This window comes from Actinokineospora bangkokensis (assembly GCF_001940455.1).
Lineage (GTDB): Bacteria > Actinomycetota > Actinomycetes > Mycobacteriales > Pseudonocardiaceae > Actinokineospora > Actinokineospora bangkokensis.
Genome location: NZ_MKQR01000028.1, coordinates 763,184 through 804,127 on the forward strand (window position 1 = coordinate 763,184; position 40,944 = coordinate 804,127).

Annotated in this window: 37 protein-coding genes, 2 tRNA genes, 1 rRNA gene, 1 other RNA gene and 2 other annotated features; of the genes, 27 read left to right on the plus strand and 14 right to left on the minus strand. The window is 72.7% G+C overall.

The window, feature by feature from the left end:
* The first annotated feature begins 64 nt into the window (after positions 1-64).
* Positions 65-429, plus strand: a sequence feature (23S ribosomal RNA rRNA prediction is too short).
* A 10-nt stretch (positions 430-439) separates the two neighbouring features.
* Positions 440-1,308: a sequence feature (23S ribosomal RNA rRNA prediction is too short), on the plus strand.
* Positions 1,309-1,432: 124 nt separating this feature from the next.
* The 4 genes from rrf to BJP25_RS30515 all read left to right on the plus strand — a co-directional run bounded on the left by rrf (position 1,433) and on the right by BJP25_RS30515 (position 5,885).
* Positions 1,433-1,549, plus strand: a 5S ribosomal RNA gene (rrf, locus tag BJP25_RS30500).
* Positions 1,550-1,664: 115 nt separating this feature from the next.
* Complete coding sequence (locus BJP25_RS30505; RefSeq protein WP_233158340.1) at positions 1,665-2,399, plus strand: type 1 glutamine amidotransferase; 735 nt, start codon at positions 1,665-1,667, stop codon at positions 2,397-2,399.
* Positions 2,400-2,402: 3 nt separating this feature from the next.
* Entirely contained in the window at positions 2,403-5,405 is a 3,003-nt protein-coding gene (locus BJP25_RS30510; RefSeq protein ID WP_075978421.1) for a bifunctional [glutamine synthetase] adenylyltransferase/[glutamine synthetase]-adenylyl-L-tyrosine phosphorylase, read from the plus strand.
* 57 nt (positions 5,406-5,462) lie between these two features.
* Positions 5,463-5,885 (plus strand): acyl-CoA thioesterase, encoded by a 423-nt coding sequence (locus tag BJP25_RS30515; protein ID WP_075978422.1) that lies wholly within the window; start codon positions 5,463-5,465, stop codon positions 5,883-5,885.
* Positions 5,886-5,927: 42 nt separating this feature from the next.
* Here the strand turns inward: BJP25_RS30515 and BJP25_RS30520 are convergent, their stop codons facing one another.
* Together BJP25_RS30520 and glnA are read right to left on the minus strand one after the other, a co-directional pair.
* Positions 5,928-6,989 carry a molybdopterin-guanine dinucleotide biosynthesis protein MobB gene (locus BJP25_RS30520; protein ID WP_075978423.1) on the minus strand — a complete coding sequence of 354 codons (1,062 nt, stop codon included), beginning with the start codon at positions 6,987-6,989 and terminating at the stop codon, positions 5,928-5,930.
* A 258-nt stretch (positions 6,990-7,247) separates the two neighbouring features.
* The gene (gene glnA, locus BJP25_RS30525; protein WP_075978424.1) at positions 7,248-8,675 is read right to left on the minus strand and encodes a type I glutamate--ammonia ligase; all 1,428 of its coding nucleotides are present in this window, start codon (positions 8,673-8,675) and stop codon (positions 7,248-7,250) included.
* 238 nt (positions 8,676-8,913) lie between these two features.
* Between glnA and BJP25_RS30530 the strand changes: the two genes are divergently transcribed.
* On the plus strand, positions 8,914-9,384 hold the full coding sequence (locus tag BJP25_RS30530) for an RDD family protein (RefSeq protein WP_075978425.1): 471 nt from the start codon (positions 8,914-8,916) through the stop codon (positions 9,382-9,384).
* Between the two features lie 92 nt (positions 9,385-9,476).
* On the opposite strand, the gene BJP25_RS30535 is transcribed toward BJP25_RS30530, so the two are convergent.
* The 3 genes from BJP25_RS30535 to BJP25_RS30545 all read right to left on the minus strand — a co-directional run bounded on the left by BJP25_RS30535 (position 9,477) and on the right by BJP25_RS30545 (position 11,723).
* Positions 9,477-10,256: a GNAT family N-acetyltransferase gene (locus tag BJP25_RS30535; RefSeq protein ID WP_075978426.1), complete on the minus strand. Its 780-nt coding sequence runs from the start codon at positions 10,254-10,256 to the stop codon at positions 9,477-9,479.
* Positions 10,257-10,298: 42 nt separating this feature from the next.
* Positions 10,299-10,919 (minus strand): Uma2 family endonuclease, encoded by a 621-nt coding sequence (locus BJP25_RS30540; RefSeq protein WP_233158341.1) that lies wholly within the window; start codon positions 10,917-10,919, stop codon positions 10,299-10,301.
* A 72-nt stretch (positions 10,920-10,991) separates the two neighbouring features.
* Complete coding sequence (locus BJP25_RS30545) at positions 10,992-11,723, minus strand: DUF4191 domain-containing protein (RefSeq protein WP_075978428.1); 732 nt, start codon at positions 11,721-11,723, stop codon at positions 10,992-10,994.
* A 62-nt stretch (positions 11,724-11,785) separates the two neighbouring features.
* Between BJP25_RS30545 and BJP25_RS30550 the strand changes: the two genes are divergently transcribed.
* The 7 genes from BJP25_RS30550 to BJP25_RS30580 all read left to right on the plus strand — a co-directional run bounded on the left by BJP25_RS30550 (position 11,786) and on the right by BJP25_RS30580 (position 16,896).
* Positions 11,786-13,873: an ATP-dependent DNA helicase UvrD2 gene (locus BJP25_RS30550; protein WP_084794726.1), complete on the plus strand. Its 2,088-nt coding sequence runs from the start codon at positions 11,786-11,788 to the stop codon at positions 13,871-13,873.
* Positions 13,874-14,014: 141 nt separating this feature from the next.
* The gene (locus BJP25_RS30555; protein ID WP_075978430.1) at positions 14,015-14,293 is read left to right on the plus strand and encodes a hypothetical protein; all 279 of its coding nucleotides are present in this window, start codon (positions 14,015-14,017) and stop codon (positions 14,291-14,293) included.
* Positions 14,294-14,431: 138 nt separating this feature from the next.
* Complete coding sequence (locus BJP25_RS30560; protein ID WP_075978431.1) at positions 14,432-14,812, plus strand: WhiB family transcriptional regulator; 381 nt, start codon at positions 14,432-14,434, stop codon at positions 14,810-14,812.
* Positions 14,809-15,021 (plus strand): hypothetical protein, encoded by a 213-nt coding sequence (locus tag BJP25_RS30565; RefSeq protein ID WP_075978432.1) that lies wholly within the window; start codon positions 14,809-14,811, stop codon positions 15,019-15,021. Before BJP25_RS30560 ends, BJP25_RS30565 begins: the two co-directional genes overlap by 4 nt.
* A gap of 268 nt (positions 15,022-15,289) precedes the next feature.
* Entirely contained in the window at positions 15,290-15,970 is a 681-nt protein-coding gene (locus tag BJP25_RS36000) for a DUF742 domain-containing protein (RefSeq protein WP_233158362.1), read from the plus strand.
* A complete protein-coding gene (locus tag BJP25_RS30575) occupies positions 15,967-16,164 on the plus strand; it encodes a hypothetical protein (RefSeq protein ID WP_075978433.1) in 198 nt (65 codons plus the stop codon). The genes BJP25_RS36000 and BJP25_RS30575 overlap by 4 nt, the downstream gene beginning before the upstream one ends.
* 66 nt (positions 16,165-16,230) lie before the next feature.
* Positions 16,231-16,896 (plus strand): GOLPH3/VPS74 family protein, encoded by a 666-nt coding sequence (locus BJP25_RS30580; RefSeq protein ID WP_075978434.1) that lies wholly within the window; start codon positions 16,231-16,233, stop codon positions 16,894-16,896.
* Between the two features lie 12 nt (positions 16,897-16,908).
* Here the strand turns inward: BJP25_RS30580 and BJP25_RS30585 are convergent, their stop codons facing one another.
* Together BJP25_RS30585 and BJP25_RS30590 are read right to left on the minus strand one after the other, a co-directional pair.
* Positions 16,909-18,219 carry an ABC1 kinase family protein gene (locus BJP25_RS30585; protein WP_075978435.1) on the minus strand — a complete coding sequence of 437 codons (1,311 nt, stop codon included), beginning with the start codon at positions 18,217-18,219 and terminating at the stop codon, positions 16,909-16,911.
* Positions 18,220-18,360: 141 nt separating this feature from the next.
* The gene (locus BJP25_RS30590; protein WP_075978436.1) at positions 18,361-19,413 is read right to left on the minus strand and encodes a hypothetical protein; all 1,053 of its coding nucleotides are present in this window, start codon (positions 19,411-19,413) and stop codon (positions 18,361-18,363) included.
* A gap of 124 nt (positions 19,414-19,537) precedes the next feature.
* Here BJP25_RS30590 and BJP25_RS30595 point away from each other — a divergent pair, with 124 nt between their 5' ends.
* The gene (locus tag BJP25_RS30595) at positions 19,538-20,044 is read left to right on the plus strand and encodes a M48 metallopeptidase family protein (RefSeq protein WP_075978566.1); all 507 of its coding nucleotides are present in this window, start codon (positions 19,538-19,540) and stop codon (positions 20,042-20,044) included.
* A gap of 107 nt (positions 20,045-20,151) precedes the next feature.
* Here the strand turns inward: BJP25_RS30595 and BJP25_RS30600 are convergent, their stop codons facing one another.
* Positions 20,152-21,501: a zinc-dependent metalloprotease gene (locus BJP25_RS30600; RefSeq protein ID WP_075978437.1), complete on the minus strand. Its 1,350-nt coding sequence runs from the start codon at positions 21,499-21,501 to the stop codon at positions 20,152-20,154.
* A gap of 79 nt (positions 21,502-21,580) precedes the next feature.
* Between BJP25_RS30600 and BJP25_RS30605 the strand changes: the two genes are divergently transcribed.
* Positions 21,581-22,666: a YlbL family protein gene (locus tag BJP25_RS30605; RefSeq protein WP_075978438.1), complete on the plus strand. Its 1,086-nt coding sequence runs from the start codon at positions 21,581-21,583 to the stop codon at positions 22,664-22,666.
* A 506-nt stretch (positions 22,667-23,172) separates the two neighbouring features.
* On the opposite strand, the gene BJP25_RS30610 is transcribed toward BJP25_RS30605, so the two are convergent.
* Complete coding sequence (locus tag BJP25_RS30610) at positions 23,173-23,688, minus strand: PPA1309 family protein (RefSeq protein ID WP_075978439.1); 516 nt, start codon at positions 23,686-23,688, stop codon at positions 23,173-23,175.
* A 167-nt stretch (positions 23,689-23,855) separates the two neighbouring features.
* Here BJP25_RS30610 and BJP25_RS30615 point away from each other — a divergent pair, with 167 nt between their 5' ends.
* The 3 genes from BJP25_RS30615 (at position 23,856) to BJP25_RS30625 (ending at position 27,607) form a co-directional block, all read left to right on the plus strand.
* Positions 23,856-26,858, plus strand: coding sequence for a UPF0182 family protein (locus BJP25_RS30615; RefSeq protein WP_075978440.1), 3,003 nt, complete (start codon positions 23,856-23,858; stop codon positions 26,856-26,858).
* A 49-nt stretch (positions 26,859-26,907) separates the two neighbouring features.
* Positions 26,908-26,981, plus strand: a tRNA-Met gene (locus BJP25_RS30620).
* Positions 26,982-27,533: 552 nt separating this feature from the next.
* Positions 27,534-27,607, plus strand: a tRNA-Met gene (locus tag BJP25_RS30625).
* Positions 27,608-27,664: 57 nt separating this feature from the next.
* Here the strand turns inward: BJP25_RS30625 and BJP25_RS30630 are convergent.
* Positions 27,665-28,177, minus strand: coding sequence for an NADPH-dependent FMN reductase (locus BJP25_RS30630; RefSeq protein ID WP_075978441.1), 513 nt, complete (start codon positions 28,175-28,177; stop codon positions 27,665-27,667).
* 96 nt (positions 28,178-28,273) lie between these two features.
* Between BJP25_RS30630 and BJP25_RS36405 the strand changes: the two genes are divergently transcribed.
* From BJP25_RS36405 to BJP25_RS30670, 8 genes are all read left to right on the plus strand, one after another.
* Entirely contained in the window at positions 28,274-28,828 is a 555-nt protein-coding gene (locus BJP25_RS36405; RefSeq protein WP_075978442.1) for a DUF2087 domain-containing protein, read from the plus strand.
* A gap of 497 nt (positions 28,829-29,325) precedes the next feature.
* On the plus strand, positions 29,326-29,826 hold the full coding sequence (locus BJP25_RS30640; RefSeq protein ID WP_075978567.1) for a PadR family transcriptional regulator: 501 nt from the start codon (positions 29,326-29,328) through the stop codon (positions 29,824-29,826).
* A 75-nt stretch (positions 29,827-29,901) separates the two neighbouring features.
* Entirely contained in the window at positions 29,902-30,999 is a 1,098-nt protein-coding gene (gene prfB / locus BJP25_RS30645) for a peptide chain release factor 2 (protein ID WP_075978443.1), read from the plus strand.
* Between the two features lie 140 nt (positions 31,000-31,139).
* The gene (ftsE, locus tag BJP25_RS30650; protein ID WP_075978444.1) at positions 31,140-31,829 is read left to right on the plus strand and encodes a cell division ATP-binding protein FtsE; all 690 of its coding nucleotides are present in this window, start codon (positions 31,140-31,142) and stop codon (positions 31,827-31,829) included.
* 43 nt (positions 31,830-31,872) lie between these two features.
* The gene (gene ftsX, locus BJP25_RS30655) at positions 31,873-32,775 is read left to right on the plus strand and encodes a permease-like cell division protein FtsX (protein ID WP_075978445.1); all 903 of its coding nucleotides are present in this window, start codon (positions 31,873-31,875) and stop codon (positions 32,773-32,775) included.
* Positions 32,776-32,806: 31 nt separating this feature from the next.
* Positions 32,807-33,283, plus strand: a complete 477-nt coding sequence (gene smpB / locus BJP25_RS30660; RefSeq protein ID WP_075978446.1) for an SsrA-binding protein SmpB — start codon at positions 32,807-32,809, stop codon at positions 33,281-33,283.
* Positions 33,283-34,164: an amidohydrolase family protein gene (locus BJP25_RS30665; RefSeq protein ID WP_075978447.1), complete on the plus strand. Its 882-nt coding sequence runs from the start codon at positions 33,283-33,285 to the stop codon at positions 34,162-34,164. Before smpB ends, BJP25_RS30665 begins: the two co-directional genes overlap by 1 nt.
* A 185-nt stretch (positions 34,165-34,349) precedes the next feature.
* A complete protein-coding gene (locus BJP25_RS30670) occupies positions 34,350-34,652 on the plus strand; it encodes a hypothetical protein (RefSeq protein ID WP_075978448.1) in 303 nt (100 codons plus the stop codon).
* 40 nt (positions 34,653-34,692) lie between these two features.
* Here BJP25_RS30670 and BJP25_RS30675 read toward each other — a convergent pair whose 3' ends face one another.
* The gene (locus tag BJP25_RS30675) at positions 34,693-34,932 is read right to left on the minus strand and encodes a hypothetical protein (protein WP_075978449.1); all 240 of its coding nucleotides are present in this window, start codon (positions 34,930-34,932) and stop codon (positions 34,693-34,695) included.
* Between the two features lie 529 nt (positions 34,933-35,461).
* Between BJP25_RS30675 and lon the strand changes: the two genes are divergently transcribed.
* A complete protein-coding gene (lon, locus tag BJP25_RS30685) occupies positions 35,462-37,822 on the plus strand; it encodes an endopeptidase La (RefSeq protein WP_075978451.1) in 2,361 nt (786 codons plus the stop codon).
* Between the two features lie 43 nt (positions 37,823-37,865).
* Here lon and BJP25_RS30690 read toward each other — a convergent pair whose 3' ends face one another.
* Genes BJP25_RS30690 through BJP25_RS30700 form a run of 3 tightly spaced genes read right to left on the minus strand, consistent with a single transcriptional unit; the run spans position 37,866 to position 40,241 of the window.
* Positions 37,866-38,510 carry a response regulator transcription factor gene (locus tag BJP25_RS30690; protein WP_075978568.1) on the minus strand — a complete coding sequence of 215 codons (645 nt, stop codon included), beginning with the start codon at positions 38,508-38,510 and terminating at the stop codon, positions 37,866-37,868.
* 13 nt (positions 38,511-38,523) lie between these two features.
* Positions 38,524-39,630 carry a sensor histidine kinase gene (locus BJP25_RS30695; protein ID WP_075978452.1) on the minus strand — a complete coding sequence of 369 codons (1,107 nt, stop codon included), beginning with the start codon at positions 39,628-39,630 and terminating at the stop codon, positions 38,524-38,526.
* Entirely contained in the window at positions 39,627-40,241 is a 615-nt protein-coding gene (locus tag BJP25_RS30700) for a sensor domain-containing protein (protein WP_075978453.1), read from the minus strand. Before BJP25_RS30700 ends, BJP25_RS30695 begins: the two co-directional genes overlap by 4 nt.
* Positions 40,242-40,390: 149 nt before the next feature.
* Here BJP25_RS30700 and ssrA point away from each other — a divergent pair.
* Positions 40,391-40,764, plus strand: a transfer-messenger RNA (tmRNA) gene (ssrA, locus tag BJP25_RS30705).
* Positions 40,765-40,944 lie beyond the last annotated feature (180 nt).

Below are 40,944 nucleotides of genomic sequence, written 5' to 3' on the forward strand. Positions count from 1 at the left end.
GTGAGTTTCCACGCGGCCCGTACCCCAAACCGACACAGGTGGTCAGGTAGAGAATACCGAGGCGTTCGGGTGAACTATGGTTAAGGAACTCGGCAAAATGCCCCCGTAACTTCGGGAGAAGGGGGGCCACAGGGTTTGAAGCTCTTTACGGGCTAGGACCAGGTGGCCGCAGAGACCAGCGAGAAGCGACTGTTTACTAAAAACACAGGTCCGTGCGAAGTCGCAAGACGATGTATACGGACTGACGCCTGCCCGGTGCTGGAACGTTAAGAGGACGGGTTAGTCCGCAAGGGCGAAGCTCAGAATTTAAGCGCCAGTAAACGGCGGTGGTAACTATAACCATCCTAAGGTAGCGAAATTCCTTGTCGGGTAAGTTCCGACCTGCACGAATGGCGTAACGACTTCTCGACTGTCTCAACCATAGGCCCGGTGAAATTGCACTACGAGTAAAGATGCTCGTTACGCGCGGCAGGACGGAAAGACCCCGGGACCTTTACTATAGCTTGGTATTGGTGCTTGGTTCGGTTTGTGTAGGATAGGTGGGAGACTGTGAAGCCCTCACGCCAGTGTGGGTGGAGTCATCGTTGAAATACCACTCTGATCGTACTGAGTGTCTAACCTCGGACCGTGATCCGGTTCAGGGACAGTGCCTGGTGGGTAGTTTAACTGGGGCGGTTGCCTCCCAAAGGGTAACGGAGGCGCCCAAAGGTTCCCTCAGCCTGGTTGGCAATCAGGTGTCGAGTGCAAGTGCACAAGGGAGCTTGACTGTGAGACCGACGGGTCGAGCAGGGACGAAAGTCGGGACTAGTGATCCGGCACTGGCTGGTGGAAGCGGTGTCGCTCAACGGATAAAAGGTACCCCGGGGATAACAGGCTGATCTTGCCCAAGAGTCCATATCGACGGCATGGTTTGGCACCTCGATGTCGGCTCGTCGCATCCTGGGGCTGGAGTAGGTCCCAAGGGTTGGGCTGTTCGCCCATTAAAGCGGTACGCGAGCTGGGTTTAGAACGTCGTGAGACAGTTCGGTCCCTATCCGCCGCGCGCGTTGGAGACTTGAGGAAGGCTGTCCCTAGTACGAGAGGACCGGGACGGACGAACCTCTGGTGTGCCAGTTGTCCCGCCAGGGGCATGGCTGGTTGGCTACGTTCGGAAGGGATAACCGCTGAAGGCATCTAAGCGGGAAGCCTGTTCCAAGATGAGGTCTCCCACCACCTTGAGTGGTTAAGGCCCCCAGCTAGACCACTGGGTTGATAGGCCAGAGATGGAAGCCCGGTAACGGGTGGAGTTGACTGGTACTAATAGGCCGAGGGCTTGCTACAAAAATGCTACGCATCCACTGTGCGGTGTCTGAGACACCAACCACCCCCACCCGGGGCGCCCATCAAGGGCCTGTACCGGGGTTGGGTTGAGTGTTGGATAGTTTCATAGTGTTACGGCGGTCATAGCGGTGGGGAAACGCCCGGTCCCATTCCGAACCCGGAAGCTAAGCCTGCCAGCGCCGATGGTACTGCACTGGAGACGGTGTGGGAGAGTAGGACGCCGCCGGACTTCTTTCACCCCTGGCCCCTCGCACACGCGAGGGGCCAGGGGTATTTCTGCGTCCGGGCGCAACTGGTGCGCACGCGCGCGAGACGACGGCGCCGGTCCCGCCTAGGCTGGCGGGGTGAGCACTCCGCGCGTGCTGGTCGTCCAGCTCTCCGACATGGATCCCCCGGCGCGACTGGCCGACTGGCTCGTCGAGGCGGGCGCGGTCGTCGAGGTCACCCGCGAGGACGCCCTCCCCGCCGACGCGAGCACCCACGACGCGCTCGTCGTCCTCGGCGGGCCCATGGGGGCCAACGACACCGCGGAGCACCCGTGGATCCTCGACCTGCGCAGGCTGATGGCCGACGCGGTGACCAAGCGGGTGCCGATGCTCGCCATCTGCCTGGGCGCGCAGATCCTCGCCACCGCCCTCGGCGGCCAGGTGGAGGTCGGTGACGAGGGCCCCGAGGTCGGCCGCGGCCTCACCGCCAAGCGCGACGCGGGCTGGGCCGACCCGCTGGTGGCCGACCTGCCGCTGATGCAGGACGTGGTGCACTTCCACCACGACGTGATCACCCGGCTGCCCGCGGGCGCCGAGCTGCTGCTGTCCGCCACCCGCTACCCGCACCAAGCGTTCCGCGTGGGCACCTGCGCCTACGCCACCCAGTTCCACGTCGAGACCACCCCCGAGGTGTTCCGCGGCTGGCTGGAGCTCGACCCCGAGGGCGCCCGCTGGGCCCGGCCCGTCGACACCACCGACGAGGGCATCGCGGAGCTGCACGCCGACCTGGAGCAGGTGTGGAAGCCGTTCGTGCAGCGGTTCACCCGGCTCGCCGCGGGGGAGCTGGCGCCGGTGGCGAAGAACCTGCTCTGACCCATGGCCGACCGCGTCACCACCTCCACCGCCCGGTTCGGGCTCACCGATCCCCGCGCCGAGGCCGAACTGCGCGCCGCCGGGCTGTGGGACGACCGCGGCCCGGTCGCCGAGCACGAGCCGATCCTGTCCGCGCTGTCCCGCAGCCCCGACCCCGACCTGGCCCTGCGCGGCCTGGCCAGGCTGCGCGAGGCCGACGAACCCGGCTGGCCGGAGCTGCGCGCCGCCCTGGTGGCCGACCGCCGCCTGCGCGGCAGGCTCGCCGCCGTGCTCGGCGGGTCGAGCCCCCTGGGCGACTTCCTGGCCGCCCGCCCCGAGGAGTGGCGGCGCCTGCACGGCCCCGGCACCCCGCCCGCCCGCTACACCGATGAGCTGCTCGCCGCGGTGCGGGCGGCGGGCGGGGGTGAGCAGGGGCCGGTGGCGGAGCTGCGCGGCACCGAGGCGGTCAAGGCGCTCAAGTCCGGCTACCGCGGGCTGCTGCTGGAGCTGGCGGCCGACGACCTCGCCCACGTCGTCGAGCGGGAGCTGCCCGCCCTGGACTACGAGGTGGTGGCCGACCGGCTCAGCGACCTGGCCGAGGCCGCGCTGCGCGCCGCGCTCGCGGTGGCGTGGGCGGAGAACGGCGGCGCCCCCGCGCAGGACGGGTGCCGGTTGGCGGTCATCGCCATGGGCAAGTGCGGCGGGCACGAGCTCAACTACGTCAGCGACGTCGACGTGATCTTCGTCGGCGAGGGCGACACCGGCCTGGCCACCCGGGTCGGCTCGGCGATGATGCGGGTGGCCACCGAGGCCTGCTTCGAGGTCGACGCCAACCTGCGCCCCGAGGGCCGCAACGGCGCCCTGGTGCGCACCCTCGACGGGCACCTGACCTACTACAAGCGGTGGGCGCGCACCTGGGAGTTCCAGGCGCTGCTCAAGGCACGCGCGATCGCGGGCGACCCCGAGCTGGGCCGGGGCTACACCGACGCGGTGGCGCCGCTGGTGTGGACGGCGGCCGACCGGGACAACTTCGTCGTCGACGTGCAGGCGATGCGCCGCCGGGTCGAGGACCACGTGCCCTCCGAGCTGGTCGAGCGCGAGCTCAAGCTCGGCCGCGGCGGCCTGCGCGACATCGAGTTCGCCGTGCAGCTGCTGCAACTGGTGCACGGCCGCGGCGACGAGACCCTGCGCATCGGGTCCACCGTCGACGCGCTGGCCGCGCTCGCCGCGGGCGGGTACGTGGCCCGCGCGGACGCGGTGGAGCTGGCCGAGTCCTACCGGTTCCTGCGCACCCTGGAGCACCGGTTGCAGCTCCAGCGGTTGCGCCGCACCCACCTGTTCCCCGCCGACGAGGACACCGACGACATCCGCTGGCTGGCCCGCGCCACCGGCATCGGCGCCGAGGGCGGCAAGTCCGAGGCGCAGGTGCTGCACGCGGAGTTCCGCAGGCGCGCCAACCGGATCCGGCGCCTGCACGAGAAGCTGTTCTACCGCCCGCTGCTGGAGGCGGTGTCGCGGGTGCCGACCGGGGCGCTGCGGCTGACCGCGCAGGCCGCCCAGGCCCGGCTCGCCGCCCTGGGCTACACCTCCCCGCAGGGCGCGCTCCAGCACATCCAGGCGCTGACCTCCGGGGTGAGCAGGCGCGCGTCCATCCAGACCGCGCTGCTGCCGGTGCTGCTCGACCTGCTCGGCGGCACCGCGGACCCCGATGGCGGGCTGCTGGCGTACCGGAAGGTGTCCGAGGCGCTGGCCGCGACCCCCTGGTACCTGCGGGTGCTGCGCGACGAGGGCGCGGTGGCCGAGCGGCTGGCGTTCCTGCTCGGCACCTCCCGGCTGGTGCCGGACCTGGTGGTGCGCGCCCCGGAGGTGCTGCGGCTGCTCGCCGACCCGAAGGAGCTGACGCTGCGCGACCCGGAGGAGGTCGCCGCGTCGCTGCGCAACGTGGTGCGCAGGCACGGGTACCTGGGCAACGCGGTGATCGCGGCGCGGTCGCTGCGCAGGCACGAGCTGGCCAGGGTGGCGTGCGCGGACCTGCTGGGGTTCATGGACGTGCTGGCGGTGTGCTCGGCGCTGTCGAGCGTGTGGAGCGCGGTGCTGGAGGCAGCCCTGCACGCGGTCGACCGGGCGGAGGCGGCGTCGGCGGGCGGGCACCTGGCGCGGATCTCGGTGATCGGCATGGGCAGGCTCGGCGGCGCGGAACTGGGCTACGGCTCCGACGCCGACGTGCTGTTCGTCTGCGAGGCCGCCGAGGGCGTGTCCGACACCGACGCGCTCAAGTACGCCTCCCGGGTCGCCACCGCCGTCCGGCGGCTGCTGGGCTCGCCGTCGCAGGACCCGCCGCTGCAGGTCGACGTGGACCTGCGGCCGGAGGGCAGGCAGGGGCCGATCGTGCGGACCCTGGAGTCCTACCGCGCCTACTACGCCCAGTGGTCCGAGGTGTGGGAGTCGCAGGCGCTGCTGCGGGCCCGGCCGGTGGCGGGCGACGCCGACCTGGGGGCCCGGTTCATCGCGATGGTGGACCCGGTGCGCTACCCCGAGGGCGGGCTGACCGACGACGAGGTGCGCGAGATCCGGCGGATCAAGGCCAGGGTGGACACCGAGCGGCTGCCGCGCGGCGCCGACCCCACCACGCACACCAAGCTGGGCCGCGGCGGGCTGGCCGACGTGGAGTGGACGTTGCAGCTGCTGCAACTGCGCCACGCCCACGAGCACCCCGCGCTGCGCACCACCTCGACGATGGCGGGCCTGGCGGCGGCGGTGGACGCGGGCCTGATCACCGCGGCGGAGTCGGCGGAGCTGACCGGGTCGTGGCTGCTGGCCACCCGCGTGCGCAACGCGATCACCCTGGTGCGCGGCAAGCCCACCGACCAGCTGCCCACCCAGGGCCGGGAGCTGGCCGGGGTGGTGGCCGCGCTCGGGTCGACGGTCCCGGGCGACCTGGACGACCCCGGTGAGTTCCTCGACCACTACCGCCGCACCACCCGCCGCGCGCACTCGGTCATCGAGCACGTGTTCTACGACGACTGACCGGCTCTATGACCACGGCCACGGCCCGCCGCGGTGAGCGGCGCTTAGGCTCGGGGCATGAGCACGCCATGGACCACGCGGGTGCGGGTGCGCAGCTTCGAGCTCGACGCCCTGGGCCACGTGAACCAAGCGGTCTACCACCAGTACGGCGAGATCGCCCGGGTCGAGGGGTTCGCCGCCGCGGGCTGCGACTGGCAGTCCCTGACGGCCTCCGGCGCCTCCCCGGTCCTGCTGGGCTCCACCATCGCCTACCGCCGCGAACTGCGCGCAGGCGACGCCGTCGACATCACCTGCGAGCTGAAGTTCGGCTCCGGCAAGACCTTCGACTGCCGCTCGGTGATGACCAAGCTGGACGGCACCGTCTCCGCCGAGCTGACCTGCGTGCTCGGCGTGATGGACCTGACCGCCCGCAAGCTGGTGGCCGACCCCCGCGCCGCCATGGAGTCCTGCGGCCTCGACCTGTCCGTCCTCAACGGCTGACCCCGGGTGGTGCCGCCCGCGGCGGCACCACCCGGTCGACGGTCAGACGGCGTGGGCGGCGGGGGCGTTGACGCGGCGGAGGAGTTCGGTGGCGATGGCGGCCGAGCGCAGGTCGCCGGGGCCGTAGACCGGGACGTCGACGTGGGCCTGGGCCTCGCGGATGGCCAGCGGTGACTGGGTGAGCACGCCGCTGATGGCGAGGACGTGGTGGCCCGCGGCCTGGAGGGCGCGGACGCCGAACAGGGCGCCGGAGGAGTCGACGGCGGAGAACAGGACGCCGTCCGCGAGGGCGCGGGTGGTGGGGTGGTTGAGCAGTTCGGCGGTTTCCGGCTGCAGCAGGCCGTCGGCGATCTCGACCACCACGGCGTCGACGTCGGCGGCGGTGAGGTGGGCGTGCAGGCGCTCCAGGCCCGCGGCGATGCGCGGCAGCGGCATGCGGAACGTGGTGGCCATGCCGATGTCGGTGAAGTCCAGGGCCAGCGCGGCGCCCGCGTCGCGGAACAGCCAGGGGTCGCCGCCCGCGGCGGTGCCGGTGACCTTGGTGGCGCCGACCCGCAGGCCCGCCTTGGTCAGCCCGTGCACCAGGGAGGCGACGGTGGTCGTCTTGCCCGAGTTCATCGAGGTGCCGACGACGACGAAGGTGGGCACCCAGCGGGTGCTCGGGGCCACCGGGGGCAGGGCGAAGTCCGCGACGTTGAGCGGGCGGCCGTCGGCGTCGCCGAGGCGGGCCAGGACCCGCACCGCGGTGGGGGGCTCGGTGCTGGCGTGCCTGCTGCGCACCTTGCCCAGCACCCCGCCCGCCGCGACCAGGTCGCAGTCGCCGAAGTCGTCGGGCAGCTCGGCCTCGAAGTGGTCGGGCGCGTAGCGCGGCGCGTAGGCCACCAGCAGCGTGTCCCCGGTGAACAGGCGGGACTTGCGCCCGCTCGCCAGCTCCAGCTCCTTGTGGTGGCCCACCGAGGTGACCTCCGCGAGCACCAGGTCGCCGTGCTCCGGCCGGTGGCCCTCCGGCAGCGGCAGCGCCACCAGCGCGTCGTCGGTCAGGGCGCGTGCGGCGTAGGCCTTCTTGGGGCGGTCGGCGCGCACGGGGTCCAGGGCAGCGGACATGGGTGTTCCTCGGGTGTCAGCGCGTGGGACCGCCGCCCGAGAACCGGGACGGCGGGGTGGTGCGGGGAGCGTAGGGCTTCCGCGCAGATCGTCGCGCGCAACACGGCTGTAACGCAAGTAACACATTTGATGAACACGAGTGGTCCGCCCGGGGTAACCGGCTCACCCCCACGCGCACCGAACCGGGCGAAAAGCAACCGGCGCCCGACCCCCGTGGTGGGGGCGGGCGCCGGTCGGTGGTCCGGACCGCTCAGCCGGTCACACGTCGTAGTACAGGCCGAACTCGTACGGGTGCGGGCGCAGGCGCAGCGGGTCGATCTCGTTCTCGCGCTTGAGCGCGATCCAGGTCTCGATCACGTCGGGGGTGAACACGCCGCCCTCGAGCAGGTAGTCGTGGTCGGCCTCCAGGCTGTCGAGCACCGCGTTGAGCGACGCGGGGACCTGGGCGACCTCCTTGGCCTCCTCGGGGGGCAGCTCGTAGAGGTCCTTGTCGATCGGGGCCGGGGGCTCGATCTTGTTCTTGACGCCGTCGAGGCCCGCCATGACGATCGCGGCGAAGGCCAGGTACGGGTTGCCCGAGGAGTCGGGGCAGCGGAACTCCACGCGCTTGGCCTTGGCGTTGTTGCCCGTGATCGGGATGCGCACGCAGGCGGAGCGGTTGCGCTGGGAGTAGACCAGCGACACCGGGGCCTCGTAGCCGGGCACCAGGCGGTGGTAGGAGTTCACCGTGGGGTTGGTGAACGCCAGCAGCGACGGGGCGTGCTTGAGCAGGCCGCCGATGTAGTGGCGGGCGGTGTCGGACAGGCCCGCGTAGCCGGACTCGTCGTGGAACAGCGGCTGGCCGTCCTTCCACAGCGACGAGTGCACGTGCATGCCGGAGCCGTTGTCGCCGAACAGCGGCTTGGGCATGAAGGTGACGGTCTTGCCCGCGTTCCACGCGGTGTTCTTGATGCTGTACTTGAACAGCTGCAGGTCGTCCGCGGCGTGCAGCAGGGTGTTGAACCGGTAGTTGATCTCGGTCTGGCCACCGGTGCCGACCTCGTGGTGGGCGCGCTCGACGGCGAAGCCCAGGCCCTGCATGTTCAGCACCATCTTGTCGCGCAGGTCGGCGTAGTGGTCGACCGGCGGGACCGGGAAGTAGCCGCCCTTGTAGCGGGTCTTGTAGCCCAGGTTCTTGCCCTCGGCGTCGGCGGTGCCGGTGTTCCACCAGCCCTCGACCGAGTCCAGCTCGTGGAAGGAGCCGTTCTCGGTGTAGTCGAAGCGCACCGAGTCGAAGATGTAGAACTCCGCCTCGGGGCCGAAGTAGGCGGTGTCGGCGAAGCCGGACTCGGCGATGTACTGCTCGGCCTTGCGGGCGATGTTGCGCGGGTCGCGGGAGTAGGCCTCGCGGGTGAAGGGGTCGTGCACGAAGAAGTTGAGGATCAGCGTCTTCTCTTCGCGGAAGGGGTCGATCCGCGCGGTGTACGGGTCGGGCAGCAGCAGCATGTCCGACTCGTGGATCGACTGGAAGCCGCGCACCGAGGAACCGTCGAAGGCCAGGCCCTCGTTGTAGGCGTCCTCGTCGAAGCTCGACGCCGGGAGGGTGAAGTGCTGCATCACGCCCGGCAGGTCGCAGAACCGGACATCGACGAACTTCACGCCCTCTTTGGCGATGAAGCCCAAGACCTCGTCGGAAGACTTGAACACGCTGGTTGGCTCCTCACGTCTACTCCGCCGGCCGCGACCGGCCCACCGCACCGAGCGGAGCACAAAGATCGCGTCCGTCCGCTCTGCGTGATGAAACTATGGGGGTGGTGTTGCCCGGTAATCACCCTTGTGTTTCGCACGGGTTAACGGCGTGCCCACCGGGCCTGGCGCGCCGCACCGGGCAGCGGCGAGCATGCCGGCTCGTGCCGCTCCCGGCAGCGCGTCCTACGCTGGAGGGGTGAGCAGGTGGACAGGCTCGTGGCTGCCCGGGTCCGGTGACGAGGTCAGCGCCCAGCGCTGGCCCGGTGAGCGCATGGGGCTGCCCGAGCGCGGCGAGGGCTCGGTGGCCTCCGGCGGGGTGCGCTTCCTCGCCCTGGTCGTGGACCTGGTGCTGGCCTCGCTGGCGACCTCGATCGCCATCCCGTTCGACTTCGACGACCCGGCCGCGATGTGGACCCGCAACCTCTGGGCGGGCGCGGTGTGGCTGCTGATCACGGTGGCGGGCGTCGGCCTGGCCGGGTTCACCCCGGGCAAGGCGCTGCTGGGCATGCGGGTGGTGCGCATCGACGGGCAGCCGATCGTGGGCCCGGTGCGCGCGCTGGGCCGGGCGGTGCTGACCGGGATCCTGGTGCCCGCGGCCATCGTGGACAAGGACGGCCGCGGCCTGCACGACCGGTTCGTCGGCACGGTGGAGCTGCGCACCCGCTAGGCGGTTCCACATCGCGCGCGGGGCTGGCTAGTTGACGGGGCAGGTGGTCGCAGCTGGGGGACGATGCCGGGTGGGGACGCGGGGGGTCAGCCCTATCGGGACGGTTCCTCGGCCAGGTGCACCGCGAGGCCGGTCGGCTGGAACCCGACGGTCCGGTACACCCGGTCGGCGTCGGCGCTGCCGGGGGTGAGCCAGGCCAGGGTGACCCCGGCGGACTCCACGGCGGCCCGGGTGGCGTGCGCGGTGACGAGCGCGCCGAAGCCCTGCTTGCGGTACTCCTCCTCGGTGGCCACCCCGGCGACCTCGGTGACCCCGTCCGCCACCGGAGTCCAGGACGCGACGGCCACCGGGTACCCGTCCTCGCGGGCCAGCACGGTGCCGCCGTCGCGCGGGTCGGTGCGCAGCGGGGTGGTGGGGGTGCTGTCGTCGCCGATGCCGAACGCCCCGGCCGCGATGCGGTGGGCGGTGCGCAGGTCCTCGTCGGTGGTGACGACCTCCACGGTGACCCCGGGGGCCGCCTCGGGCACGACGAGGTCGCCCGCGTGCAGGGTCAGCACGGGGATGCGCAGGGTGACGGTGAAGCCGAGCGAGGTCAGCGCCCGCACCGCGCCGGGGGCGGCCTCCTCGATCAGCTCGAAGCGCAGCGTCCCCTCGGGGAAGGCCGAGCGCAGCGCGTCGAGGCCGCGGTCGACCTCGTCGGGGTCCTCGACGGGTTCACCGGGGCGGGCGGCGACAGTGTAGTTGAGGTAGTCGGGCCCGTCCGGGGCGATGAGCCCGGTGAACGGGCCCGCGGGCACCAGGGTCCGGGTGCGGCTCAGCCCGGCCAGCTGGGCGGCGGCGATCCGGACTGCGGTCTTGGCGGCGGCGTCCACGCCCCGACCGTATAGCTCGGTGCCCCGCCCAGCCCAGTGCGATCAGGCCAGTGCGTCGAGGTCAACCTTGACCGGGAACGGTCGTACGGCCTCGAAGACCCCGGTGGTGGGCTGCTCGGCGGTGTAGCGGCCCTCGTCGGTGAGCCGGTGGGCGATCAGCGAGACCCCGTCCGCAGGATCGACGACCCAGTAGTCGGGGATGCCCGCCTGGGCGTAGTCGATGGGCTTGATCAGCCGGTCCATGCGCCGGGAGGTCGGTGACACGACCTCCACGACGAGGACGACGTCGGCGGCCCGCAGCATGGTGCCCTCGCGGTCAGCGCGATCGGCGGCGGCGCGGTCGTAGACGATCAGGTCCGGCCTCCTGCTGGTGCTCGGCTCTCCCGGAGCGGAGAGCCGGAGGTCGATGTCGACCTCCAGTGAGATGTCCAGCTCTGGTGGGAGCTGGGCTTCGACCTGGTGGTGCAGCCTGGCTGAGACGCGCATGTGCGCACGGCTCGGACTCGGGGACATCAGCAAGCAGCCCTCTTGCAGTTCGGTGTACCCGCGCTCGGTCTCGCCGAGCGCGGCGTACTCCTCGATGGTCAACAGGTGCGGTTCGGGACCGTCCTGCGCGGGGCACGGCATCGCGATCACGGGGTCCTCCTCGCTCTTGTCGACCATGCAAGCCAGGTTAGGCCGTTCGGTGCAAGCTGTGGCGGTGAGCGGTCGAGACCGCTCGGTGGGCGGTGCCGGTCAGCGGCGGCGGATGGTGCGCTGGACGCTGCGCATCTTGGCGCCCGCGGGCATCGGGCCCTTGGGCAGCGCGGCGCCCTTGGTGGCCAGCGCGGCCAGCCGCTTCTCCAGGGTGTCGATCTCGGCGGGGCGCAGGTTGTTGGGCAGCTTCATCAGGTGCCGCTGGAGCTTGGCCAGCTCCACCTGGCCCTCCTCGTGGCCGACCACCACGTCGTAGATGGGGGTCTTCTCGCCGACGACGCGGGCGACGCGCTTCTTCTCCTGGGCGAGCAGGCCCTTGACCCGGTGCGGGGCGCCCTCGGCGACCAGGACCACGCCCGGGCGGCCGAGCACCCGGTGCACGGCGTCGAGCTGGGTGGTGCCCGCCACGGTCGGGGTCACCTTCCAGCGGCCGCGCAGGTTCTCCAGCGCCCACGCCGCCGCGCCGGGCTGGCCGTCGGCCTTGCCGTAGACGTTGCGCTGCACCCGGCGGCCGAAGATGATCACCGCGACCAGCACGCCGAACACCACGCCGACCGGCAGCAGGAACCACTGCGCGTCGAAGAGCAGGCCCAGCAGGAAGAACGCGGCCGCCACCACGACCAGGGCGCCCACCATCCACGGGATGAGCCCCTTGTCCTCCTTGCGCTGCATGTTGAACGCCTGGAAGATCTGCCCGCGCTTGGCCTTCGACTCGGCCTTGCGGGCCGCCTTCGCCGCCTTGGCCGCCGCCTTGTCCTGCTTGTCCGCCATACCGGCCAGTTTACGGGGCCGCCTCCCACGACCACGAGCCGCGCTCTGCGAGGATGCCCGGCATGGCTGGCGACCCCCGACCCGTGGACCTGCTGGCCGGACTCGACCCGGAGCAGCTCGCCGCCGTGCGCGCCCCGCGCGGCCCGGTGTGCGTGCTCGCGGGCGCGGGCACCGGCAAGACGCGCACCATCGTCAGCCGGATCGCCACCCTGGTCGGCGACGGCCACGTCAGCGCGGGCCAGGTCCTCGCGGTCACCTTCACCACCCGGGCCGCGGGCGAGATGCGCACCCGGTTGCGCGGGATGGGCGTGGTGGGCGCGCAGGCCCGCACCTTCCACGCCGCGGCCCTGCGCCAGCTGCGCTACTTCTGGCCGCGGGTGGTCGGGGACGCGCCGTGGGACCTCGTCGAGCACAAGGTGCGGCTGGTGGGGCAGGCCGCGCACCGGGTCGGCACCAGCACCGAGCGCGAGGCGCTGCGCGACCTGGCGAGCGAGATCGAGTGGGCCAAGGCGTCGCTGGTGGCCCCGGAGGACTACGCCGCCGCGGCCGCGCGCGCCCGCCGCGACCCGCCCGCGGCCGCCGAGCTGGTCGCGCGGGTCTACGCCGGGTACGAGGCGCTGAAGAACCAGGCCCGGGTGCTCGACTTCGACGACCTGCTGCTGCACACCGCGGCGGCGCTGGAGGAGAACCGCGAGGTCGCCGAGGAGTTCCGCGACCGGTACCGGTGCTTCGTCGTCGACGAGTACCAGGACGTCACGCCGTTGCAGCAGCGGGTGCTCGACGCGTGGCTGGGGCCGCGCGACGACCTGACCGTGGTCGGGGACGCGAACCAGACCATCTACTCCTTCGCCGGTGCCTCGCCCCGGCCGCTGCTGGACTTCACCCGCCGCTTCCCCGAGGCGACCGTGGTGCGCCTGGAGCGCGACTACCGGTCGACGCCGGAGGTGGTGTCGCTGGCCAACCGGGTCATCGGCGCCGCGCGCGACCGGCCCGCGGGCTCGCGGCTGCGGCTGGTCGGGCAGCGCCCGCCCGGCCCGAACCCGGTGTTCGCCGAGCACCCCGACGAGCCCGCCGAGGCCGCCGCGGTGGCCGCGCGGGTCAAGGAGCTGGTGGAGTCCGGGGTCGCGCTGAGCGAGATCGCGGTGCTGTACCGGGTCAACGCGCAGTCGGAGGTCTACGAGCAGGCGCTGGCGGAGCTGGAGATCCCGTACCTGGTGCGCGGGGGCGAGCGGTTCTTCCAGCGGGTCGAGGTGCGCCAGGCGGTCGCCGCGATCCGCACCGCCGCCGCGGCCGACCCGGAGGGCGAGCTGCCCGCGCTGGTGCGCGCGCTGCTGGCGCCGCTGGGGCTGACCGACGAGCCGCCCGCGGGCGGCACCCAGCGCGAGCGGTGGGAGTCGCTGCTGGCGCTGGTGGAGCTGGCCGAGGAGCTGGCGGCGGCCGAGCGGGGCGCCGGGCTGCCGCGCTACGCCGCCGAGCTGGAGCAGCGAGCCCAGGCCCAGCACCCGCCGACGGTCGAGGGCGTGACGCTGGCGTCGCTGCACGCGGCCAAGGGCCTGGAGTGGGACGCGGTGTTCCTGGTCGGGCTGGTCGAGGGCACCATGCCCATCCAGCACGCCGACGGCGACGACGCCGCGGTCGAGGAGGAGCGGCGGCTGCTCTACGTCGGGGTCACCCGCGCCAGGGTGCACCTGTCGCTGAGCTGGGCGCTGGCGCGGGCCGAGGGCGGCAAGCGCTACCGGCGGCGCAGCCGGTTCCTCTACGGGGTGATCCCGGACAACGACCCGGCCGCCCGGGTGCCCGCCACCCGCCAGCGCGAGCAGGGCGGGGGCCGCGCGGTGGAGCGGCCGAAGTTCTGCCGGGTCTGCGGCGACGCGCTCTACGGGATCATGCCGATCAAGCTCGGGCGCTGCTCGGACTGCCCGGCCGAGGTCGACGAGGGCCTGCTGGACCGGTTGCGCGAGTGGCGCCACGAGCGGTCGCGGGCGCTGCGCGTCCCGGCCTACGTGATCTTCACCGACGCGACCCTGCTGGCGATCGCCGAGCAGCGCCCGGTGGACCGCGCCGCGCTGGTCGCCATCTCCGGCATCGGGGCCGCCAAGCTGGACAGGTTCGGCTCCGAGGTGCTGTCGCTGGTGGCGGGCGGGGCCTGATCCGAGGCCTGTGACCGGGGTCACATGAAGTTCTGGAAATTCGGTTGCACGGCCTCCGTCGAGGCCAATAACCTGCACAGGCGGTCGCGGGAAGCGACCGGAAGACGCAGCTACGAGCACACGCGCAGGAGGTGGTCCCCGGTGAAGTACACCACGCTGAATCTGCTGGGCACCACCGGCAAGCCGTTGCCGACGTGCTCGGATCTGCCGATCTTCGGGGGCGGCCTGGATGCCCAGGCCGGTCGTGAGCGTGTGGCCGCTCTGGGGGCGTCCGCTGCACACATCGCTGCACTGACCACTGTCCACACGACTGCCCAGGGCGGCATGCCCACCCTCGGCGGTCAGACCGTTGTGACCGCCACCGGTCTCGACGTTCCGGCGCGTCCGCGTTCCGCGCTCGGGGAGAGCCTGACGACCTAGGTCATCGAGCTCCTGGCCCCGAGGCCGCGGAATCCGCCACCGGATCCCGCGGCCTTTTTGTTTGCCCAACAACGGTTCACCGACCTCAGCGCCTGGTGATGCCCGCCAGGCGACATCCGAGTCAGGAGTTCTCCCACCATGTCCACCCGCACTCCGCTGCCCGGCGGAGACCTCTCCGAGCTGATGGAGCAGTCCGCATCGGGGGTGAGCGAGCTGCTCGACGCGGCTCCCTCCGCCGGGTTCGACCTGCCCTGCCGCTCCGCCGACAACCCCGACCTGTGGTTCGCCGACGCGCCCGCCGACCTCGAGCGCGCCAAGACCCTCTGCGGCGACTGCCCCGTCCGCGCGGCCTGCCTGGCCTCCGCGCTGGCGCGGCACGAGCCCTGGGGCGTCTGGGGCGGCGAGATCTTCGAGCGCGGCGTCGTCATCGCCCGCAAGCGCCCCCGGGGCCGCCCGCGCAAGGCCGACGTCGCCCGCGACGCCGCCGAGCGCGCCGCCCGGAACGGGGTGGCCGCGTGAACCCCCAGGTCAACCCCGTCCTGTTCACCTTCAAGCCCGAGAGCCCGCACATGCTGATCCACGAGAACCTGGCCAGATCCCATACCCGGGAGGCGGAACGGGTGGCGCGCGAGCGCCACCTGGTCCGCAGGCTCAGCGCCGCCCGGCGCTGGAGCTCGCTCGCCCGGTGGGTGCAGCGGCGCGCCGATCGCGCCGTCGCCGACCTGTGAGCCCCGCTCCCACCCCGACCGCGTGACCCGACCGGGGGGACCGGGCCACGCGGTCGGGGCGACCTCGACCCCGACGACGTCCACGACCACCACGACGCGCACGACGCGCACGACGCGCACGACCGTGACGCCCGCCACCACGCCGGTGGCGGGCGTTCGGCCGTCGAGAGGTGGGAAACGAGATGGAAACGACGTCGTCATGGCGGTCCGGGCCCGCCGGGCATAGAGTTCTGGTCCACTGTTCCCGACGGCCTTGGGGCACGCGTTGGTGCAGAACCTCCACGACACGACCGGGGCGAGCGGGCGCAGGCGCCTGCGCCGCCGCGCAGAGATCGGCCGCACGGGCGCCCGCTTCGGCCCGCCCGGCCAGTGGCGGGTGGCCGCGGAGGCCGACGAGGAGCCGGACACCGCGGGCGAGGACGACCACGGCCCGGTCGGCGCCCGCTTCGGCACCTCCGCCCGCAAGCGCAAGCGCGCCGCCCGCGACCCCGACCCGGTGGCCGCCGAGACCCCCGACCCCGACCCCGACCAGGCCGAGTTCGACGGGTACGACGACGCGCCGGGGTTCGCCGACCTGCCGGACGACCCGGAGCTGTGGGGCGACGCCGACTGGATGGCCCGGCCCGAGTCGCACACCCTCGTGCGCCCCTACGCCTGGACCCGCGGCCGCACCCGCACCCGCGCCGACCTGGCCATCGAGGCCCTGGTGAGCACCGTCGCCCCGGACCGGGCGACCTCCTGGGAGCACCGCTCGGTCACCGACCTGTGCGCCGTGCCCCGCTCGGTCGCGGAGGTCTCGGCCCTGCTGAACCTGCCGCTCGGCGTGGCCAGGGTGCTGCTGGCCGACCTGGCCGAGTCCGGCGCGGTGGTCGTGCACGCCCGGGTCGGCGGCGACGCCCCGGACCTGGCGTTCATGGGCCGGGTGCTGGCCGGGCTGCGCAAGCTGTGAGCACCCGCCTGGGCGGCACCTGCGCCGAGTGCTCCGCCGACCGCGCCGCCGCGCCCGCCCTCGACGCGCTCACCTGGGTGCCCACCACCGAGGGCGGGCGCACCACCTGGCTGTGCCCGCCCTGCGCCCGCGCGCACGTCCGCGACATCGAGGGCAAGCTGCCCCCGGAGCACTGGGCGGGCCGGTCCACCTGAGGGTGGGGGCCGGGCGGTCCCGCAGGATGACGGCGGCGCACCCCCGCCGGGGTTACCGTCTGTGGTGTGTTGATCGCCGAAGAGCTGCTCGTCCTGCTGACCCGCGACTCCGGCAAGCCCGCCCGACCCACCACCGAGGTCGACCGGGCCCTGGCGGGCGCGGTGCTCATCGAACTGGCCACCCTCGGCCTGGTCGACGTCGCGGGGCCGGGTGAACCCGTCCGCCGCGGCGGGCTCGTCCTGCGCACCGGCCCGCGGCCCGACCACCCGGTGCTGCGCGCCGCCCTCGACGTCCTCGGCCAGCGCGAGGGCCGCTCGGCCAAGTCCGCCGTGGAGAAGCTGGCCCGCGGCCTGCGCGCCTCGGTCACCGACAGCCTGCTCCGGCGCCGCGTCCTGGAGCGGCGCGACCACCGCGTGCTCGGCCTGTTCCCCGCCACCCGCACCCCGGTGCGCGACCGGGCGGTGGCGGCGCGGCTGCGCGGCTCGGTGGTCGCCGCCCTGACCGGGCCGGGCAGGCCCGAGCCGCACGCCGCGGCCCTGGTCACCCTCCTGCACGCCATCGGCGCGCTCACCACCGCCGTGGACCTGCCGGACCCGCGGGCCGCCAAGGCCAGGGCCAAGCAGATCTCCCAGGGCGACTGGGCCGCCGACGCGGTCCGCAAGGCGGTGGCGGCGGTGAACGCCGTGGTCATCGGCGTCGTCGTCTCCGCCACCGCCGCCGCGAACTCCTGACCCGCGCGGGGGTCAGCTGTCCGGGTCGGCGAAGCCCGGCAGCCAGTGGGAGATGATGTCGCGGATCGCGACGTGGGCGTCGAGCTGGCAGAGGATGCCCGTCGCCCCCGCGGTGACCCGCTGGATGAGCAGGTACTGCGGCGGCAGGTTGAGCGAGCGCCCGGTCTTGAAGTCCTGACCGCGCATGTCGCCCACCCGGCCCGCCTGCCGCTGCATCCAGCGGCGGGTGAAGTGGAAGACCTCCACGGAGGCGGGCTCGGCGAACGGGCCCAGGTAGGCCAGCACGTCGTTGGGGTCGAGCTTCATGCCGGGGCGGATGAAGTGCTCGGCGCGCATCAGGGCGGACAGCTGCTCGGGGTCGCCGTCGACGGCCAGCCGGGTCATCACGCCCAGCGGGCGCGGGACGCCCTCGGGCAGCCGGGCGATGGCGCCGAAGTCGATGACGCACAGCCTGCCGTCGGGGGTGAGCATGAAGTTGCCCGGGTGCGGGTCGGAGTGCAGCAGGCCCACGCGGCTGGGCGAGGAGAAGTGGAACTCCGCCAGCAGCGTGCCCGCCCGGTCGCGCTCCTCGGGGGTGCCGCCCGCGATCACCTTCGACAGCGGGGTGCCCTCGACCCACTCGGTGATGGTCACCTTGGGGGCGCTGGCCACCACCCGCGGCACCAGCACCCGCTCGTCCCCGGCGAACGCCTTGGCGAACGCGCGCTGGTTGTCGGCCTCGGCGCGGTAGTCCAGCTCCTCGACCATCCGCTCCGAGAGCTCCTGCAGCAGCGGCTTCATCTCCACGCCCGGTGCGAAGGGCTGGAAGAGCCTGCTGAACCGCTGGAGCTGCCGCAGGTCCGACATCAGCGCCTCGTCCGCGCCCGGGTACTGCACCTTCACCGCGACCGACCGGCCGTCGCGCCAGACCGCGCGGTGCACCTGCCCGATGCTGGCCGCGGCGGCGGGCTCGTCGTCGAACTCGGCGAACCGCTGCGCCCACCCCGCGCCCAGCTGCTCGGCCAGCACCCGGTGCATCGTGCGCGCGCTCATCGGCGGCGCGGCGGCCTGGAGCTTGGTCAGCGCCTCCCGGTAGGGCTCGGCGAGCTCGTCGGGCACCGCGGCCTCGAACACCGACAGCGCCTGGCCGAACTTCATCGCCCCGCCCTTGAGCTGACCGAGGACGGCGAACACCTGCTCCGCGGTCTTCGCCGTGCGCTCGGCGCTGACCTCGTCGGCGCTCTGCCCGGCCAACCGCTTGCCCCACCCGCCGACCGCCCGGCCCGCGACCCCCAGGGGGATGCTGGCCAGCCGGGCCGTCCGCGCGACGGTCTTGCGTGGCATCTCAGTCACCCTGCGATTGTCCCCTCTTCCCCCGCCGTCGACACACCCCGGCGCCGGACCCGTGGCCGATGACCCCGGATTTCCCCGCGCGGGCACAGCCCACGCGCGGCGTGGCCAGTCTCTCCGGCCGCGAACTTGTCATCAACCGCCAAAGGACCCCGGCGCCCCCGGTGCGGCCCGGACGCCCCCGCGCCGCTCCCGCTCCCGTCGGACCGCCTCGCACCCGCACCGCGGGTGCAGCGGCCAGCGGCGCCGGGTGAGCGAGCCCACCAGCGGGTCCAGCTCCAGCACCGCCCCGACCAGCGGGGAGTCGAGCGGGTCGGTGCGGCCCAGCACCTCATGCACGTGCGCCGCGGCCAGCGCCGCGGCCGACCAGGAGGTCGCCACGTCCGCGGGCCGCGGCTTGCCCGCCAGCTGGGCGGCCACCACCGGCCAGCACCCGTCCAGGTCCGCCTTGTGGTGGTCGACACAGGTGAGGCAGGGCGTCCACCCCGGCACGACCAGCGGCCCCACCGCCACCACCCCGTCCTGGGCGACCACCGGCAGGTGCGGCCCGCGCAGCGCGCCCACCACCACCGGGTCCGGCACCACCGCGTCGGCCAGCACCACCAGGTCGGCCCGCCGGGCGGTGGTCACCGCCGTCTCCTCGGCCCGCAGCACCGCCGCGTTGCCCGCCGCGGCCCGGTCCGCGCCGATGTCGGCCAGCCGCAGCCCGGTGCCCAGGTCCTCCGGTGCGACGACCCCGCCGCCCGCCACCCGGACCCGGCGCACCCCGGCGGCGGCCAGCAGCCCGGCCAGCGCCACCGCCACCCGCCCGCCGCCGTGCACCACGACCGAGGCCCGCGCCCGGCGGTCGAGGTCGGCGGTGCCGCGCTGGGCGGCCAGGGTCGACTCGGCGGCGAACCGGGGCGGGTACCCGGGCCCCGCGCGCGAGGCGTCCTCGACCAGGCCCTGCTCGGCGAGCCCGCGCAGCACCTCGTCGAGCTCGGGCCCGTGGCGGCCCGCCACGCTGATCATCTCCTCGGCGGTGCGGCCGCCGCGCAACTGCTCGGCGGCGTCGAGGACGGCGGCCGGGACACCGCGCACGACGGTGGCCCGGCCGGGTGCGGTGCCGACCTGGAACTCGCCGGGGCGGCGGTGCAGCACGGCCAGCCCGGGGCGCAGCCGGGGGCGGTTCGGGAGGGGTTCGCGCATGCGCCGATCGTGCCGCTTTCCGCCGAATGGCGGGAAAAGTTGTCCACAGGCGAGAGTCACACCCGCGCGGTCCTCCCGGATTGTCGGTCGGTGGCCTTACCGTTGTGCCGTGGCTGAAGTCGAGGTGCGCCGGAGCAAGCGCCGAACCCGCACCGTCACCGCGTACCGCGAGGGGAACACCCTCATCGTCCTGATCCCCGCCCGGCTCTCCAAGAAGGAAGAGGCCCACTGGGTCGAGGAGATGGAGCGCAGGCTGCTGCGCACCGAGACCCGCAGGCGCGGGCCCAACCGCACCTCCGACGCCAAGCTCCTCGCGCGCTGCGCCGAGCTCAACGACCGCTACCTCGGCGGCCGCTGCGAGCCCGCCGCGGTGCGCTGGGTGCCGCCGATGCGGACGCGGTGGGCCTCCTGCACCCCCATCGACCGCACCATCCGGGTGAGCGAGCAGCTCAAGCAGGTGCCGCCCTGGGTGCTGGACTACGTGCTCGTGCACGAGCTGGCCCACCTGCTCGTGCCCGGGCACGGCGACGACTTCTGGGAGCTGGTGCACGCCTACCCCAGGACCGACCGGGCCATGGGCTTCCTGGAGGGCCTGTCGGCGGCCGCGGGCTGGGGCATCGCCGTCGAGTGAGCGCCCGCGCGGCACGGGCGAGCACGCGGAAGGCCCCGGTCCACCTGGACCGGGGCCTTCCGCCCGTCCTGCCGCGCCGGTGAGCGAGTCCGGGGCGCGGTCGCGGGTCAGCCGTCCGCGGGCTCGCCGCCCTGCTCGCGCCCGTCCTGCTCGGCGCGCTTGGCCTCGGGGGACTGCTCGGTGCGGTTGAGCTGCGCGATCGGGTCGTCGTCGAGCTCGGCGGGCGCGCTGAGCCTGCGCACGAAGTCGACCGGCTCGTCGAGGTCGTCGGAGGTGGGCATCAGGTCCGGGTGCGACCACAGGTTGTCGCGGACCTCGATGCCGTGCTGGTCGGTGACCATGCGCCACAGCGCCGCCGCCGCGCGCAGCTTGCGCGGGCGCAGCTCCAGGCCCACCAGGGTCGCGAAGGTCTGCTCGGCGGGGCCGCCGGAGGCGCGCCGCCGCCGCAGGGTCTCCCGCAGCGCGTCGGCACCGGGCAGCCGGTCGCCCACGGCCTCGCCGACGACGACGTCCACCCAGCCCTCCACCAGGGCCAGCAGCGTCTCCAGCCGGGCCAGGGCGTGCTTCTGCTCCGGGGTCGTCTCCGGCTCCAGCACCCCCGAGCGCATGGCCTCCTCGATGCTCTGCGGGTTCGAGGGGTCGACCTGGGTCGCCAGCTGCTCCAGCGCGGCGGTGTCGACCTTGATGCCGGAGGCGAACTCCTCCACCGCGCCCAGCAGCCGCTGGCGCAACCACGGCACCCCGGTGAACAGCCGCTGGTGGGCGGCCTCGCGGGCGCCCAGGAACACCATGACCTCGCTGGCCGGGCGCTCCAGGCCCTTGGTGAACACCTCGACGTTGGCGGGCAGCAGCGCCGCGGTGCCCGCGGGCCCCAGCGGCAGCCCGATGTCGGTGGAGGTCAGCACCTCCGCGGCGAGCTGGGCCAGCGCCTGCCCCAGCTGCGAGCCGAAGGCCATGCCGCCCATCTGCCCGACCATCGCCAGCAGCGGCCCGGCCTGCGCCTTGGCCTCGGCGGGCAGCGCGTCGACCCAGGCGCCGGACATCCGCCGCGCCACCGGGTCGCACAGCCGCTGCCAGGTCGGCAGGGTGTGCTCGACCCAGTCGCGCGCGGTCCAGGCCTTGGCGCTGGTGGCGCCCGCGGGCAGCGTGGTCACCGGGTCCAGCCACATCTCGGCCAGGTGCACCGCGTCGGTGACGGCCTTGGTGGCCTCGGAGGGGGCGACGAAGCCGACCTGCCCGGACAGCTTCTGCACGGCGATCTGCTTGGCCAGGTCGTAGTTGACCGGCCCGCCACCGCCCTGCCCCGCCTGGCTGAGCATCTGCCCCAGCTGGCTGAGCATCTGCCCGAGCTGGCCGAACCCGTCGAACGGGTTCTCCTGCCCGCCGGGCTTGGGGTTACCGCCTTCGTCCCGGTCGTCGGGGTCCGGCGGGGTGAAGCCGAACTTGAACTCGCTCATGCGTCCACGGTACGCGGCCGGGCGCGCCACGCGCTGTCCGGTGATCCGCCCCTGGCGAACGCACGTACGCTAAGGCGCTGTGAGCACCTCCACCGAAGCTCCCGCGACCCCGCCCACCCAGGACCGCGGGCTCACCCGCCGGGGTTGGACGGTGGCGGTCGGCGTCGTGCTCACCGCGGCGTTCCTGCTCGTCGGCCTGTTCGTCCCGGTGCCGTACGTGTCGCTGGGCCCCGGCCCCACCTACGACACCCTGGGCCAGGCGGGCGGCAAGCAGATCGTGTCGGTGCAGGGCGAGGAGACCTACCCGACCTCCGGGCAGCTGCGCATGGTGACGGTGTCGGTCAACGACGAGATCACCCTGTTCGGCGCGCTGGGCCTGTGGGTCAGCGGCCGCTACGCCCTGGCCCCCCGCGAGGAGTACTTCCGCCCGGGGGAGACCGAGGAGCAGATCGACCAGCAGAACACCAAGCTGTTCCAGGACTCGCAGAGCAACGCCCAGGTCGCGGCCCTGAAGTACCTCAAGTACCCGGTGAAGGTCATCGCCGCCCAGATCACCGCGGGCGCCCCCGCCGACAAGGTCCTCGCCCCCGGCGACGAGCTGGTGCAGGTCAACGGCAAGCCCATCTCGGCGGCCGCCGACGTCCGCGCGGCCCTGTCCGGCACCAAGCCCGGCCAGCCCGTCCCCGTCGCCTACCGCCACGACGGTGTGGAGAAGACCGCCACCATCACCCTCGGCAACGCCACCGACTTCGGCGCCGAGGCCCGCACCGAGGGCTTCCTCGGCCTGGGCGCGGGCGAACGCCCCGACGTCGACTTCACCACCTCCATCAGCCTGCAGAACGTCGGCGGCCCCTCCGCGGGCCTGATGTTCTCCCTGGCCATCGTCGACCGCCTGACCCCCGGCGACCTCGCCTCCGGCCACGTCATCGCGGGCACCGGCGAGATCGACGAGGAGGGCACCGTCGGTCCCATCGGCGGCATCCCCTTCAAGATGGTCGGCGCCAGGGAAGCCGGTGTCACCACCTTCCTCGTCCCCGCCGCCAACTGCGACGAGGCCAAGGCCAACGTCCCCGAGGGCCTCCAGCTCATCAAGGTCAACACCCTCTCCGACGCCGTCGAGCAGCTCGACAACCTCAAGGCAGGCCGCCCCACCCAGGGCTGCTGACCCGGGGCTGCCGGCCTTCGGGGCTCCCCGTGGCAGGCCCGGTTGGGCAGGCCCTGCCGCCCGTCCTCGGCTTCGACGGGTGCTCACCTTCTCGCACAACCACGACCCACGCTGACGCTGAGGTACCCCGGGCAAGGGGACCCCTGTTTTTAACGCTACCGGCGGGGAGCGACGAAACTCGACCCCCGCGAAAGGGCTGTGGACAACTCGGCCGACCAGCTCACGCCGCCAGACACCGCGCCTTCCCGCTTCTCCTTCTTCGCCCACGGCGCAACCACCTACGCAGCAGGCAGCCCGGCTACGGGGCTGCTCGATGCGGTGATCTTGTTTGGGTGGGGTAGGCGATCATGAGCTACCCTGTCCGGGTTGAGCGGGGCTCTTTTGGCCCCAGCTTTTCCCGCTCTCTCAGCTCATGATCGCCGCAGGGGCCCCGCCCGAACGAGATCACCGCATCGAGCCCGCGACAAACCCCCGGAATCGACCGCAGGTCGATGCGGCCCCGGAAGTCACTCCCGGAACGTGTCCATCAGCGCCGCCGTCAAGTTCTGCGCCAGTGACGGGTGCTCCACGACCTCGTCCAACTCCCCCTCGGCCACCGTCCGCAGCCGCAGCACGCAGGCGGTGGCCCCCTCCCGGCTCACCGCCGCCACGAGGCGGGCCTCGCGGGCCTGCGGGTGCTGGGCCGCCACCCGCCCCATCGCGTCGTCGCCGGTGTCGGGCAGCTCCGCCTCGGCGTCCGGGGGGAGCATGACGATCTCCTGGACGAGGGCGCAGCCCGCGACCGCGGGCGGCCACATGATCCCGGCCAGGGCGGCGGCGAGGTCGCCCTCCAGGGCGTCCTGGGCGACCGGGGTCAGGGTGGTGGCGGGGTCGAGGCGGTCGGCGAGGTCGGGCTGCTCGGCGAGCAGGTGCTCGGTGGGGACCAGGGCGAACAGCTGCGGGGGCTGGTCCCAGCCCCCCGCGGCCACGTACTCCTCGACCTCGCGGGCGGCGGCGGAGAGCTCGGGGGCGGTGCGCGTCACGGGCCCATCCTCCCACCCCGGCGCAGGTCACCCGATCCGGCGGATCCGATCCGCGCAATTCGGGCACCCTCACGGGAACCTGAACCGGTCCTAATAGAGTTGAGGGATCAGGAGCGGTCCGCGACCGGTCCGGATGTTCCGATGCAAGCGACTCTGGAGCGTGCCCCGTGGCCACTCGGCCCCCGATCGGCCTGCCGAAGCTCTCCCGCCGCAGCCGCGTCCTGCTCGTGGTCGCCGCGGCGATCGTCCTGCTCCTGCTGGTCGGCTCCCGGCTGCTGGGCACCTACGTCGACTGGTTGTGGTTCGGGGAGGTCGGGTTCCGGTCGGTGTTCAGCACCGTCCTGCTGACCAGGATCGGGCTGTTCCTCGCCGTCGGGCTGCTCGTCGGCGGGTTGCTGGCGGTCAGCCTGTGGGTGGCCTACCGCTCCCGGCCGGTGTTCGTCCCGGTGTCCGGCGCGGACGACCCGCTGGCCCGCTACCGCTCGACGATCGTGGCGCGGGTGAAGCTGTTCGGCATCGGCATCCCGGTGCTCGTCGCCCTCATCGCGGGGTCGGCGGCGCAGTCGGAGTGGCAGAAGTGGCAGCTGTTCGTCAACGGCACCAGCTTCGGCACCACCGACCCGGAGTTCGGGTTGGACATCGGCTTCTTCGCCTTCACCCTGCCGTTCGCCACCTGGGTGATCAACTGGCTGTTCGTCGCGGTCGCGGTCGCCTTCTTCGGCGCGCTGATCACCCACTACGTCTTCGGCGGCATCCGGCTGGCGGGCAAGGGCGGGCAGCTGGCCTCGTCGGCGCGCATGCAGCTGTCGATCACCGCGGGCGTGTTCGTGCTGGTCTACGCGGTGGACTACTTCTTCGAGCGCTACGAGCTGATGTTCTCCGACAGCAACTCGCTGTTCTCCGGGGCCACCTACACCGACCTCAAGGCCGTGCTGCCCGCCAAGCTCATCCTGATGTTCATCGCGGCGTTCTGCGCGGTGGCCTTCTTCGCGGGCGCCTTCCTGCGCAACCTCCAGCTGCCCGCCATCGCCACCGCGCTGCTCATCCTGTCCGGGGTGCTCGTCGGCGCCGCTTGGCCGCAGGTCGTGCAGCAGTTCTCGGTCCGGCCGAACGAGAACGCCAAGGAAGCGACCTCGATCCAGCGCAACATCGCCGCCACCAAGCAGGCGTTCGGGCTGACCGACGACAAGGTCGAGACCCAGGACTACCCGGGCGTCAGCTCGGTGCAGACCAGCCAGATCCTGTCCGACCCGGCGAGCACCAACACCATCTCCAACGCCCGCCTGCTCGACCCGAACATCCTCGCCCCGACCTTCACCCAGCGCGAGGGCCGGGAGAACTTCTACGGCTTCCCCGAGAAGCTCGACATCGACCGCTACAACATCGACGGCAAGACCCAGGACTACATCGTCGCCGCGCGCGAGATCAAGACCTCGGGGCTGACCGAGACCCAGGGCGGCTGGATCAACCGGCACATGGTGTTCACCCACGGCAACGGCTTCGTCGCCGCGCCCGCGAACACGGTGAACTCGGCCATCCAGGACTCCACCGACCAGGGCGGCTACCCGGTGTTCAAGGTCGGCGAGCTCGGTGAGCCCGGCCCGTTCAACGTCCAGCAGCCGCGCATCTACTACGGCGAGCTGGCCACCGACGACTACGCCATCGCGGGCGGCCGCAACGGCGACACCCCGATGGAGTACGACACCCCCAGCACCACCTACGCCTACACCGGCGCGGGCGGCGTGCCCATCGACGGCCTGTTCAACCGGCTGGTCTTCGCGGCCAACTACACCGAGCGCAACATCCTGTTCTCCTCGCAGATCGGTGACGGCGCCAAGATCCTCTACAACCGCAACCCCCGGGACCGGGTGTCGGCGGTGGCGCCGTGGTTGACCGTGGACGGCGACCCGTACCCGGCGGTGGTCGGCGGCAAGATCGTCTGGATCATCGACGGCTACACCACGCTGGAGAACTACCCCTACGCCCAGCGCACCCCCCTCGGCGAGGCCACCACCGACACCCTCGGCGGCGTGGTGCGCCAGGAGGACCGCACGATCAGCTACATCCGCAACTCGGTGAAGGCCACCGTGGACGCCTACGACGGCACGGTGACGCTGTACTCCATCGACGACCAGGACCCGGTGCTCAAGGCCTGGGAGGGCGTGTTCCCCGGCACGGTCAAGCCGTCCTCGGAGATCTCCGACGAGCTGCGCTCGCACTTCCGCTACCCGGAGGACCTGTTCAAGGTCCAGCGCGAGCTGCTGTCGAAGTACCACGTCACCGACGCCAACGAGTTCTTCTCGCAGAAGAGCTTCTGGAACGTGCCCACCGACCCCACCGAGGACGGCGCCACCGGCCAGACCGCGGGCGGCACCGACGCCAAGCAACCGCCGTACTACGTGCTGGCGCAGAGCCCCGGCCAGGACCGCGCGACCTTCCAGATCACCTCGGCGCTGACCCTGCTCAGCAGGCAGTTCCTCGCCTCGTGGGTCTCGGTCTCCTCCGACCCGGCCGACTACGGCAAGATCCGCGTGCTGCGCTTGCCCACCGACTCCCAGGTGGAGGGCCCCGGCCAGGTGCAGAACCGCTTCCAGACCACCGACGAGGTGGCCGCCAACCGCACGCTGATCAACAACCCCAGCGTCTCCCCCCGGTTCGGCAACCTGCTCACCCTCCCGGTCGCGGGCGGCATGCTCTACGTCGAACCGATCTACATCCAGCGCAAGGACGCCAACGCCTTCCCGCAGCTGGCCAGGGTCCTGGTCTCCTTCGGCAACAAGGTCGGCTTCGAGGCCACCATCAACGCCGCCCTGGAGAAGGTCTTCGGCGCGGGCGCGGGCCAACCCGCCACCCAACCCGGCGGCACCGCCCCCACCACCACGCCCCCGACCTCCACCACCACCCCGCCCCCCACCTCCACCACGGCACCCCCGGGCGGCACCGGCGGCTCCACCTCCGAGATGGACACCGCCGTCCAAGCCCTCAACGCCGCCCTCGAACACCTCCGCACGGCCCAGCGCAACGGCGACTTCACCGAACAGGGCAAGGCCCTCGCCGAACTCGACGCCGCGGCCAAGGCCTACGACGCGGCCAAGGCCAAGGCGGGCACCTCGACACCCCCGTCCAGCCCCGGAACCACCCCGTCCCCCACCCCCACAGCCGGAGGATGACCCCCCGCGCATGACCCCGCGAACCCCCGTGTAAGGTAGTTCTTACCGACGCGGGGTGGAGCAGCTCGGTAGCTCGCTGGGCTCATAACCCAGAGGTCGCAGGTTCAAATCCTGTCCCCGCTACAGAGGCCGGAGGGCCCCTGTCTGCCGAAAGCGCAGACGGGGGCCCTTTCGCCTGTTGTGTGGGGGCGGAGCCCCCACGCCCCGCCCCGGGGGCGCTGCCCCCGGACCCCCCTCCGTAGGTGGGGGAGGGGAGTGGGGACGGAACCCTGGTTGGTGTGTCTGGGACTCGGCTGCGCGAGGTCGGTCCGCGTCGGCCCCGCAACCACTTCTTGCTCTGCCCACGACGCCACCACCTACGCAGTAGGCGGCCCGGCTATGCCCCTGCTCGATGCGGTGGTCTTGTTTGGCTGGGGGAGGCGATCATGTGCTACCCACGGCGGGGGGTGGGGCCGCAGGCCTCACCTTTTCCCCACCCCGAGCACATGATCGCCGCAGGGGCCCCGGCCAAACAGGACCACCGCATCGAGCCGGCCAACGAACGACCGGGCTCTACCAACGCCGACGCCGAAGGCGAGGCGGAATGACCCCAGCAAGCACCCCACCAGCGGAAACGGTCCAACCCACCCCCCGTGAAAACCAGGTTTCGCGCCCGTGTACTGTAGTAACTACCGACGCGGGGTGGAGCAGCTCGGTAGCTCGCTGGGCTCATAACCCAGAGGTCGCAGGTTCAAATCCTGTCCCCGCTACAACGCCGAGAGGCCGGTCCACCAGGACCGGCCTCTCGCGCTTTTCCCGGCCCGCCGTCAAGCGGGGTAGGACCCGCGGACGGGCACCAGCGCGGACGCCCACCAGTGCAGCGTGGTCAGCAGCTTCTTCGCCGCCGGGTCGGCGTCCTGGGCGCGGCCCTCCCGGAACTGGACGTGGGCGCCGTGGAAGCTCACCGTGTCGCGGACGGTCACCGCGTGCAGCTCGGCGAAGACGACCCGGAGCTGCTCGACGGCGCGGAGCCCGCCGGAGAGGCCGCCGTAGGAGACAAACCCGACCGGCTTGGCTATCCAGCCGGTGTGCACGCTGTCCACGGCCTCCTTCAACGGCCCGGGGTAGCCGTGGTTGTACTCCGGGGTCACCACGGCGAAGGCGTCGGCGGAGTCGACCGCGGCCGGGAAGTCGAGTGCGGGGTCGGCGAGGTCGACCCGGCGCACGGCGAAGGCGCCGTGCTCCTCAGCGCGGGCGCTGAACCAGTCGGCCACGACGGGGCCGAAGCGCCCGTCGCGGGTGCTGGCGGTGATCACGGCGAGTGCGGGGCGCTGGGGCACGGGGGTTCCTCTCGGCGGGGGTGCCCCTCCGGCGGGGGCGCCACCGACGCTAAAACCTCGAGCTTCGTGGAGGTCAAGCCGCTACGCTGCCCGACCGTGGAAGCCGCCGACGTCGCCCGCCTGCTCGCCGAACCCGACCGCCTCGCCGTCTTCGCCGCCGCCGCGCTCGGCGCCCGGGACCTGGCCGCGGTCGCCGCCGCCACCGGCCTGGCCCCGGCCGCCGCCGCGAAGGCGCTCGGCAAGCTGCAGGACGGCGGCCTCCTCGACGGCTGCGCCGTCCGCGTCGAGGCCATCAAGGCCGCCGCTCGCGCCGCCGCGGCCCCCCGCCCGGTCGAGGACCACGGCTACGCCGACCCCGCGACCGAGGCCGTCGTCCGCACCTTCGTCCAGGACGGCAGGCTCACCGGCTTCCCCGCCCACGCGGGCAAGCGCCGCACCGTCCTGGAGCACGTCGCCCAGACCTTCACCCCCGGTGTCCGCTACTCCGAGAAGGAGGTCAACGCCCTCCTGCGCGCCTGGACCGCGGGCACCCCCACCGACCACGCCACCCTCCGCCGGTACCTCGTCGACCACAACCTGCTCACCCGCGACACCACCGCCTACTGGCGCTCCGGCGCCTGGGTGGACGTCGACCACCCAGGTCCCGAGTAGACAGATGGGCCGAACGGTCCACGTGGGACGGGTGGGCCGCTCGCGTGTGCCGGTGCGACGGCGGCCGATCGGCGGTACGCGGGCAGGACAGGGCGGCCCTCCCTGGCCCGGCCGGGACGGGACGGGTGGTGACCGGTCGGGTGTTCCGCCGACCGGATCGAGGGGGAATAATCGCTGGCAGGGGGCGGGTGGGGCGTGCCCGGGATGAGTGATCTGGGCCACATCCGGGGTCTGCCCGGCGGGATTCGGCCGGCTACGGGGTGATCACCGGGATTGCTCTGATCAGGTGGTGCGGCGTACGGAGATCCACTCCTTCGGCGCACGTCGCGGCGTGCCGTCCACGTGGGACCGTCGCCGCCTGCTCCGGATGGGGCGGTCGAGTTGGGCTGTTCGGTGGTACCCGCGCGGGGGTCGGGCGCCGGGGCGCGATCAGCCACTGTGGACTAGGGGACAAGGCCACTGTGGACAGCTCGGCGCCGTCGTGGGACCGTGGGGTGGTGTCTGAACTGAACGCAACCGCAGCCGCACTCCTCGGACTGCTGCACGAGGGCCCGCAGACCGGCGGCCAGCTCGTGGCTGCCGCGCGCGAGCGCTTCGGCTCCTTCTTCAGCGTCACGCGCAGCCAGGTCTACCGGGAGCTGCCCGCGCTCGCCGAGGACGGCCTCGTCCGGCTGGGCAAGCAGGGTCCGCGGTCGAGCCAGCAGTACGTCATCACCGCGGCGGGCAAGAAGGCCTTCAAGGCCTGGCTGGCCGGTGAGCCGGGCCCCGACCACCTGCGCAGCCCGCTGATCCTGCGCCTGGTGCACGCCTCGACGCTGACCGCCAAGCAGCGCACCGCGCTGATCGACTCGGCCAAGGCCGTGTACAACGGCGAGCACGAGGCGGCCAGGGCCGCGGTGAAGGCCGCCGAGGACCCCTACGCCAAGGCGATCGCCGAGTTCGGCGTGGCCAGGGCCAAGGCCGTGCTCAAGCTGCTGGACTCCATCCCCAAGGCCTGACCCCGGGGCCCGGTCCCCGGGCCTGGGGCACACCGCCGCAGCGGCGGCGCCCGCGTCCGCGTACCCTTCCCGGACGTGAACCCGGACGTCGCCGCTGACCTCAAGGAACTCTCCGTCACCCTCGCCAGCGTCGAGGCCGTCATGGACCTCGACAGCCTGCGCGCCGAGATCGCCGACCTGGAGCAGCAGGCGGCGGCCCCGGACCTGTGGGACGACCCCGAGGCCGCGCAGAAGGTGACCTCGGCGCTGTCGCACCGCCAGGGCGAGCTGCGCCGGGTGGAGGACCTGCGCTCGCGGCTGGACGACCTGCCGGTGCTCTACGAGCTGGCCGAGGAGGGCGGCGACGCCGACTCGCTGGCCGAGGCCGACGCCGAGCGGGCGAAGCTGCGCGCCGACGTCTCCGGGCTGGAGTCGCGCACCCTGCTCTCCGGCGAGTACGACCCGCGCGACGCGCTGGTCTCCATCCGCGCCGAGGCCGGGGGCGTCGACGCCGCGGACTTCGCCGAGATGCTCATGCGCATGTACCTGCGCTGGTCGGAGCGCCACGGCTACCCCACCGAGGTCTACGACACCTCCTACGCGGAGGAGGCGGGCATCAAGTCCGCCACCTTCAAGGTCTCCGCCCCCTACGCCTACGGCACCCTCTCGGTCGAGCAGGGCACCCACCGGCTCGTGCGGATCTCGCCGTTCGACAACCAGGGCCGCCGCCAGACCTCGTTCGCCGCGGTCGAGGTGGTGCCGGTGGTCGAGACGACCGACCACATCGAGATCGACGAGAAGGACCTGCGGGTCGACGTCTACCGCTCCTCGGGCCCCGGCGGGCAGGGCGTCAACACCACCGACTCGGCGGTGCGCATCACCCACCTGCCCACCGGCATCGTCGTCTCCTGCCAGAACGAGCGCTCGCAGCTGCAGAACAAGGCCTCGGCGATGAACGTGCTGCAGGCCAAGCTGCTGGAGCGGCGCAGGCAGGAGGAGCAGGCCAGGATGGACGCGCTCAAGGACAGCTCGTCGGGCTCCTGGGGCAACCAGATGCGCTCCTACGTGCTGCACCCGTACCAGATGGTCAAGGACCTGCGCACCGAGTTCGAGATGGGCAACCCGTCGGCGGTGCTCGACGGCGACATCGACGGCTTCCTCGACGCGGGCATCCGCTGGCGCCGCACCTCCTAGGCCGCGTGATCACCACCGCGTCCCGCCCGGTGCCGTCCCCGGCCCGATGGGACACGCTCCCGACTACCGTCGGTGACCAGCGGGTTCGGCCCGGGGGCGAGGCAACGTCTCGATAACGGACGAAGGTAGAATCGCCCACCGTGATCCGGCTCGAACAGGTTTCCAAGGTCTACAAGACCTCCACCCGGCCCGCCCTGGAGAACGTCTCCGTGGAGGTGGACAAGGGTGAGTTCGTCTTCCTGATCGGCCCGTCCGGCTCGGGCAAGTCGACCTTCCTGCGGCTGCTGCTGCGCGAGGAGGTCCCCAGCAAGGGCCGGGTGTACGTGGCCAACTTCGACGTCGCCCGCATGGCCCGGCGCCGGGTGCCGCGGCTGCGCCAGTCGATCGGCTGCGTGTTCCAGGACTTCCGGCTGCTGGCGAACAAGACCGTCGCCGAGAACGTCGCCTTCGCCCTGGAGGTCATCGGCAAGCCCCGGCACACCATCCGCAAGGTGGTGCCCGAGGTGCTGGAGCTGGTCGGCCTGGAGGGCAAGGCCGAGCGCATGCCCAACGAGCTCTCCGGCGGCGAGCAGCAGCGCGTGGCCATCGCGCGCGCGTTCGTCAACCGGCCGCTGATGCTGCTCGCCGACGAGCCCACCGGGAACCTCGACCCGGACACCAGCCAGGACATCATGCTGCTGCTGGAGCGGATCAACCGCACCGGCACCACGGTGCTGATGGCCACCCACGACCACTCCATCGTGGACTCCATGCGCCGCCGGGTCGTCGAGCTCGACCTCGGCCGCGTGGTGCGCGACGACGCCCGCGGCGTCTACGGCGTCGGCCGCTGACTGCACCCCCACACCCCGAGCACCCCCGAGGAACCGAACCCCGATGCGCGCCAGCTTCGTGTTCAGCGAGGTCCTGACCGGTCTTCGCCGCAACATCACGATGACCATCGCGATGATCATCACCACCGCCATCTCGCTCGCCATGCTCGGCGGCGGACTGCTGGTCGTGCGCATGATCGACAAGACCCAGTCGCTCTACCAGGACAAGGTCGAGGTCAGCGTCTACCTGACCAAGGACGTCTCCTCCACCGACAAGGACTGCGCCAACGACCCGTGCCGGTCGCTGCGCGGGCAGCTGGAGAACGACCCCGCGGTGGAGACGGTGACCTTCGAGAACCGGGACCAGGCCTACGAGCGGTTCAAGGAGATCTTCGCCGCGCAGCCGGAGCTGGTGAAGCTGACCAGGCCGGAGGCGCTGCCCGCCTCGTTCCGGGTCAAGCTCAAGGACCCCGACCGGCCCGAGGTGATCACCCAGGGCTACGCGGGCAAGCCGGGCGTGGACGCCATCACCGACCAGAGCGAGTTCCTGGACCGGTTCTTCAACGTCCTCAACGGCCTGCGCAACCTGACCTTCTCGGTGGCGCTGGTGATGGCGATCGCGGCGCTGCTGCTGATCTCCAACACCGTGCAGCTGTCGGCGTTCACCCGGCGCACGGAGGTCGGGATCATGCGGTTGGTGGGCGCGACGCGCTGGTACACCCAGCTGCCCTTCCTCCTCGAAGCGATGGTCACGGGCCTGGTCGGCGCGCTGGTGGCGATCGGGTTGCTCGTCGGCGGCAAGGTCGTCTTCCTCGACGACGTGCTGTCGGACTCGATCAACTCGGGCGTGGTGCGCTCGGTCGACGGGCTGGACATCCTGCTGGTGTCGCCGTGGCTGCTGCTCGTGGCGCTGGGGATCTCCGGTGTCACCGGGTACGTCACCCTGCGGCTCTACGTGCGCACGTAACCGGCTGGCGGGTCTGCGTAGAGTTCGTGCCATGGTCAAGGAGCGCGGCAACAAGGTGATCGCGTCGAACCGGAAGGCTCGGCACGACTACACCGTGGTGGACACCTACGAGGCCGGGATGGTCCTGGTCGGCACCGAGGTCAAGAGCCTGCGCGAGGGCCGGGCCTCGCTGGTGGACGCCTTCGCCACGGTCGACGACGGCGAGGTCTACCTGCGCAACCTGCACATCCCGGAGTACACGCAGGGCACCTGGACCAACCACGAGCCGCGGCGGACCCGCAAGCTGCTGCTGCACAAGGGCGAGATCCTGCGCCTGATCGGCAAGATCAAGGAGAGCAGCCTGACCCTGGTGCCGCTGTCGCTGTACTTCAAGGACGGCCGGGTGAAGGTGGAGCTGGCGCTGGCGAAGGGCAAGAAGTCCTACGACAAGCGGCAGGACCTGGCCAAGCGCGACGCCGACCGGGAGATCGCGCGGACGGTGGGGCGCAGGGCCAAGGGCATGCGCTGATGCGCGACGGGGAGCTGGCCGGGTGGGTGGCCGAGCTGGGCCTGCCCGGCCTGGTCGACGTGCACGTGCACTTCCTCCCCGACGCGGTGCAGCGCAAGGTCTGGGCCTACTTCGACGACGCCACCCGCAACTACGGCACGGAGTGGCCGGTGCACTACCGGCTGCCCGCCGAGGAGCGGGTGGCGCTGCTGCGCTCGTTCGGCGTGGTCGCCTACGCCCCGCTGGTCTACCCGCACAAGCCGGGGATGGCGCGGTGGCTCAACTCCTGGGTGGCGGAGTTCAGCGCGGGGGTGCCCGAGGCGGTGCCGACGGCGACGCTGTTCCCCGAGCCGGGGGTGGCCGACTACCTCGACGCCGCGCTGCGGGCGGGTGCCCGGTGCGTGAAGGCGCACGTGCAGGTGGGCGCCTACGACCCGCGCGACCCGCTGCTGGAGGGCGCCTGGGGGCTGCTGGCCGAGGCGGGCGTCCCGGTGGTGGTGCACTGCGGGCACGGCCCGCTGCGCGGCGACCACACCGGCATGGCGGTGTTCGCCGAGGTGCTGGAGCGCCATCCGCGGCTGACGGCGGTGCTGGCGCACGCGGGGATGCCGGAGATCTCCGCCGCGCTGGACCTGGTGGACCGGTTCCCGCGGGTGCACGTGGACACCACGATGGTCGGCGTCGGGTTCGCCACCCGGATCGCGCCCCTGCCGCCGGACTGGGAGCGGCGGTTGGCCGGGGCGCCGGACCGGGTGGTGCTGGGCACCGACTTCCCCTCGATCCCGTACCCGTACGCCGAGCAGGTCGAGGCGATCCGCGGCTGGGCAGAGCACCCGGCGCTGGGGCCCGGCTTCCTGCGCGCGGTGCTGCACGACAACGGCGCCCGATTGCTCGGGCTGTGATCGCGCGCGGCCATTCTCGCCACTTTCGAGTGAATGGCCGACACGAATGGGTGGGAGCGCTGAAAGGGGCTCAAGTCCGCGACGAGCGGTAACGCGGTCGCCGTTCGCCGCAGATTCCGGCCGCTCATAATCGATGCATCTCGGTCGCATTGGCGATGCATCAGGTGAGTGCGAAGCTCGGTGCCATGACCGCTGAACCGGGAACGACGCCACCGCGGGTCCGGATCACCCTGCACGAGCCCGCCCGCGCCGGGCGCGCGCCCGCGACCGCCCTCCAGCGGCGGGTGGTCGTGCCCGCCGCGCCGCCCCGGGCCGCCGCGGCCCCGGCCGTGCTGCTCTCCGGCATCGGCGCCGTGGTGTTCACCGCCGTCACCGGCTCCCCGCTCGCGCTGGCGGCCGCCCTGCTCGCCACCGCGACGGCCGCCGCCATGGCGCTGTGCGGGCCCGCGCCGCGCCGCCACCGCGGCGGCAGGCACCGCACCGGGTGACGCGGTGGCCTCGGATGCGGTGGCCCCGGATGCGGTGGCCTCAGATGACGACGATGCGCTCGAGCGTCGCGTCGCCGGGGTGGCGGATCAGCACCTCCGCGCCGTCGACCTTGGTCGTGCGGTACAGCAGCTGGCCGTAGGCGACCAGCCTGCGCAGCGCCTCGGTCTGGTTCACCTGCTCGCGGTCGGCGACCTCGTCCAGGGCGGCCTTGGTGGCGGCCGAGAGGTTGGTCGTCATCCGGTGGAAGCCCGGTTGGGCGTCGTCTCTGCTCTCGGTCATGCGACCCGCGTCCTCGCTCTCCGCCCCGGGGGCGACCCCGCCCCCGGGCGCACCCGATCCGACCTCTGCACCGCCCAGTCCACCAGACGGACACCCGTTTATATATCGACCGGCCGGCTGATGCCTGCCCCATCGACGCCTCGTCGGCATTCCTCGTCTGCTACGGCGATGTACCGATTGCTCATCTCCGCCGGGGTTTCGGAGGTGTAAAGCGTGCGCCTGCCATTCACCGCACCCCGCGCGCGGCGGGGGTGACGGCGGCCGATGACACCGTCCGGCACCGGAAGCCGCCGAATGCGTGATCCCCGCTCGCGCGACGCCGTGGTCACCGCCCACCCCGACCTCCTCCGGCTCGACCCCGTCGTCAGCGACCCCGGAATCGACAACGCCACCGCGGGGTTGTGGGATGCGCCGGTCACCCGCGCGCGGGAGGCCGATCCCCCGCTCGCTCACGGCGAACAGCCCGGGGGAACAGCGGGGGGCTCAGGGAGGTTGAGCTAGTCAGACTCAACTTCTGGAGTGTGAAGCCATGACCGAGGCTCTGACGTTGCCGGTGCTCCCGCTGGACGACACGGTCCTGCTGCCCGGCATGGTCGTGCCCATCCCGCTGGCGGGCGAGGGCGGCGCCAACGAGGCCCGCGCCGCCGTCGACGCCGCCCGCACCCACGGCGAACCCGCCCGCGTCGTGCTCGTCCCCCGGCTGGAGGGCCGCTACGCCCGCGTCGGCGCGCTCGCCGTCGTCGAGCAGGTCGGCAGGCTGCCCGGCGGGCAGCTGGCCGCGGTGGTCCGCAGCACCGGCCGGGTCCGCATCGGCGCGGGCACCACCGGCCCCGGCGCCGCCCTGTGGGTGCAGGTCGAGACCGTGGACGAGGTCGTCGACGACCGCGTGCCGGAGCTGGCCAGCGAGTACAAGAAGCTCGTCACCACGATCCTGCAGCAGCGCGGCGCCTGGCAGGTCGTCGACAGCGTCGCCGCCGTGGACGACCCGGCCGCGCTGGCCGACCTCGCAGGCTACGCCAGCTACGTCACCGACGAGCAGAAGGCGTGGCTGCTGGAGACCACCGACGTCGCCGAGCGGCTGACCAAGCTGCTGGAGTGGGGCCGGGAGCACCTGGCCGAGCTCGACGTGCAGGAGACCATCCGCAAGGACGTCCGCGAGGGCGTGGAGAAGCAGCAGCGCGAGTTCCTGCTGCGCCAGCAGCTCGCGGCCATCCGCAAGGAGCTGGCCGAGATCGAGGGCAAGCCCGCCTCCGAGGAGCAGGACTACCGCGCCAGGGTCGAGGCCGCCGAGCTGCCCGAGAAGGTGCGCGCGGCCGCCCTGGCCGAGGTCGACAAGCTGGAGCGCACCGCGGAGCAGTCCCCCGAGGTGGGCTGGATCCGCACCTGGCTGGACACCGTGCTGGACCTGCCCTGGGACCGGCGCACCGAGGACGCCTACGACATCCCCGGCGCCCGGGCCGTGCTCGACGCCGACCACGCGGGCCTCGACGACGTCAAGGACCGCATCGTCGAGTACCTGGCCGTGCGCAAGCGGCGCGACGAGCGCGGGCTCGGCGTCGTCGGCGGCAGGCGCTCCGGCGCCGTGCTCGCCCTCGCGGGCCCGCCCGGGGTCGGCAAGACCTCGCTGGGCGAGTCCGTGGCCCGCGCGATGGGCCGCGAGTTCGTCCGGGTGGCCCTCGGCGGCGTGCGCGACGAGGCCGAGATCCGCGGGCACCGGCGCACCTACGTCGGCGCGCTGCCCGGCCGGATCGTCCGCGCCATCAAGGAGGCCGGGACGATGAACCCGGTCGTGCTGCTCGACGAGGTCGACAAGGTGGGCAGCGACTACCGGGGCGACCCCACCGCCGCCCTGCTGGAGGTGCTGGACCCGGCGCAGAACCACACCTTCCGCGACCACTACCTCGAGGTCGAGCTCGACCTGTCGGACGTGGTGTTCCTGGCCACGGCCAACGTCGTCGAGGCCATCCCCGCGCCGCTGCTCGACCGCATGGAGCTGGTGCAGCTCGACGGCTACACCGAGGACGAGAAGGTCACCATCGCCGCCGAGCACCTGCTGCCGCGCCAGCTCGACCGGGCGGGCCTGGCCGCCGACGAGGTCGAGGTGGACCGGGAGGCGCTGCGCCTGCTGGCGGGCGAGTACACCCGCGAGGCGGGCGTGCGGCAGCTGGAGCGGGGCATCGCCAGGGTGCTGCGCAAGGTGGCGGCCAAGCTGGCCGTCGGCTCGGCGCGGCTCCCGGTCCGGGTCGGCGCGGCCGAGCTGCGCGAGTACCTGGGCCGCCCCCGGCACACCCCGGAGTCGGCCGAGCGCACGGCCGTGCCCGGCGTGGCCACCGGGCTCGCGGTCACCGGCACCGGCGGCGACGTGCTGTTCGTCGAGGCGTCGCTGGCCGAGGCGGGCACCGGCTCGGCGGGCGTGGTGCTGACCGGGCAGCTCGGCGAGGTGATGAAGGAGTCCGCCCAGATCGCGCTGTCCTACCTGCGCTCGCACGGCGCGGAGCTGTCCCTGCCGGTCGACGCGCTGGCCGACCGGGGCGTGCACGTCCACGTCCCCGCGGGCGCGGTGCCCAAGGACGGGCCGAGCGCGGGCGTCACGATGACCACCGCGCTGGCCTCGCTGCTGTCCGGCCGCCCGGTGCGCTCGGACGTCGCGATGACCGGGGAGGTGTCGCTGACCGGCCGCGTGCTGCCGATCGGCGGGGTGAAGCAGAAGCTGCTCGCCGCCCACCGCGCGGGCATCACCACGGTGCTCATCCCGCACCGCAACGAGCCCGACCTCGACGACGTGCCGGAGCCGGTGCGCGCGGAGCTGACCGTCCACACCGTCAGCGACGTGCGAGAGGTGCTGGAGCTGGCGCTGGAGAAGGTGGACGCGCAGGCCCTCGCGGCCTGACCCGAGCGGCGGGGTGGTGCCCAGCAGGGCGCCACCCCGCCGCTCACTTCTCCTCCAGGAACGTGAGCACCGCCCGCACCCGGCGGTGCTCCTCGCTGCTGGGCTCCAGGTTCAGCTTGGCGAAGATGTTGCCGACGTGCTTCTCCACGGCGCCGTCGGACACCGTCAGCGAGCGGGCGATGGCGGTGTTCGACAGCCCCTGGGCCATCAGCCCCAGCACCTCGCGCTCGCGCGGCGTCAGCGCGTCGACCGGGTTGCGCCTCCCGCGGGCCATCAACTGCGCGATCACCTCCTGGTCGATGCTGGTGCCCCCGGCCGCCACCCGCCGCACGGCGTCGACGAAGTCGGCCACGTCCGCCACCCGCTCCTTGAGCAGGTAGCCCACCCCGCCGGTGCCGCCCGCCAGCAGCTCCACGGCGTAGCGCTCCTCCACGTACTGCGACAGCACCAGCACCGGCAGCCCCGGCACCGCGGCCCGGGCCGCGAGCGCCGCGCGCAGGCCCTCGTCGGTGAACGTCGGCGGCATCCGCACGTCGACGATGGCCAGGTCGGGGCGGTGCTCGACGACCGAGGCCGTCAGCCCGGCGCCGTCCTCCAGCGCGGCCACCACCTCGATGCCCTCGTCGGCGAGCAGGCGGGTCACGCCCTCGCGCAGCAGCACGGAGTCCTCGGCGATCACGACGCGCATGGCGGCCATGCTGTCACCACGCGCAGGGCAGGTCGGCGCGGACCACGGTGGGCCCGCCCACCGGGCTCACCACGGTCATCACCCCGTCGATCGTCGCCGCCCGGTCGGCCAACCCGGCCAGGCCGCCGCCCGCGCGCACCTCGGCGCCGCCCACCCCGTTGTCGACCACCTCGACCACGACCACCCCGGACTCCTCCCGCCATACCCGCACGCCGACCCGGGTGGCCCCGGCGTGCTTGGCGATGTTGGTCAGCGACTCCCCGACGATGAAGTACGCGGTGCTCTCCACGGCCGCGGGCGGGCGCGGGTCCACCACCACCTCCACCGCCACCGGCACCGGCGAGCGGGCCGCCAGCGACGACAGCGCCGCGTCCAGGCCCCGGTCGCCCAGCACCGCCGGGTAGATGCCCCTGGCCAGGTCGCGCAGCTCGGCCACGGCCAGCTTGGCGTCGGCGTGCGCCTCCTCGACCAGAGCGCGCGCGGCGTCCGGGTCGTCGTCGAACTTGCCCTTGGCCCGGCCCAGCCCCATCGCCACGGCCACCAGCCGCTGCTGCGCGCCGTCGTGCAGGTCGCGCTCGATACGCCGCCGCTCGGCCTCCGCCGCGTCCACCCCGCGGGCCCGCGAGGCCTGCAACCGGTCGGCCCGCGCGGCCTGCTCGGCCACCCGGTCGGCCCCGAGCATCGCCCCGGCGAACCGGGCGTGCAGCCACGCCACCCGCGGCGCCACCCACAGCGCCACCGGCACCAGCGGCACGCTCGCGATCCCCAGCGCGAACAGCACGCACGACAGCGGGAAGGTCAGCAGCACGAACCCCAGGTCGCGCCAGGTCCGCCGGTCGGTCAGCAGCTCCCGCCACTGCCGCAGCAGGTTCCCCGGCCCGGGCAGCACGGCGCGCGGGGGCAGGTCGGCGTCGGCCAGGGTGCTCGCCCACCACCGGAACGCGTTGCCGAACGCCCTGGTGACCACCGCCGCGGCGGCCAGGAACAGCAGCCCGACCCAGATGATCACGGTCGCCCCGAGCGCCCACAGCACCACGGTCAGGATGAACCCGGCCAGCGCCAGCGGGAACAGCCCCAGCAGGTACAGGACGGCCCTGACCGGGTGCGGGTAGCGGGTCACGACTCGTCCCGCGCAGGCCCGAGCAGCGCCCGCGCGAACCGCACGTGCGCCGCACCCAACCCGCGGGTCACCAGCACGGCCACCGCCACGAGCACCACCCCCACCAGCGCGAACGGCAGGGCGTCCACCGCCGACGCGACCACGAACTGCGGATGGCCCCAGTCGAACCCCCGGTAGACGCCCCCAGGCAGCCAACGGTAGTAGACCGGCAGCGCCAGCAGGCCCAACCCGACGGACCAGAGCACCACGACCACCACGAACTCGAAGATCCCCACCGGCAGCATGAGCAGGAAGTACAGCGCGTCCCGGTAGGTGTTGACGTCCTTGAACCTCGCCCTGAACCGCTTCTCCTCCGGCAACCGCGGGTAGGGCGCCGGGATGTCCGCGTCGAGCATCGCGTAGATCCGCGCCCGCTCCAGCCGGGCCCCACCCCGCGAGCAGAGCACCGCCAGCACCAGCACGGGCACCCCCACCCAGATCACCGCGGTGCCCAACCCCACCGCGGTCAGCACCACCAACCCCACGAACCCGGCGATCCCCACCGCCAGGTTCATCACCAGGAACCCGAGCGACCCGGCCACCGAGGGCCGCGGAGCAGCAGAAGAAGTCATGCCCCAACCCTGTCCGCCCCACCCCCGCCCCCACGATGGTGCCGCCCGGCCGATCCGGGGTGGGGCCAGCCCTACCCCCTGGGGATACGGGGATGAAGGTCTGGCCGCGGCGCGGTAGTATGGGAGGTGCAAGGCTCGTCAACCCACACGGGGGTGAACGGTTTCGACTTTGGACGTGGATTCAGGAGAAGCGTGCAGGTGCAGGCGGGATTGACCACCTCAAGCGTCGCCCGCAAACCAATAAGCGCCAAGACTAACAGTCGCGCTGACTTCGCCCTCGCTGCCTAAGCGAGTGTGAGTCTGTCGGCCCGGGGTCGCCTCCGACCCGGTCGCCGGCATCAGCTAGGAGGCTCACCGACAGCCCCGGCCACGGGGACTGCTCGGGAAGCTCACAGTGGCTGGGCCCGTCACACCGGCTTGTTCGCGTGACCGGTGGGGCCGAGTAGAGGCAATGCGAACTGCGCACGGAGAAGTCCTGGTGAAGCGACAGAGGACCCGGGTTCGATTCCCGGCACCTCCACGAGACCGAGGCCGACCCTTGCCCGCGGAAAGCGCGGGCGGGGTCGGTCTCGTCATTTCGCGTGGGGGCCGAGCCCCCACACCCCCACGGTGCTTGCTCCTTCGGTTGGCGGGCGGGGGGAGTTGTGGGGGAACCAGCGGGGGCGCTGCGCGCCCCGGGGGAGTTGTGGGGGATCAGCGGGGG

Bases quoted from the DNA above. Each gene is read 5' to 3' on its own strand.
- ftsX (WP_075978445.1), top strand. From the start codon at position 31,873: ATGCGCGCCAGCTTCGTGTTCAGCGAGGTCCTGACCGGTCTTCGCCGC.
- BJP25_RS30545 (WP_075978428.1), bottom strand. From the start codon at position 11,723: ATGGCGGACAAGCAGGACAAGGCGGCGGCCAAGGCGGCGAAGGCGGCC.
- BJP25_RS30665 (WP_075978447.1), top strand. From the start codon at position 33,283: ATGCGCGACGGGGAGCTGGCCGGGTGGGTGGCCGAGCTGGGCCTGCCC.
- lon (WP_075978451.1), top strand. From the start codon at position 35,462: ATGACCGAGGCTCTGACGTTGCCGGTGCTCCCGCTGGACGACACGGTC.
- BJP25_RS30520 (WP_075978423.1), bottom strand. From the start codon at position 6,989: ATGTCCGCTGCCCTGGACCCCGTGCGCGCCGACCGCCCCAAGAAGGCC.
- BJP25_RS30590 (WP_075978436.1), bottom strand. From the start codon at position 19,413: ATGCGCGAACCCCTCCCGAACCGCCCCCGGCTGCGCCCCGGGCTGGCC.
- BJP25_RS30700 (WP_075978453.1), bottom strand. From the start codon at position 40,241: ATGACTTCTTCTGCTGCTCCGCGGCCCTCGGTGGCCGGGTCGCTCGGG.
- BJP25_RS30690 (WP_075978568.1), bottom strand. From the start codon at position 38,510: ATGCGCGTCGTGATCGCCGAGGACTCCGTGCTGCTGCGCGAGGGCGTG.
- BJP25_RS30670 (WP_075978448.1), top strand. From the start codon at position 34,350: ATGACCGCTGAACCGGGAACGACGCCACCGCGGGTCCGGATCACCCTG.
- BJP25_RS30600 (WP_075978437.1), bottom strand. From the start codon at position 21,501: ATGAGCGAGTTCAAGTTCGGCTTCACCCCGCCGGACCCCGACGACCGG.
- BJP25_RS30515 (WP_075978422.1), top strand. From the start codon at position 5,463: ATGAGCACGCCATGGACCACGCGGGTGCGGGTGCGCAGCTTCGAGCTC.
- BJP25_RS30675 (WP_075978449.1), bottom strand. From the start codon at position 34,932: ATGACCGAGAGCAGAGACGACGCCCAACCGGGCTTCCACCGGATGACG.
- BJP25_RS30560 (WP_075978431.1), top strand. From the start codon at position 14,432: ATGTCCACCCGCACTCCGCTGCCCGGCGGAGACCTCTCCGAGCTGATG.
- BJP25_RS30540 (WP_233158341.1), bottom strand. From the start codon at position 10,919: ATGGTCGACAAGAGCGAGGAGGACCCCGTGATCGCGATGCCGTGCCCC.
- BJP25_RS30550 (WP_084794726.1), top strand. From the start codon at position 11,786: ATGGCTGGCGACCCCCGACCCGTGGACCTGCTGGCCGGACTCGACCCG.
- smpB (WP_075978446.1), top strand. From the start codon at position 32,807: ATGGTCAAGGAGCGCGGCAACAAGGTGATCGCGTCGAACCGGAAGGCT.
- BJP25_RS30585 (WP_075978435.1), bottom strand. From the start codon at position 18,219: ATGCCACGCAAGACCGTCGCGCGGACGGCCCGGCTGGCCAGCATCCCC.
- BJP25_RS30510 (WP_075978421.1), top strand. From the start codon at position 2,403: ATGGCCGACCGCGTCACCACCTCCACCGCCCGGTTCGGGCTCACCGAT.